This is a genomic window from Pseudomonas sp. PKS, from assembly GCF_051913525.1.
In the GTDB taxonomy this organism is placed as follows: Bacteria; Pseudomonadota; Gammaproteobacteria; order Pseudomonadales; family Pseudomonadaceae; genus Aquipseudomonas; species Aquipseudomonas guariconensis_D.
In genome coordinates this window covers 1-56083 of record NZ_JBEGDO010000003.1, presented here as the reverse complement: position 1 = coordinate 56083, position 56083 = coordinate 1, and the positions used below count along the sequence as shown (strand labels likewise).

General features: G+C 63.9%; 51 protein-coding genes and 3 pseudogenes (1 of these 54 cut by a window edge). 23 read left to right on the top strand and 31 right to left on the bottom strand.

Features of this window, described 5'->3' with window-relative positions; translation table 11 throughout:
• A protein-coding gene (locus ABOA88_RS04305) for a purine-cytosine permease family protein (protein WP_196168603.1) crosses the window boundary here: on the top strand, positions 1-1134 show its 3' portion. Its footprint begins 246 nt before the window's first position; only the last 1134 of its 1380 coding nucleotides appear in the window; its start codon lies beyond the left edge, outside the window; the stop codon is at positions 1132-1134.
• Between the two features lie 91 nt (positions 1135-1225).
• Here ABOA88_RS04305 and ABOA88_RS04300 read toward each other — a convergent pair whose 3' ends face one another.
• Positions 1226-2647 carry an MFS transporter gene (locus ABOA88_RS04300; RefSeq protein WP_367850978.1) on the bottom strand — a complete coding sequence of 474 codons (1422 nt, stop codon included), beginning with the start codon at positions 2645-2647 and terminating at the stop codon, positions 1226-1228.
• A gap of 170 nt (positions 2648-2817) precedes the next feature.
• Complete coding sequence (locus ABOA88_RS04295; RefSeq protein ID WP_196168602.1) at positions 2818-3546, bottom strand: FadR/GntR family transcriptional regulator; 729 nt, start codon at positions 3544-3546, stop codon at positions 2818-2820.
• A 343-nt stretch (positions 3547-3889) separates the two neighbouring features.
• On the opposite strand from ABOA88_RS04295, the gene lhpI reads away from it, so the two are divergent.
• The 4 genes from lhpI to ABOA88_RS04275 all read left to right on the top strand — a co-directional run bounded on the left by lhpI (position 3890) and on the right by ABOA88_RS04275 (position 8062).
• Complete coding sequence (gene lhpI, locus ABOA88_RS04290; protein ID WP_367850977.1) at positions 3890-4828, top strand: bifunctional Delta(1)-pyrroline-2-carboxylate/Delta(1)-piperideine-2-carboxylate reductase; 939 nt, start codon at positions 3890-3892, stop codon at positions 4826-4828.
• A 22-nt stretch (positions 4829-4850) separates the two neighbouring features.
• Positions 4851-5858: a trans-3-hydroxy-L-proline dehydratase gene (gene lhpH / locus ABOA88_RS04285; protein ID WP_367850976.1), complete on the top strand. Its 1008-nt coding sequence runs from the start codon at positions 4851-4853 to the stop codon at positions 5856-5858.
• Positions 5859-6028: 170 nt separating this feature from the next.
• On the top strand, positions 6029-7039 hold the full coding sequence (locus ABOA88_RS04280; protein WP_367850975.1) for an aldo/keto reductase: 1011 nt from the start codon (positions 6029-6031) through the stop codon (positions 7037-7039).
• 237 nt (positions 7040-7276) lie between these two features.
• A complete protein-coding gene (locus ABOA88_RS04275; RefSeq protein ID WP_367850974.1) occupies positions 7277-8062 on the top strand; it encodes an SDR family oxidoreductase in 786 nt (261 codons plus the stop codon).
• Between the two features lie 28 nt (positions 8063-8090).
• Here the strand turns inward: ABOA88_RS04275 and ABOA88_RS04270 are convergent, their stop codons facing one another.
• From ABOA88_RS04270 to ABOA88_RS04240, 7 genes are all read right to left on the bottom strand, one after another.
• The gene (locus tag ABOA88_RS04270; RefSeq protein ID WP_196168598.1) at positions 8091-9077 is read right to left on the bottom strand and encodes a zinc-binding dehydrogenase; all 987 of its coding nucleotides are present in this window, start codon (positions 9075-9077) and stop codon (positions 8091-8093) included.
• Positions 9078-9213: 136 nt separating this feature from the next.
• Positions 9214-9621 carry an SRPBCC family protein gene (locus ABOA88_RS04265; RefSeq protein WP_196168597.1) on the bottom strand — a complete coding sequence of 136 codons (408 nt, stop codon included), beginning with the start codon at positions 9619-9621 and terminating at the stop codon, positions 9214-9216.
• A 17-nt stretch (positions 9622-9638) separates the two neighbouring features.
• Complete coding sequence (locus ABOA88_RS04260; protein ID WP_367850973.1) at positions 9639-10436, bottom strand: SDR family NAD(P)-dependent oxidoreductase; 798 nt, start codon at positions 10434-10436, stop codon at positions 9639-9641.
• A 95-nt stretch (positions 10437-10531) separates the two neighbouring features.
• A complete protein-coding gene (locus tag ABOA88_RS04255; protein ID WP_196168595.1) occupies positions 10532-11434 on the bottom strand; it encodes a LysR family transcriptional regulator in 903 nt (300 codons plus the stop codon).
• Between the two features lie 72 nt (positions 11435-11506).
• A complete protein-coding gene (locus ABOA88_RS04250; protein ID WP_196168594.1) occupies positions 11507-12679 on the bottom strand; it encodes an MFS transporter in 1173 nt (390 codons plus the stop codon).
• Positions 12680-12806: 127 nt separating this feature from the next.
• Entirely contained in the window at positions 12807-13742 is a 936-nt protein-coding gene (locus ABOA88_RS04245; RefSeq protein WP_196168593.1) for a cyclase family protein, read from the bottom strand.
• Positions 13743-14090: 348 nt separating this feature from the next.
• On the bottom strand, positions 14091-15182 hold the full coding sequence (locus ABOA88_RS04240; RefSeq protein ID WP_196168592.1) for a helix-turn-helix transcriptional regulator: 1092 nt from the start codon (positions 15180-15182) through the stop codon (positions 14091-14093).
• A 157-nt stretch (positions 15183-15339) separates the two neighbouring features.
• On the opposite strand from ABOA88_RS04240, the gene ABOA88_RS04235 reads away from it, so the two are divergent.
• Both ABOA88_RS04235 and ABOA88_RS04230 read left to right on the top strand, forming a co-directional pair.
• Positions 15340-16068 carry a hypothetical protein gene (locus ABOA88_RS04235; RefSeq protein ID WP_367850972.1) on the top strand — a complete coding sequence of 243 codons (729 nt, stop codon included), beginning with the start codon at positions 15340-15342 and terminating at the stop codon, positions 16066-16068.
• A 637-nt stretch (positions 16069-16705) separates the two neighbouring features.
• Complete coding sequence (locus ABOA88_RS04230) at positions 16706-18064, top strand: 8-oxoguanine deaminase (protein ID WP_196168590.1); 1359 nt, start codon at positions 16706-16708, stop codon at positions 18062-18064.
• 77 nt (positions 18065-18141) lie between these two features.
• Here the strand turns inward: ABOA88_RS04230 and ABOA88_RS04225 are convergent, their stop codons facing one another.
• Together ABOA88_RS04225 and ABOA88_RS04220 are read right to left on the bottom strand one after the other, a co-directional pair.
• Positions 18142-18897, bottom strand: a complete 756-nt coding sequence (locus ABOA88_RS04225) for an SDR family NAD(P)-dependent oxidoreductase (RefSeq protein WP_367850971.1) — start codon at positions 18895-18897, stop codon at positions 18142-18144.
• Entirely contained in the window at positions 18894-19616 is a 723-nt protein-coding gene (locus tag ABOA88_RS04220) for an EthD domain-containing protein (RefSeq protein ID WP_367850970.1), read from the bottom strand. Before ABOA88_RS04220 ends, ABOA88_RS04225 begins: the two co-directional genes overlap by 4 nt.
• Positions 19617-19841: 225 nt before the next feature.
• Between ABOA88_RS04220 and ABOA88_RS04215 the strand changes: the two genes are divergently transcribed.
• Complete coding sequence (locus ABOA88_RS04215) at positions 19842-20183, top strand: tryptophan synthase subunit beta (protein ID WP_196168587.1); 342 nt, start codon at positions 19842-19844, stop codon at positions 20181-20183.
• A 28-nt stretch (positions 20184-20211) separates the two neighbouring features.
• Here ABOA88_RS04215 and lapD read toward each other — a convergent pair whose 3' ends face one another.
• From lapD to ABOA88_RS04200, 3 genes are all read right to left on the bottom strand, one after another.
• Complete coding sequence (gene lapD, locus ABOA88_RS04210; protein ID WP_367850969.1) at positions 20212-22158, bottom strand: cyclic di-GMP receptor LapD; 1947 nt, start codon at positions 22156-22158, stop codon at positions 20212-20214.
• 9 nt (positions 22159-22167) lie between these two features.
• Complete coding sequence (gene lapG / locus ABOA88_RS04205) at positions 22168-22845, bottom strand: cysteine protease LapG (RefSeq protein WP_139146797.1); 678 nt, start codon at positions 22843-22845, stop codon at positions 22168-22170.
• A gap of 145 nt (positions 22846-22990) precedes the next feature.
• A complete protein-coding gene (locus tag ABOA88_RS04200) occupies positions 22991-23161 on the bottom strand; it encodes a hypothetical protein (RefSeq protein ID WP_167358089.1) in 171 nt (56 codons plus the stop codon).
• 435 nt (positions 23162-23596) lie between these two features.
• Between ABOA88_RS04200 and ABOA88_RS04195 the strand changes: the two genes are divergently transcribed.
• A complete protein-coding gene (locus ABOA88_RS04195; protein ID WP_367850968.1) occupies positions 23597-24001 on the top strand; it encodes a tetratricopeptide repeat protein in 405 nt (134 codons plus the stop codon).
• A 14-nt stretch (positions 24002-24015) separates the two neighbouring features.
• Here the strand turns inward: ABOA88_RS04195 and ABOA88_RS04190 are convergent, their stop codons facing one another.
• Positions 24016-24462 carry a MaoC family dehydratase gene (locus ABOA88_RS04190; RefSeq protein ID WP_367850967.1) on the bottom strand — a complete coding sequence of 149 codons (447 nt, stop codon included), beginning with the start codon at positions 24460-24462 and terminating at the stop codon, positions 24016-24018.
• 273 nt (positions 24463-24735) lie between these two features.
• On the opposite strand from ABOA88_RS04190, the gene ABOA88_RS04185 reads away from it, so the two are divergent.
• The gene (locus ABOA88_RS04185; protein ID WP_196168583.1) at positions 24736-25665 is read left to right on the top strand and encodes a malate dehydrogenase; all 930 of its coding nucleotides are present in this window, start codon (positions 24736-24738) and stop codon (positions 25663-25665) included.
• A gap of 38 nt (positions 25666-25703) precedes the next feature.
• On the opposite strand, the gene ABOA88_RS04180 is transcribed toward ABOA88_RS04185, so the two are convergent.
• Both ABOA88_RS04180 and ABOA88_RS04175 read right to left on the bottom strand, forming a co-directional pair.
• Positions 25704-28253 carry an excinuclease ABC subunit A gene (locus ABOA88_RS04180; RefSeq protein ID WP_367850966.1) on the bottom strand — a complete coding sequence of 850 codons (2550 nt, stop codon included), beginning with the start codon at positions 28251-28253 and terminating at the stop codon, positions 25704-25706.
• Positions 28254-28312: 59 nt separating this feature from the next.
• A complete protein-coding gene (locus ABOA88_RS04175) occupies positions 28313-29386 on the bottom strand; it encodes a sterol desaturase family protein (protein ID WP_367850965.1) in 1074 nt (357 codons plus the stop codon).
• 295 nt (positions 29387-29681) lie between these two features.
• On the opposite strand from ABOA88_RS04175, the gene ABOA88_RS04170 reads away from it, so the two are divergent.
• On the top strand, positions 29682-29855 hold the full coding sequence (locus ABOA88_RS04170) for a DUF2986 domain-containing protein (protein WP_196168580.1): 174 nt from the start codon (positions 29682-29684) through the stop codon (positions 29853-29855).
• 16 nt (positions 29856-29871) lie between these two features.
• Here the strand turns inward: ABOA88_RS04170 and ABOA88_RS04165 are convergent.
• From ABOA88_RS04165 to ABOA88_RS04145, 5 genes and pseudogenes are all read right to left on the bottom strand, one after another.
• Positions 29872-30411, bottom strand: a pseudogene (locus tag ABOA88_RS04165) (methyl-accepting chemotaxis protein); the annotation flags it as partial.
• A 318-nt stretch (positions 30412-30729) separates the two neighbouring features.
• Positions 30730-31737: pseudogene (locus ABOA88_RS04160) on the bottom strand (PDC sensor domain-containing protein); the annotation flags it as partial.
• A gap of 392 nt (positions 31738-32129) precedes the next feature.
• Entirely contained in the window at positions 32130-33512 is a 1383-nt protein-coding gene (locus ABOA88_RS04155; protein WP_196168578.1) for an APC family permease, read from the bottom strand.
• 895 nt (positions 33513-34407) lie between these two features.
• Positions 34408-34968 carry an AAA family ATPase gene (locus tag ABOA88_RS04150; RefSeq protein ID WP_367850962.1) on the bottom strand — a complete coding sequence of 187 codons (561 nt, stop codon included), beginning with the start codon at positions 34966-34968 and terminating at the stop codon, positions 34408-34410.
• 58 nt (positions 34969-35026) lie between these two features.
• Positions 35027-35380: a hypothetical protein gene (locus ABOA88_RS04145; RefSeq protein ID WP_367850961.1), complete on the bottom strand. Its 354-nt coding sequence runs from the start codon at positions 35378-35380 to the stop codon at positions 35027-35029.
• A gap of 158 nt (positions 35381-35538) precedes the next feature.
• Between ABOA88_RS04145 and ABOA88_RS04140 the strand changes: the two genes are divergently transcribed.
• On the top strand, positions 35539-35739 hold the full coding sequence (locus ABOA88_RS04140) for a DUF1289 domain-containing protein (RefSeq protein ID WP_367850960.1): 201 nt from the start codon (positions 35539-35541) through the stop codon (positions 35737-35739).
• Between the two features lie 64 nt (positions 35740-35803).
• On the opposite strand, the gene ABOA88_RS04135 is transcribed toward ABOA88_RS04140, so the two are convergent.
• The 5 genes from ABOA88_RS04135 to ABOA88_RS04115 all read right to left on the bottom strand — a co-directional run bounded on the left by ABOA88_RS04135 (position 35804) and on the right by ABOA88_RS04115 (position 40695).
• On the bottom strand, positions 35804-37129 hold the full coding sequence (locus tag ABOA88_RS04135; protein WP_196168575.1) for an MFS transporter: 1326 nt from the start codon (positions 37127-37129) through the stop codon (positions 35804-35806).
• A gap of 156 nt (positions 37130-37285) precedes the next feature.
• On the bottom strand, positions 37286-37666 hold the full coding sequence (locus tag ABOA88_RS04130) for a RidA family protein (RefSeq protein WP_196168574.1): 381 nt from the start codon (positions 37664-37666) through the stop codon (positions 37286-37288).
• A gap of 44 nt (positions 37667-37710) precedes the next feature.
• Positions 37711-38808 carry a PLP-dependent cysteine synthase family protein gene (locus tag ABOA88_RS04125; RefSeq protein WP_367850959.1) on the bottom strand — a complete coding sequence of 366 codons (1098 nt, stop codon included), beginning with the start codon at positions 38806-38808 and terminating at the stop codon, positions 37711-37713.
• Between the two features lie 106 nt (positions 38809-38914).
• Positions 38915-40177, bottom strand: a complete 1263-nt coding sequence (locus tag ABOA88_RS04120; protein ID WP_367850958.1) for a hydantoinase/carbamoylase family amidase — start codon at positions 40175-40177, stop codon at positions 38915-38917.
• Positions 40174-40695 carry an L-2-amino-thiazoline-4-carboxylic acid hydrolase gene (locus ABOA88_RS04115; protein WP_043207015.1) on the bottom strand — a complete coding sequence of 174 codons (522 nt, stop codon included), beginning with the start codon at positions 40693-40695 and terminating at the stop codon, positions 40174-40176. The genes ABOA88_RS04120 and ABOA88_RS04115 overlap by 4 nt, the downstream gene beginning before the upstream one ends.
• A 170-nt stretch (positions 40696-40865) precedes the next feature.
• On the opposite strand from ABOA88_RS04115, the gene ABOA88_RS04110 reads away from it, so the two are divergent.
• Positions 40866-41717 (top strand): LysR family transcriptional regulator, encoded by an 852-nt coding sequence (locus ABOA88_RS04110; protein ID WP_196168571.1) that lies wholly within the window; start codon positions 40866-40868, stop codon positions 41715-41717.
• Here the strand turns inward: ABOA88_RS04110 and ABOA88_RS04105 are convergent.
• Both ABOA88_RS04105 and ABOA88_RS04100 read right to left on the bottom strand, forming a co-directional pair.
• Positions 41714-42460, bottom strand: coding sequence for a maleate cis-trans isomerase family protein (locus ABOA88_RS04105; protein WP_367850957.1), 747 nt, complete (start codon positions 42458-42460; stop codon positions 41714-41716). The genes ABOA88_RS04110 and ABOA88_RS04105 overlap by 4 nt on opposite strands.
• A 464-nt stretch (positions 42461-42924) precedes the next feature.
• A pseudogene (locus ABOA88_RS04100) lies at positions 42925-43113 on the bottom strand (hypothetical protein); the annotation flags it as partial.
• Positions 43114-43285: 172 nt separating this feature from the next.
• Here ABOA88_RS04100 and ABOA88_RS04095 point away from each other — a divergent pair.
• Positions 43286-43720: an anti-virulence regulator CigR family protein gene (locus ABOA88_RS04095; RefSeq protein ID WP_196168568.1), complete on the top strand. Its 435-nt coding sequence runs from the start codon at positions 43286-43288 to the stop codon at positions 43718-43720.
• A gap of 120 nt (positions 43721-43840) precedes the next feature.
• Here the strand turns inward: ABOA88_RS04095 and ABOA88_RS04090 are convergent, their stop codons facing one another.
• Positions 43841-44623, bottom strand: coding sequence for an AraC family transcriptional regulator (locus ABOA88_RS04090; RefSeq protein ID WP_367850955.1), 783 nt, complete (start codon positions 44621-44623; stop codon positions 43841-43843).
• A gap of 91 nt (positions 44624-44714) precedes the next feature.
• Between ABOA88_RS04090 and ABOA88_RS04085 the strand changes: the two genes are divergently transcribed.
• Positions 44715-45626: an ATP-binding protein gene (locus ABOA88_RS04085; protein ID WP_196168566.1), complete on the top strand. Its 912-nt coding sequence runs from the start codon at positions 44715-44717 to the stop codon at positions 45624-45626.
• 21 nt (positions 45627-45647) lie between these two features.
• Here the strand turns inward: ABOA88_RS04085 and ABOA88_RS04080 are convergent, their stop codons facing one another.
• Entirely contained in the window at positions 45648-46052 is a 405-nt protein-coding gene (locus tag ABOA88_RS04080; RefSeq protein ID WP_196168565.1) for a hypothetical protein, read from the bottom strand.
• A gap of 209 nt (positions 46053-46261) precedes the next feature.
• Between ABOA88_RS04080 and ABOA88_RS04075 the strand changes: the two genes are divergently transcribed.
• The 8 genes from ABOA88_RS04075 to ABOA88_RS04040 all read left to right on the top strand — a co-directional run bounded on the left by ABOA88_RS04075 (position 46262) and on the right by ABOA88_RS04040 (position 55846).
• The gene (locus ABOA88_RS04075) at positions 46262-46732 is read left to right on the top strand and encodes a hypothetical protein (RefSeq protein ID WP_367850954.1); all 471 of its coding nucleotides are present in this window, start codon (positions 46262-46264) and stop codon (positions 46730-46732) included.
• A gap of 223 nt (positions 46733-46955) precedes the next feature.
• Complete coding sequence (locus ABOA88_RS04070) at positions 46956-48716, top strand: monovalent cation:proton antiporter-2 (CPA2) family protein (RefSeq protein ID WP_367850953.1); 1761 nt, start codon at positions 46956-46958, stop codon at positions 48714-48716.
• Positions 48717-48782: 66 nt separating this feature from the next.
• Positions 48783-49880 (top strand): AI-2E family transporter, encoded by a 1098-nt coding sequence (locus tag ABOA88_RS04065; RefSeq protein WP_196168562.1) that lies wholly within the window; start codon positions 48783-48785, stop codon positions 49878-49880.
• 13 nt (positions 49881-49893) lie between these two features.
• On the top strand, positions 49894-51411 hold the full coding sequence (locus ABOA88_RS04060; protein WP_367850952.1) for an efflux transporter outer membrane subunit: 1518 nt from the start codon (positions 49894-49896) through the stop codon (positions 51409-51411).
• On the top strand, positions 51408-52508 hold the full coding sequence (locus ABOA88_RS04055; protein ID WP_367850951.1) for an HlyD family secretion protein: 1101 nt from the start codon (positions 51408-51410) through the stop codon (positions 52506-52508). The genes ABOA88_RS04060 and ABOA88_RS04055 overlap by 4 nt, the downstream gene beginning before the upstream one ends.
• Complete coding sequence (locus tag ABOA88_RS04050; protein WP_367850950.1) at positions 52498-53532, top strand: DUF2955 domain-containing protein; 1035 nt, start codon at positions 52498-52500, stop codon at positions 53530-53532. Before ABOA88_RS04055 ends, ABOA88_RS04050 begins: the two co-directional genes overlap by 11 nt.
• Positions 53533-53573: 41 nt before the next feature.
• Entirely contained in the window at positions 53574-54959 is a 1386-nt protein-coding gene (locus tag ABOA88_RS04045) for a DUF3300 domain-containing protein (RefSeq protein ID WP_367850949.1), read from the top strand.
• The gene (locus tag ABOA88_RS04040; RefSeq protein ID WP_367850948.1) at positions 54956-55846 is read left to right on the top strand and encodes a DUF2950 domain-containing protein; all 891 of its coding nucleotides are present in this window, start codon (positions 54956-54958) and stop codon (positions 55844-55846) included. The genes ABOA88_RS04045 and ABOA88_RS04040 overlap by 4 nt, the downstream gene beginning before the upstream one ends.
• The last annotated feature ends 237 nt before the right edge of the window (positions 55847-56083 follow it).

Sequence of the window (56083 nt, the reverse complement as noted above, 5' to 3'; positions counted from 1 at the left end):
ATGATCCAGAGCCGGGCACAGTTCGGTGTCTACGGTGCGGCGATTCCGTTGCTGGTGATGGTGGTGGCCGCAGTGCTGTTCCTGGCCGCCAGCGGCGTGCTGATGCGCGATGCCTTGAAAGCACTGCTACCGATCAGCGACGACCAGGCCATCGTCCTGGTCGGTGTGTTGACCTTCGTCATCGGCTTCGTCGGCTATGAGCTGATCCACCGCCTGGGCGCCTGGATGAGCTTGCTGTCCACGCTGGTGTTCGGTGGCGCCCTGGTGCTGATCTTGCTGCACCCCGGCCAGGCGTCGGCGAGTGCCTCGGCCTCTGGCGCGTTCTCGTGGACCGCCTTCAACCTGGTGGTGGCGCAGGCCGCGTCCTGGACGCTGGGGTATGGCCCCTACGTGGCTGACTACTCGCGCTATCTACCGGCCAACGTGAACACCCGCGCCACATTCTGGACAACCTATTCGGGCTGCGCGCTGGGTTCCTTCGCCATGATGGCCCTGGGCGCGTTGCTGGCCGTCGCGATTCCGGCAGCGCTTGGCCTGAACCCGGCCACCGCGATCGCCACCTTGTTCGGGCCTTGGGCGCCGGTGGCGCTGGGCGTGATAGCGCTCGGCGTCATCCAGTACAACGTGCTCTGCCTGTACAGCGCCTACATGTCGTCGGTGACGATTTTCGGCGCCTTCGGTGAGCTGCGATATGTCACCCCCACTGCCAAGGCAGTGGTGATGGCGGTGCTGACCCTCGCCGCCACGCTGATCGCCATCGCCACCCAGTACCATTTCGACACTTTCTTTGCCGACATCCTGATCGGGCAGCTCTACCTGTTGATCCCCTGGAGTGCGATCAACCTGGCCGACTACTACTGGGTGTGCCGCGGTCACTACGACGTCGCTGAGCTGTACAACGCCAAGGGCCGCTATGGACGCTTCAATCGCCGGACCCTGGTGGTGTATGCCGTCTCGATCATCGGTACCATTCCGTTCATGAAGCTGTCGTTCTACACAGGCTTCGTCGCGAGCTGGCTGGACGCGGACATCAGCTGGGTGGTGGGCCTGGTACTGGCGGGCGTGCTGTATTGCATGGTCAACAGCCCATCCTCGACCAGGCAAGCTCACCTGCAGTCTCCTGTCGCGGACTGATGCCACACGGCAAACCCTAGGGATTCAATCGCCAAGGACGGCAGGCATATTCCAGGCCATCGACGAGCCCCAGGCTCAACCCCTGCCTCGATCAGCCTTGCTGGGCAGTTGCCCGCAGCTGATCCCTGCACACGCAGTACTTCCACACGCTCGCCACACACGCCAACGCCGCAAAGGCAACGCCGGCCCACAGCGCCAGAAAAGCGCCCTGGGCGGAGTACACCTGGAAGAACCCCGCCACCAACGCCGCCCCCAATACCTGCCCGAGCATTCGCATCGTGCTCGACAGGCCGCCCGCACCGCCGCTGCGCTGCGGGGCAATCGACGAAATCATGTCGCGCATGTTCGGCGACTGGAAGAACCCGAATCCCGCACCGCACACGGCCATGCGCAAGGCGATGTCCCATGGCGCGGGCGAAGACGGCAGGGTGCAGAGCAGCACCAGGCCGATCCCCAGGATGCCCATGCCCACGGCGGTGAGGGTGCCGGTCGCGTAGCGGTCCGAGAGCCTCCCGGCGATGGGGGCCATGAGCGCGGCCATGGCAGGCCAAGGCGTGATCAGAAATCCGGTCTCGACCTGGGAGAGCCCCCACTGGTGCTGCAACATGAAGGGCAGGGCGACGAACGCCAGGCTCTGCGCCGTGAGCGACGCCGCAGCGCTGGCGGCAGATAGCGCGTAGAGCGGCTGGCGCAGCAGGTCCAGGGCAAGGATCGGCGCGGGGTGACCGGCCTGACGCTGCAACAAAAGGCACAAGCAAAGCCCGGCGAGCATCGCGCTGCCCAGCGTGACGCCCCACGGCGCGCCTTGGGCCAGGCCATTCACGGCGTACACCAACGCGGCAAGAAACAGCGAGCAGAGCCCCGCGGCCACGGCATCGAACGCCCGCGCGCTGGTAGGGGTGGGCGGCAGCGAACGCAGGCCGAGAAACACGCCGACCAAGCCCACCGGGACATTGATCAGGAACAGCCAGTGCCAGCTGGCAAGGCTCAGGATCAGTGAGGCCACGCTCGGCCCCGCGGCCAGCGACGCGCCTACAACCAGTGCATTGACCCCCATGCCACGGCCCAGCATGTGCTCGGGAAAGACGAAGCGCGTCATCGCCACCCCCACACCGAGGATCCCGGCCGCGCTCAAACCTTGTACCAGGCGACCGACCAGCAGCCACTCGAACGACGGGGCCAAGCCACACAACAGCGATGCCAGGATGAACAGCACCAGGCCCGCCATGGAGATGCGCCGGTAGCCGACGATGTCTCCCAGCGAAGCCAGTGGCAGCAGGGCGGCGATCATCGCCAGGTGATAGATGCTCACCACCCAGATCGACTGGGCATCGGTGGTGCCCAGGTCGGCGGCGATGGTCGGCAAGGCCGTGTTGGCGATCGCCGTTTCCAGGTTGGCCATGGCGATGTTGAGCATGATCGCGATGACGGCGATGAGCCTTTGAGGTTTGGGCACCCCTTCGCCGGGCGGCGACAAGGTGGTCTGCTTGAAGGCGAACACGGCGAAACTCATGGCAGGAGCTGAACGAGGGAGGCGACAGGGCGCCTGGCACATACTAGGAAATGTCACCCGGCGCTTGAAATTAAATATCGGCATCATTCGCAGTGGAATTTCGAATCCCCGGGCCTGCAACTTCGGAAGTCGTGCCCCTTCGGGCTAGCACTCGAGAGGAGTGCCGGGTGTCATTCCAGCGAGCTAATGTCTCTCTTTACCCGTTTCAAGTGACCTTCTACATAGAACGCGGCGGCCTGCTCGTCGCCGGTCACGATGGCTTCGTAAATCAGCCGATGCTCGGCGGCATACAGCTGGATGCGCTCGGCATCGTAGATCCCGTCGTCACGCAATCGATTCCAGAGGGGTTGGGCCATGGTCTGCTCGATTTCATCAGCCATTTTGGCGATCAGGGCATCGCCGGTCATCAGCGCAAGGCGGTGATGAAACTTGCGGTCGCACTCGCTCCAGAGCGCTTGCTGGTGCACATCGGTGATGTCTTTCACTTCTGCCATTTGCGCCAGATAACGTTCTGCCAGCGGATCCCGCATGGCTTTGCGCGCCGCCAGCCGAGCAATCGCAGGCTCCAGCAAGAGCCTGACTTCCAGAGCACTGATGGGGCTGTAGTCGGCTTCTGGCGCAGGCGAGGGCAGATGGGGTGGGGTGCCATCCTGAGCGAGTACATAGGTTCCCGAGCCATGCCGGGTAATGACCAAGCCTTCGTTCTGCAGGGCGCCAATAGCTTCGCGTACTGCGGGCCTGCTGACCTTGAGCCGAGTGGCCAGGTCTCGCTCGGAGGGCAGTCTGGAGCCGGCCGCATAGGTGCTGTCGGCGATGCTCTGTCTGATCTGGTCGGCGACCTGTTCATAGATCTGCTTGGGGCGGAATGCTGGCTGGGTGAGGTTTTGGTCTGTCGACATGACCACTGACCTTTGAAGAGAAAGACGTGCGGAGTATACGTCCGGTCTGGCGTTGAGGCTAACCACTTATGGGGCTTGTGCAGATAAGTGGTTTTTGTTTTTTACCTGTTCTTACATTTTTCGTCGAAAAGCCCGTTGCCAGTAGGGTGGTGTGGGCATAGGATCCAGCCGGAATTGGGCAGTTTTAAGACCGGTTGTTGCACTGCATGACGGTCTGTTCCAGCCGGATACTATCGCTGTACTCATAGTGGTAAGTTTTGTTATCCACGTGATTCCAGCTAAACCCCATGCCAACGCAGAGTCATCCTCTGCGCCCACGTCATTGCCCCAGGGAGTCAGACTCGTGCGTGATGCTTCCACCCCCCTGCAGACCATCATGGTTTGCGATCAAGCCCAAACCGCGGCATTGCTGGACTTCACCGAACTGATCGATGCCATCGCCCGAGCGGCCCGAGAGCTGGACACCGGTACGCTTCTGAGTCCAGAACGCATGGTCGTGCCGCTCGGGGAGGGCGGTGTATTGCTCAGCATGCCTGCCACCGCGCAGGACATCGCTATCCACAAGCTGGTCAATGTGTTGCCGGGCAACGCCCAGCGCAATCTGCCAACCATCAATGGTGTCGTCACGGTTTGCGATGCCGCCACCGGCAAGGTTGTCTGCCTGCTGGACGGCCCGGAAGTGACTGGGCGCCGCACTGCCGCCGTAACGATGCTGGCCATTCGTACCTTTCTTGAGCATGCGCCGCGTGACATCCTGCTGGTGGGTACTGGCGCTCAGTCGCGCTACCACGTCCAGGCCATTCATGCGCTGTATCCGGATGCGAAAATCTGGGTGCGTGGTCGCGACCTGTCGTCAGCCGTCACATTTTGTGATCGCAACCGCGAGCTTCATCGACACCTCGAAGGGGTCGGCAGCAGCGCGCCAGAGGTCGATGTTGTCATTACCGCCACTACCAGCACCGAGCCTGTCTATGACGAGCCGGGCAGGGTCGGGTGCTTGGTCGTCGGGGTGGGCGCCTTCAAGCCAGAGATGGCTGAGATCGGCAAGGTGACCCTGGACTCCAGCGCCATCTACGTCGACGAACCCGAGGGCGCCCGACACGAGGCAGGTGATCTGCTGCGTGCGGGTGCCGACGGCTCCAAGGTCACGTCGCTGGCCAGTGCACTCAAGGACGGCGTCGACAGGTCTCGGCCTGCCGTGTTCAAGAGTGTAGGGACCGCCGCCTGGGATTTGGCCGCCGCCCGCGTGGTCCTCGCTGCCCTGGCCAACAATCCTGTGTGATCGCATTCAAGGAGACGCATCCATGCAAATCACCCGCAGCATCAGCACCGTCGAAGTCCACACCGGTGGCGAGCCGTTCCGTATCGTGACGTCCGGCCTGCCGCGCATGCCGGGCAAAACCATCGTCGAGCGCCGCGCCTGGTTGCTGGAAAACGCCGATGACATCCGCCAGGCCTTGATGTTCGAGCCTCGCGGTCACGCTGACATGTACGGTGGCTACCTCACCGAGCCGGTTTCGCCCACGGCGGACTTCGGCATCATCTTTCTGCACAACGAGGGTTACAGCGACCACTGTGGTCACGGGACCATCGCACTGGCGACGGCAGCGGTCGAGCTGGGCTGGGTGGAGCGTACCGAACCGGAAACGCGTGTCGGCATCGATGCCCCCTGTGGCTTCATAGAAGCGTTCGTGAAGTGGGATGGCAAGCACGCCAACGGCGTACGCTTCATCAACGTGCCGTCGTTCATCTACAAGCGCGATGTGACCGTCACGACCCCAAGCTTCGGTGAGGTCACAGGGGACATCGCCTACGGTGGCGCCTTCTACTTCTACACCAGCGGCGCGCCGCATGGCCTGGAGATCCGCGAGTCCTCGGTGGAGACGCTCAAGCAGTTCGGCGCGCAAGTGAAGCAGGCGGCCAACGCTGCATTCGCTGTGGTGCATCCGGACATCCCGGAAATCAACCATATCTACGGCACCATCATCGATGGCGCACCGCGTTTCGCTGAGTCCACCCAGGCCAACTGCTGCATCTTCGCCGACCGCGAAGTGGACCGTTCGCCGACCGGTTCAGGCACCAGTGGCCGGGTCGCGCAGCTCTATCTGCGCGGGCTGCTGGGCAAGGACGAGGTATTGATCAACGAGTCGGTGATCGGTTCGGTATTCACCGCCAAGGTCATCAGGGAAACCACTGTGGGCGACATTCCAGCGGTGATTCCTGAAGTATCGGGCAACGCTTACATCTGTGGTTTCTGCAACTGGATCATCGATGATCGCGATCCGCAGAAGCACGGCTTCCTTGTTCGGTAATCAAAGGGGCAGAGGAGGTCGCTTTACTGGGCACCTCTTAGCCTCCACCTGGTTGATGCATTAGCGGTCTAAAGTCTGTCTAATTATGACTTGGACGGTCTTGATGGGTGAGACATAGGATGACGGCCACTGGAGTTCACAACTGACTCCCCTCATCAGGAAAAGCATCAATGAACCTCAAATCGCTTATCGCCAATCCACTGGGCTTCGGCACCGCGCCGCTGGGCAACATGTTCCGTAACGTACCGCAGGACGAGGTGCATGCCACTGTCGATGCCGCCTGGAACAACGGCGTGCGTTACTTCGATACCGCGCCGTTCTACGGCGCCGGTCTCTCCGAATCGCGTCTGGGCGATGCCTTGGCCGGTCGTCCACGTGACGAGTACGTGCTCAGCAGCAAGGTCGGCCGGATCATCCTCGATGAACTGGAAGACCCCACCAGCCGCGAGCTGGGCGAGAAGAGCGGCCTGTTCGAACACGGCAATCGCAACCGCATCGTCAACGACTACAGTGCCGATGCCACCCTGCGCTCGGTCGAAGACAGCCTGCGCCGCCTGAAGACCGACCGCCTGGACATCGTCTGGATTCACGACATCGCCCAGGACTTCTACGGTGATGAGTGGCTGGAGCGTTTCGAGACGGCCCGCAAAGGCGCCTTCCGCGTCCTCACCCGTCTGCGTGAAGAGGGCGTGATCAAGGCCTGGGGCTTGGGTGTGAATCGCGTCGAACCGATCGAGCTGACCCTCGATCTGGACGAGCCGCAACCCGATGGCTTCCTGCTCGCCGGCCGTTACTCGCTGCTCGATCATGACCGCGCTCTGCAACGTGTCATGCTGCAGGCGGTCGAGCAGGGTGTTGGCATCGTCGTCGGCGGTCCCTACAGCTCTGGCGTGACCGCCGGTGGCGAGCACTTCGAGTACCAGAAAGCCACTCCAGCGGTACTGGCCAAGCTCGAGCGTATCCGTGCAGTGGCGCGTGCCCATGGCGTCGACGTCAAGGCCGCCGCCCTGCAGTTCGCCCTGGCTCACCCGGCTGTGGTCGCGGTCATCCCCGGCTCCACCCGCGTGGCGCATGCAAACGAAGACCATGCCGCGCTGAGCGCCGTGATTCCGGCGGCGTTCTGGAACGACTTGCGTCAACAAGGCCTGATCAACGCCCTGGCACCGGTTCCGGCCGCCTGAGCATGACGGGGCAGGGCTGCGCCGCAGCCCTGCCTGCATCCGCGCCGCGCTTGGCCGATGGGGCACGCGCGGCGTTTTCATGCGTTGAGCTTGCCGCGCGTTGTAACTCGTCGTCCTCTCGGGGGCTGGCTTGGAGCGTTGTAATGCCAGGATGGCCCGTGCAGGCGCTGCTTTCATAGGGGGAAGCGTGCTTGCGCGCGTGGTAATGTCCAACGCATCAATCAACGAGGAGCCAACATGGATCTAGGTATCAAGGGCCGCTGGGCCATCGTCTGCGCCGCCAGCCAAGGGTTGGGCAAAGGCTGCGCCGAGGCCCTGGGTGGCGAGGGCGTCAACCTGGTGATCAACGCCCGCACCGCCACCACCCTGGAGCAGACGGCCGCTGAACTGCGCAGCCGCTTCCCGGGCATCGAAGTCCGCACGGTCGCTGGCGATGTGGCCGAGCCTGCGGTGCGCGAAGCCCTGCTCAGCGCTTGCCCGCAGGTCGATATCCTGGTCAACAACGCCGGTGGCCCACCACCAGGCGATTTCCGGAACTGGGATCGGGAAGACTGGCTCAAGGCCCTGGACGCCAACATGCTCACGCCCATCGAGCTGATCAAGGCCGTGGTCGATGGCATGGCCGAGCGCGGCTTTGGCCGGGTGGTGAACATCACCTCGGGCGCGGTGAAAGCGCCGATCGATATCCTGGGGCTGTCCAATGGTGCGCGCAGCGGCCTGACCGGTTTCATCGCAGGGCTCGCCCGTCAGCAGCGTCTGGCCGGGCGCAACGTGACCCTGAACAACCTGCTGCCAGGCGCCTTCGATACTGCCCGTCTGCAAAAGACGCTGCATGCGGCGAGCCAGGCCAGCGGCGACTTGCAGGCAACCACCCAGGCACGTCGCCAGGCAATACCGGCGGCGCGGTTCGGCGATGCCAAGGAGTTCGGGGCGTACTGCGCCTTCCTGTGCAGTGTCCACGGTGGCTACATCACCGGGCAGAACCTGCTGATCGACGGCGGGGCCTACCCGGGCACTTTCTGACCTTGCACGCCTGGGCGAGGCGGCTGGATCACCCCAGCCGCGTCACCCACTTGCCCGATGCATGGCCTTCCTTGAGTTGACGCAATGCACTCGGCAGCGCATCAAAGGCAAAGTCCAGGCGCTGCGGCATCACCAGCCGGCCCTCGGCGACCATTTGCAGCAAACGCTCCCCTTCGACCTTCAACGCCTGGCGATCGAGCAGTCGACCGTGGGCGTGGATGCTGTTGAGCGCGACTTCATGCAACGAGATCGCCGTGCTGAAGGCGGGTAGGGGGGCGGTTTCCTGGCGGTCCTGGATGCACACCAGATGGCCATTGTAGCCAAGCAGGTAGGCCAGGCTCGCCGCATGCGCGCCGCTGACGGTATCGAACAGTGCATGCAGCGGGCGTTCGCCCAAGGCGGCTTGCAGGTGTGTCTGCCAGTCACGGGCGCGGTAGTCGAATACACCGACCACGCCCAGTTGCTTGAGGCGGTCGTGGTGTTTCTCGCCGGCGCTGGCCCATACGCGCAGACCGCGCTGCACGGCGAGTTGAACAAGGTAGAAACCCACCGCACCACCCGCGCCCACCACCAGCACATCACGTGAGGCGCCATCGGCGACTTTGGCCAAGGCTTGCCAGGCCGTGAGGGCCGGGCAGGGGATGGCGGCTGCGGCGGCATCGTCGAGGTTGGCGGGGATGTGCATCACCAGCGTTGCGTCGAGCAGGCAGTACTGGGCAAAGCTGCCATCACGGGACAGCGACTGGTGATAGGCGACACGGGTGCCCAAGGGCAGGTCGACACCTTCGCCGACGGCGGCAACGAGGCCGGCACCGTCGACGCCGGGCACGGTGCCCTGGCGCCAATCGGCATGGCCCCATTCGCAGATCTTCCAGTCCACCGGGTTCAGGGCGATGGCACGGTTGGCCACCAGCACTTGACCGGGGCCGGGTTGGGGGAGGGGTTTGTCGATGAGCTCAAGGCCGTCCAGGCCGGCGCCCGGGGTCCAACCCCAGGCTCGATGCGTGGTGGACATGGGGAGTCCTCTTGGGGGAAGAAGGGGGAGGGTAGCGAGGTGTTGCGAGGGGAAACAGCTGTGCTGGCGCAAAGGCCTGTTGACCTGCGGTCAACAATGACGAAGGGCCGCTGCGTGGCGGCCCCTTGTGTTCATCTCAGCCCAGGGTCTTGGCCAGGGCTTGCAGGCCACCTTCGTAGATGCCGGTGAACAGTGCGATGGCTTCTTCGTCGCTCACCCCAACCGGGGTGAACTCGCCGAGCCATTCCACCAGGCTGCCCTGGCCGTCGGCCTTGACCCGCAGGGTCGACAGGTAGCCGGTTACCGGGAACGGGCTGGTGAGGATCGAGTAGCTGTAGCTGCGCTGTCGTTCATCGAAGGCCATCAGACGCTCGATGATGGTATTGCCATCCGGGTCTTTCAGCGAGCGCACGCGGCCGCCTTCGCTGGAGAGGCTTTCAGGGATGAATGGCAGCCAGTCGGGCAGGCTGTCGAAGCCGCCGATCAGGGCCCAGACGTGGTCAGGGCTGTGGTGGGTTTTCAAGGATGCGTAGGCGTTGGCCATGGATTCTCCGGTTGAATTCAGATCGCGAGGCTGTCGACCACACCGCCGTCGACCCGCAGGGCCGCGCCGGTGGTGGCGGAGGAGTAGGGGGATGCGAGGTACACCACCAGGTGAGCGACTTCGTCCACCTCGGCGGCGCGTTGAATGATCGAGCTCGGGCGAGCGGTGCGCACGAAGTTGTCTGCTTCTTCACGAATGCTGCGGCCGGACACCTTGGCTGCTTCAGCCACCAGGGCGGCAACGCCGTCGGTGAGCGTCGGGCCGGGCAATACCGCGTTGACGGTGACGCCCGTGCCGGCCAGGCGTTTGGCCAGGCCGTGGGAGACGGCGAGGTTGGCGGCCTTGGTCACGCCGTAGTTGATCATGTCGGCCGGGATGGCAATGCCGGACTCCGAGGAGATGAACAAGATCCGCCCCCAGCCTTTGTGGACCATGCCCGGTGCGTAGTGTCGAGCCAGGCGCACGCCGGACAGTACGTTGGTGTCGTAGAAGCGGTTCCACTCGCTGTCGGGGACATCGAAGAAGTCGACGTCATCGTAGATGCCCAGGTTGTTGACCAGGATGTCGGCGCTAGGGTGGGCGTCGAACAGGGCTTGGGCGCCTTCGGCGGTGCCCAGGTCGGCCACCACGCCGTGGACCTGGCCCCGGCCACCTTGGGCGTGCAGTTCAGCCAGGGCGGCGTCGACCGACTTCTGGCTACGGCCGGCGATGACCACGTCGGCATGGGCGCGGGCCAAGCCGCGGGCGATGGCCAGACCAATACCGCCGGTCGAGCCGCTGATGATGGCGGTGCGTCCGCCGAGGTCGATGTTCATGGAATGGCTCCTGTGGATGAGTGGCATCGATGGGAGCCATGCTAGTGCTGCCTGGTTAGACTGTAAAAGACGTAATTCGACTTAGTTAAGACCTATTAGGTCTCTTCTGCCAGCGCCAGCACCCGCTCCCGGAACACGCTCACGATAGGCCGCAGGTCTACGCGGTGCCAGGCTGCCCACAACTGCACGCAGGGGCTGAACCATGGCAGCTTGCGCAGCACAACGGTGGAGCCTGCGCTGGTGGACAGGCTGCTCTGGACCATCGCCAGGCCCAGCCCGGCGGACACCAGCCCGAGCACGCTCAGCGGGTCGTTGGCCTCCAGCGACAAGCGCGGGGTGAAGCCTGCGTCGGCGCAGCGGGCGATGAAATCGTCGCGTTTGTTGATCTGGTCAGGCTGGCCGCCAGTGATGATCCATTCCTGCTCATGCAGGTCGGCGGGCGTGAGTTCGGCCTTGATGGCCAAGGGGTGCTCGGCGGGAATGGCCAGCAGCAGAGGGTCGTCCAGCACGGGGTGGCCACGCAGGTCGGGGTCGGAGCTGGGCGGGGGCTCGCAGACCAGGGCGATGTCCAGGCTGCGCTGGCGCAGGCCTTCGAACTGCTCGCGCGGGGTCATGTTGTAGAGGGCGATATGGATGTTCGGGCGTTCGCTGCGGATGGCCCGCACCGCGCCGGGCAGCACGCCGGCGTGGATGGCGTGGTTGACGTAGCCGATGCACAGGCCGCCTTCCTCGCCCCGGCCCAGTCGCTTGCCCAGCGACTCCAGGCGTTCGGCGTGCTTGAGCAGGCCGCGGGCTTCGGACAGGAAGGTGCGGCCGTCGGCGGTCAGGTACAGGCGCTGATTGCGCCGCTCGAACAGGGCAAGGCCCAGGTTGTCTTCGAGCTGGGCGATCTGCCGGCTCAGGGGGGATTGTGAAATGTGTAGCTGCTCGGCTGCGCGTCCAACGTTCTCGCATTCGGCGACAGCGACGAAGTAGCGCAACTGACGTAGATCTTGCATGAGACCTCCAAGGGAACTGCCCAAAGTTTTACGCGGACAGCTCGGCCTTGGCTAGCCTTCCTGGCGGGCGCACTACACCGTCTCGCCCACGGCCCTGGCGGCGACCTTGCCGCGTCCGCCCAGCCAGACCAGCAGCAGGCCGCCTGCCGCCAGCATGCCGCCGGCGACCGGTACCGCGGCGTAGCCCAGGTCCAGGCTGATGACCGCGCCACCCAGTGCTGCACCCAGTGCGTTGCCGAGGTTGAAGGCGCCCACGTTGATCGACGAAGCCAGGCCCGGGGCCTCGCTGGCGGCGATCATCACGCGCATTTGCAGCGGCGGTACCACGGCGAAGGTGAACACGCCCCAGACCAGCAAGGCCAGCGCCGCGCCGACGTGGGTCCCCAGTACGAACGGCATCAGCACCATGATCAGCGCCAGCACACCGAGGAAGAGACGTGCCGAGCCGTCCAGAGACCAGTCGGCCAGGCGACCGCCCAGGCTGTTGCCCAGGGTGAAGCCCACACCGATCAGCACCAGGCCCAGGGTGACGAAACGGTCCGAGGCGCCGGTCAGTTCCGCCAGCACCGGGGCGACGTAGGTGTACAGGGTAAACATCGCGCCAGCACCGAGCACTGTGGTGGCCATGGCCAGCAGCACGTTCGGCCGGGCGATCACCGCGAGCTCCCGGCGTACATCGGGCACGCTGCCGCGCTCGCCCTTGGGCAGGGCCCACCACAGGGCGGTCATGGCAAGGATGCCGAGCAGCGCGGTGCCGGCGAAGGCCAGGCGCCAGCCGACCTGCTGGCCGATCCAGGTGGCGGCGGGGACGCCGCCGATGTTGGCGATGGTCAGGCCCATGAACATGGTGGCGATGGCGCTGGCCTGCTTCTCGCGCGGCACGACGCTGGCGGCCACCACCGCACCCAGGCCGAAGAAGGCGCCGTGGTTGAGGCTGGTGACCAGGCGCGAGGCGAGCAGCGTTCCGTAGCCCGGCGCCAGGGCCGACAGCAGGTTGCCCACGGTGAAAATGGCCATCAGCGCGATCAGTGCACCGCGCTTGCCAAAGCGGCTGAACAGCAAAGTCATGATCGGTGCGCCGACCATCACGCCGACGGCGTAGGCGGTCACCAGCATGCCGGCGCTGGGGATGCTGACATCGATGCCTTCGGCGATCACCGGCAGCAGGCCCATGGGGGTGAATTCGGTGGTGCCGATACCAAAGGCCCCGATGGCCAGGGCGAACAGGACGTGTCCGGGTTTCATTGCAAATGCTCCTGGGGGGGCGAAGTGTGTGAAGGTGAGGCGCAGTATGGCCATGGCCGGCAGGCCGATTAAGTCACGACTGCGCCAAGGACTTTTGATTTGAAAACAACGATCGCCTGGGCGGCGATCAGTGGATGGCCACCGGATTGACGTTGACCTGGGTCGAACCCTTGTACAGCGGCTGGCCCAACACGAAGAGGAACTCGAAGGCCTTGTCACGCACCAAGGCGCGGGTGTCGATCAACTCCAGGTTGTAGATGCCGCGTTTGGCCAGCATGAACTGGTTGACCGGGAACTCTTCGCCCGTGGGGTTGGGGTAGACCTCCGAGGCCCAAGTGTCACCGCCAAAGGCGACGATGCCCTGGTCGGCGAGCCACTGGGCTGCTGGCAGGTCGATGCCGGGCTCGGTGGCGAGGAACTGCTGGTTGTCCTTGCCGATCAGCTCCAGCCAGCCGGTGTTGAACAGCACCACATCGCCCGTGCGCAGGGTGATGTCTTGTTTCTTCAGCACGGCCTTGATGTCGTTCACGGTGAACGATGTGCCACCGGGCACGACGGCCTTGCCGTAGTAGGCGGTCATGTCCAGCACCACGCCGCGGGTCACCATGGGCGGTACTTTCTCCACACCGAGCTTGGTCACACCCTCGACGGTGACGAAGTCCGCTGCCTTGTTGCCGTTGTAGTAGACGTTGTCGATACCGATATGGCCGATGCCGTTGAGCTGGGTGCCGACCCCGGTCCAGCCGTTGACCAGTTCATCGTTGAAGCTGAACTTGTTCTTGCCCAGTGTCTGGCCGGCTTGTTCGCCGGGCTGGATGTTGTAGAGGTGGAAGCTGCGATGGCGGAAGGCGGGCAGGTCCTTGCTCACGGGCACGGCCAGGGAGTAGGTCTTGCCGGTCTTGACCAGGCCCACGGCCTGCTGGACCACCTCGGGGGTGAGCAGGTTGGCGGCGCCGATTTCATCCTGCTTGCCGTAAGGCGAATCCTGCCAGTCGGCGGCCAGGGTAGCTTGGGCGGTGGCGGCCAGGGCGGCGGCGAGCAGCAGGGGTTTGAAGTCGTTCATCCGGGTTCTCCTGAACGGGAAGTGAGTCAGGCCCGGATTCTGGGCGGGGACAAGGGCGAGAAAAAGCGGCGGGCGGGACAATGACTTTTGCGTGCGGGTCAAGGGAACGGTGGCCTAGGGGAGTACAGTACCGTCGACTCCACCGCCGAGCAGATGCACGCCAGCGTGAAGGGCGCGCAGCAGTCAGCCAGCCGCATTGGCCTGGCGCGAACACATTTCAAATAGCCCCTAATAACCGCCATATCAGCCAGATCCACGGCGATGGGGCGGGCGGGGTGACTCGCCCTGTCGGGGGATAGCTGCGAGACAGCATCCCTGGTGAAATATGGGGCGAGCCCTCAATGGCTGTCACAGTTGGGTCCGTACCAGAAGGTTGACCAGTTCTGCCTGGCGCTCGGTATTCGTCTTGCGAAACAGTGCACGCAATTGGGTACGCACCGTATTGATGGAGAGGTTGAGAACGCTCGCGCAGTGTTCAGGCGCAAGCCCCTGGCCGAGCAGCTCGGCAAGCCGTCGCTCAGCAGGGCTCAATTGAAAAATCTCCGCTAGCAGATGACTTTGCAAGGTATTGTCCAGGTAGGCGATCAGTACAAGCGGCTGTTGCATCTGATGGTTGAAGGGGGCATCGGCGCTCACCGGTACGATCAAGATCTCTTTGTCCGTGCCTGAGAGGCGCAGCCGGCTGGCGTGCCGGGCCCCGGTCTTGCCCGAAGCTTTCAGCCTGTGATGAACCAGGCGGGCGTCATCCCGGTGGGCATGCAGACGGCCACCCCGCTCATAGAGTTCGAAGGCGCTCCTGCGCATCACTCGTTCGGCAGCAGCATTGCTGTACACCACCCGCCCATCCTCATCCAGCAGCCAAAGTGGCGTCGGGTGGCGGTCGAGCAAAAGGTTGCGCTTGTTCAGTTCAAACTCAAGCGCGCTGAACTTGAAGTGAATACTCGTCGCCCGCAGCAGGTGGGGTGTTACACGGTCCAGCAGGAGGACCTGCTGCTGGGTGGGCATACGAGCATCTTTGTTGATCACCAGCGAGAGAAAGGCTTCGGCGCTCTGATGTTTATGTATTTTCATGGCCGAGACGTTTTTCATGCCATACGGCAATTTGTATTCCTGGTAATAAGGATCTCGCCGGATGTCGTCCGCCCCACGTTCCTGGAAGTCGTGGTACCACGATCCCGTCGCTCTATGTTTCATCACGAAACGTGTGGGGTCCATGTTGCAGTAATAGGTGTTGTAATCGTCAGCGGCACGGGGATCAAGTTGGTAGAAACTGGAGACCTGGCCGCCGTCATGCTTTTGATCCCAGAGCAGCAATGCCCCTTGTTGGCGCCCCGTCGCCTGCGCGAGCCTGCCGAGCAGTTTCGACCAAGCCTGCTCATCCAGGGCGGCCTCATAGCACAGGTTTACCAGTTCATCGTAGAGCTGCTCCAAACCGCGCATTCAGCCTCCGGATGCCGCTGAACAATAGGGCGTGATAGACGCAGTATGGCAGAACGCCGCTGGGCCACCCTCGGCGTGTTTCATTCATTTGAATGATGACGCTTCGACAGGGCCTGACTAACACTGATCTCGAGATCAGCCAACGCCCGAGAATAATATGAACATTGCAAAGAACGTATCCGGTGTATTGATGCTTCCACTATTGGCGAGCGTGTCGGGGTGCATGACGGGAGAAATGCTGAAGTCCTCTGGGAAACTGTATGAAGATGGGCATTATGTAACGGGTACGACAATGGGGCTGATGGCGGTGGTTGTCGGTCCGATCATTGATGTGGTGACCTTGGGGGGGACACTGAATTCGCCCGAGAAAGCGACATCCGCCTACTCCTATGCCTTGCCGGTTGCCGTCGCTGCAGCCAATAGCAGCGGTACCAGCAGTCAACCTACGACGGCCACCTATCAAACGTCGCCTGCCCCGTCTTACACCTCCCAGGCCACGGCCAATACTCAGTCACACACCTTTGAACCTTCGACGCAAAGGGGTGAGCAAGACCATGTCCAGGCGAAACAAGATCCCTTTGTCTATGCCGAGTCCGTGAATAGCTGTCTGGTCGTGGAAAAAAATCCTGCGGGTCCCACACGTCGCAGGGTTCGTAATGCCTGCACGTTCACGATCGATGTGACCTACTGTGATATCACCGATGCGGGGAATGAGTGCCAACGGCGTCTTTGGAAACGGGTGATTCTGCGTTCGGGGGCGACGGACTTTTTGTTCGCCACCAACAAGGAGATGAAGTATGTCGCTTGTAGAGAGCCTTTCTCTGCAGGCGGAACGATGCGCTATGCGTCAGGGCAGGTCAGTGGCACCTGCAGAGACGTGCGGTGAGGTGGGGGCTGTCACGATCTGGCAGCACGGAGGAGGTTTCGACAGGCTTTGGCACAGGCTGCATAGGCGTTGCTCTTTACGAAATGCAGCCCCTCGGCCTCCCATCAAACACAGCGGTGTCGCATGGTCACAGCCCATTCATGCAATGCCGATGATCGCAGCCATTCGGGGGGAGAAGTGAATTATGTATACAAGAATTAAAAGTTCTGTTTACATTGCCCGACGCCTACGACATCGGTAATCGCCGGTGCGTATTGCGACGGTCTCAAACCATGCAGCACCCACAACGGCTCGCTCCCCTCGAGCGTCACCCACGAATGTCGTTCAACGTTGACAGTGGCTTCAGCGGCCCCCTGAGCGACGCATTCGTCTTTGCTCCATTCGCCCTGCACACCCTCCAGAACATGCCCGACCCCTTGGTGGTGGCAGGGGCGGTGTCGACTTCAATGCCCCTGAACGTGCGCCGTTGCGCAGGCAGGTCGAGGCCATCCGCCCGGACCGCCGCTGGACGCGCGCGCCGGTAGCCGTCAGACAGCCGTTCTGCGCATGTCGTCCCTTGTCAGGACTTCACCGGCATTGACGCCGGGTGCCTATGAAAACCAAGTTGAATGCAACTCCAAGCGGGAGAGGAACACGTATGCCCAAGACATTGTTGGTCAAGAACGCCGAACTTCTGGTGACGATGGATGGTGAGCGCCGGGAGATCAGACGCGGTGGCCTGTACATCGAAGACAATGTGATCAAGCAGGTCGGCCCCAGCGAAACGCTGCCGCAAACTGCTGACGAGATTCTGGACATGACCGGAAAAGTGGTCATCCCAGGTTTGGTCAATACCCATCACCACATGTATCAAAGCCTCACCCGCGTGGTTCCGGCGGCGCAGGATGGCGAGCTGTTCAACTGGTTGACCAACCTGTATCCGATCTGGGCGCGGCTGACGCCTGAAATGATTTCGGTGTCGACCCAGACCGCGATGGCGGAGTTGATACTGTCTGGCTGCACCACCTCCAGCGACCACCTCTATATCTATCCCAACGGCTGCAAGCTCGACGACAGCATTCATGCCGCCAAGGAAATCGGCATGCGTTTCCATGCGGCACGCGGCAGCATGAGCGTGGGTCGCAGCCAGGGGGGCTTGCCGCCCGATTCGGTGGTGGAAAAGGAAAGCGACATCCTCAAGGAGTCCCAGCGCCTGATCGAGGACTACCATGACGCCAGCCATGGTTCGATGCTGCGTGTTGTCGTTGCGCCGTGCTCGCCGTTCTCGGTGAGCCGCGACTTGATGCGCGAGGCTGCGGTGCTTGCGCGTGAGTACGGTGTCTCGTTGCACACGCATCTGGCCGAAAACGTCAACGACATCGCCTACAGCCGTGAGAAGTTCGGCATGACCCCCGCCGAGTACGCCGAAGACCTGGGTTGGGTCGGCCACGATGTGTGGCACGCCCACTGCGTCCAGCTCGACCAGCACGGCATAGAACTGTTCGCCCGCACCGGAACGGGGGTGGCCCACTGCCCTTGTTCGAACATGCGCCTGGCTTCGGGCATCGCGCCGATCCGCAAGATGCGTGATCACGGTGTGCCGGTGGGCCTGGGTGTGGATGGTTCGGCATCCAACGATGGCGCCAGCATGATTGGCGAGGTCCGTCAGGCGCTGCTGTTGCAGCGTGTCGGTTTCGGTCCCGATGCGATGACCGCTCGCGAGGCATTGGAAATCGCCACCCTGGGCGGCGCCAAGGTGCTCAACCGTGACGACATCGGTGCCCTGGCGCCCGGGATGTCTGCCGACTTCGTCGCCTTCGACCTCGGCCATGTGGCCTACGCCGGCGCCCTGCACGATCCGCTGGCGGCGTTGGTGTTCTGCACCCCAACCCACGTCGACACCAGCGTGATCAATGGCAAGGTGGTGGTCAAAGGTGGCCGTATCACGACCGTCGATCTGCCGCGGGTACTGGAGCGTCACAACCAGTTGGCCCGTCAATTGGTCATCGGCGAATGAGGGTGATTGATCGCCTTGGCCGTTGAACTGTATGTCAAGAAAGCCCGCAGGATGCGGGCTTTTTCATGCCTCTGTACTCAGCCCCAGAACGCCTGCCCGCCATCGAGCGGCAGGGTGGCGCCGGTCAAATACCCCGCGTCGTCGCTGACCAGCCATGCCACGGTTCGGCCTATATCGTTTTCGCAATCCCCGACCCGGCGCAGCGGGATGCCCTGCAAGAAGGCCTGGGCTTCTTCCGGGTTTGCCTGCATCCAGCCCTTGAGGCCTGGGGACAAGGCGTGGGGCGCGATCACGTTGACGCGGATACCATCAGGCCCCCATTCGCACGCCGCCGCGCGGCTGAGGCAACGGATGGCTTCCTTGGCCGCCGCGTAGGCGCCGTAGCCGGAGGCGTCCCAGCGCACCGCGGCGGAGGAGGCCAGGTTGACCACCACGCCATCACCGCGCAGGTACGGGTAGCTGGCGCGCATCAGGCGCAGCGTGGCCAGGGGGCCTGAGTCCATGCCCTGCGCGAAGTCCTCGTCACTGACGTCCAGCAACCGACCCAAGGGCACGATCTGGGCGTTGTTGACCAGGATGTCGAGCCCGCCGAAGGCCTCCACCACGTGGGCCACGCAGCGCTCGATGTCCTGCTTCTGGGTGACGTCGCAGACCACCGCCAGCGCCTCGCCACCGCGCGCGCGGATCTGCGCGCAGGTCGCTTCCAAGGGGGCCAGCGTGCGTCCTGCGACGGCCACCCGCGCGCCTTCGGCGCACAACGCCAGGGCAATACCTTGGCCTACACCCTGGCCGCCGCCGGTGACCAGGGCTGTCTTGCCGGTAAGACGTTTCATGCGAGGAACTCCAGTGACAGGGGGTATTGGCTGGTGGGCAGTACGCCCAACTGGTCGAAATCGATGAAGCGCTGGCAGCTGTCCATCATCAGCGCCAGGTTGTGCTGGAACTTCGCCTCATCGCCCGGCGCATCGAAGAACGCCTGCGGATCGTCCATGGCAGCCGGTGGGAAGCATTCCTCGACGATGGCTGCCAGCGGCGTGGAGCCAGGGGTGAGCACCTGCACCACCAGGTTTTGCACGTACTGGAAGTTGTCCTGGGTATCGATGGCTATCCGTGTGTGGTGGTTTTGCCAGACCTCGAGCCAGGCCTCGTGGCTCAAGCGCGCCGGCCGTTGCAGGAAGGCCAGTTGCGAAAAGCCGTGGGTGCGCTGGCCGGGGCTGGCGGGGAATCGCGTGTTGCGGATGGGCACCGACTCGCAGACCAGGTACCCCGCAATGCGCGAACAAATCGCCTGCAAGGCCTCGTCGAATGGGCGGCGGAATTCACCGACGGCGCTGTCCAGCCAGAAGCTGAGCACGGCCTGGGGCAGGAGGGGGCCTGCCTGTGTCTGGCGCAAGCCGTTGGCGGCGCTCACGTCGGCGTCGGCCAGGTTCAGCTGCAGGTGCCGGGCGCCAAGGGTTTGCAGGCGGTCGGCGAGGGGGCCGCTCAATTGCTGTGAGAACGAATCGAACGTGTCGTGCTCGGGTTGCCAAAGCAGGTAGATGACTTTCTGCACGGAGCGCTCCTTGACACAAGGCGTGGGTGTGAGATGACCGTGGCCATGGTTGATCGGCGCCGCTGCAGAGGAATCCTCCAAACGGACTATCCCGCGATAATGAACAGGCTCGCCTTACTTGTTGCCGGGCGATCTTTGCCTATGCTGCGTAGCGAGGGTCTGTATGAAATGTATTCGCGCAGAGGCCAGACAAGGCGAAACCAACACGTCACGAGGGTCTATACCATGTATTACGTGCAACGCGATGCCGCAGGCCAACTGTTGCGGGTCGAAGCCGCTCCCTACGCCGGCTACACGGAAATACTCCCCGCCGACCATGGCGAAATCCAGGCCTGGCTCGCGGACGATGTGGTGGAAAACAGCCTTCGCCAGCTCAAGCAGAGCGACCTGGACATGATCCGTGTGCTTGAAGACCTGATCGATGTGCTGACCACCAAGGGCGTGATCAGCATCACCGACCTGCCGCCGGACGCTCAGTCCAAACTGCTCAACCGCTCCTCGGCGCGCAAGGCGCTCGGCAGCCTGAACAACCTGATCGAGGAAGACGAGGGCGGTGGCCTGATCTGACCCCGCCCGGCCCGCGGCGGCGCTAATGTCAGCGCCAGGGCGTAGGCTCGCCTACCAGCCGCCCTTGTACCCCCTGCACGCCCATTTCGCGCAGTACGTTCAATTCCCCTTCGGACTCGACCCGCTCGGCAATCAGCGGCAGGTCGATGCTGTGCGCCGCCCGTTGAATGGCCTCGATGAACAGGCGTTTATGCTGCTCCTGATCGATGTGGCGAATATGGCTACCGTCGATCTTCAGGTAGGCAAGTCCGAGGTTTTCCAGGTTGCCGATCATGCTGAAGCGTCCGCCGAAGCGCTGCAGCGCCAGGCCAACGCCCAACTCGCGCAGGCGTCGGGTCAAGTGCTCGAGCGAGGCCTGCTGGGGCAGTTGTTCTTCGCCGATTTCCAGGGTCAGCCGCGCGGCCAATGCGCGATGGTGGCCGAGTTGTTCGTAGACCTGGCGCATCGCGCCGTCATCGGCCAGGGTGGCGGCCGAGAGGTTCAGTGCCAGGGAGGCATCGTGGCCTTCGAGATGCTCGAGGACCTTCTCCAGCATCAACAGGTCCAGCCGCGGCATCCAGCCGAAACGCTCGAGCCAGGGCAGGAAGCGACCCGCCGCCAACGGCTCGCCCTGATCATCGTGCAGGCGGGAAATGACTTTGTAATGCAGGATCCGGCTCGGCACCTGACAATCGACCACCGGCTGGAAGAACAGCTCGAACAGCCCCCGGTCCAGGGCCAGGTCGAGCCGCGAGTGCCAGGCATTCTGGCTGTCGGGTGCCTGCGTCGCGGCGCTGCGTTCCAGGCACACCCAGCTCGGTGCGCCCTGGTGCTCGGCGCGCGCCAGGGCTTCATCGGCCAGCTTGAGCAGTGCGTCGGGCTCATCGCCTGGCGTATAGGGGGCAAGGCCCATGCGGGCCACCGGACTGACATCGCTGGCCTCGGTCTGGTGCAGGCTGTGCAAGGCTCGCTCCAATGCCTGGGCCAGGTGCACGGATTGCTCGAAGTCCAGGCCCGGCGCCAGTACGGCGAACTCGCCGCCACGGCTGCGCGCGATCAGGTCGCGGGTCTGGGGATGGGAGGCGCAGGCGCGGCGCAGCTGTTCGGCCACCGCCTGGATCAACTGATCGGTACGTTGCCCGCCCAGGCGCGCGTTGAGGCCGGCCAGGTCCTGGAGGCGCAGCAGCAACAGGTAGCCGGCTCGGGCGTCCTCGACGTTGCTGACCTGGTCGTTGAGCTGCATCTCGAAGTAACGCCGGTTGGCCAGGCCAGTGAGGCTGTCCTGATACGACTCGGCACGCAGCTGCTCGCTGCGCTCGGCCTGCTCGTGGAACAGCGCCTTGAGCTTCTCGACCATCTGGTTCATGGCCTGCACCACGCGGCGCAGTTCGGGCGTGCGGGGCAGATCCGGCAGGCTGAGAAACTCCCGGCGGGCGATGGCATGGGATTGGGCAACCATGTAATCGAGCGGACGCAATTGGCGGCGCAGCAGCAGGGCGCCCAACACGGCGCTCAAGGCCCCACACAGCAGCAGCCAGCCCAGGCTGCCCAGGGCGCCTTGCCAGAGCTTGGCCAGGGCGAACATCGGGTGGCTGACCACCTCGACCCGTGCCGCCTGCTGCCAACCACGGCTGACGATAGCGTCCGCGCCGGCGGCCTGCAGTCCCGCCAGGCGAATGAACCAGGCGGGCACGCCGTTGCTGTCGGGTTCGGCGTGGCGCTCCACGAGCACGGCGTTGGACGCCAGGTCGATGACCTTGATGCTGGCGTAGTACCCGCTGTCAAACAGCGAGCTCACCATCAGCTCGACCATGGCCGGGTCGTCGATGTTCGGCGTCAGCGACAGGGCCAATGCAGTGGCACCGTCCTGGGCATGAGAGCGCAGCTGGTTCACGTACTGGCTACGCGAGCTTTCCAGGCTGACCATGAAGCTGCCGGTGAAGGCAACCACCAGGAACAGGCAAATGGCGAACAGCAATTGTTTGAACAGTGACATCTGCGCTCCTTAGTAGACCGGTTCGGCCGGGAAGCCTTCGGCCTGCATCTTTTTCAGCACGTCCTGCCAGCGCGACAGCCGTTTGGTATCGCCGACTTTCTTGTTCCCCGAGGCGCCGGTCAGCCAGAGGCCTTCACCGTTGAAGGCGTAGACCGGCAACAGGTCGGTGCGCTCGCCCGCCGGCTTGATCGCGTCCATCAGGCTGTCGAGCACCAGCGGTTGGGCCTGTGGGGTCGAATAATAGGTCAGGACCATGTGCGCCCTGTTCTGGCGCAGGGCTTTGACGTAGGTGATGCGCAGCTTCTCGCTGGGTATGCCCATGCGCCGCAGGCTGAAGTACTTGGCGATAGCGTAGTCCTCGCAATCGCCTGCGCCCTTGATCAGTGACTGGATCGGGGTAGCCCAGTAATCGACGTCGCGCCACAGGTCGATGTCTTCGACGTAGCGCAACTGCTGGTTGAAGAAGAGATTGACCTGCCGCAGCCGTTCCAGCTCGCTGCCTTGTTGCTGGGTGGCGAGCAACTGCTGCCAGGCATCGATGCGCGCCTGGCCTGGGCCTAGAGGGCCATAGAGGGCCTGGGCCCGTCGGCTGATCTGCGAGAAATCCCAATCGGCGCGTAGGCTGCCCAGCAGCACAAGCGCCAGCAGGACGGCGAGGCCGAGACGCCACACGACGGTTTCGAGCATCCTGGGTTTCGCCACTGCTAAGGCCTATTGAGTACCGATCCTTGACAACCGTGGTGCTGTCGTCCGGGAAAAGCGCAGGGCAAGTCACTGCCCGGCGACAACGAGCAGTGTAGATGATCGGCGCCCAGGTATGGCCACGCGCCAGCTATGCAATGAAGTCCGATTCGGCGGGCGGCTCTGCCCGTGCATCCTGCTGAATCGTGCCATGCACGGCAATGCCACACACACCGCACAAGCCAACGCTGGCAAGCACGATGTCGCCCAGGATCATGCCGACGATCAAGAGCAGCAGGCTGGCGCGAAAGAGGGTGGTCATGACTGCCTCCATGGCAATTGACGTGGGGATGGTGCTAACCATAACGCCTTTGGATCCCAGGATGCAGCCAGGTTGTTGGCAGACGGCAGGCTTTCCATCGGAATTGGCCGATTGGTCCTGTCCGGGGGCAGGGGCCTGAGGGCCGATGTCCGATGTTGGACTGGACAATGCGCCGAAAGAAATGGTCAGCGCACTGTTGTACCTCAGCATGGCTGAGGCGAGCCTTGGGATGAGGCGAAGGCGGCGAATCGGACCGGGCAACGCGGAACTTCAAGCGGCGGGCCCGGTCGATAGCATCCCTGCCTTTCGAGCAAGGGCCCAGCCAACCTGGACGGCTGCAAACCTGCCCATCGCGTGGCAGTCCACCTGGTCTTGTCGAGTTCGTTTCCGATGCCAAGCACGCCTGTATGGTTGGCTTTATGCCTGTGTCTGACGGTGATCGTATCCCAGTGTGCCATGGCTGGCGGCCGTGCCACTCAAGCCCGTAGCAACAACGCCTCCACCGCGTTGATCGAAGCCGCCTCGCAGCAATATGCAGACGGTCATCTGGACCAGGCGGCGGCGACATTGGAGCGCGCGCTGCACATTCAGCCGAACAATCCCGCCACCTTGCATTACCTGGGTGTGTTGCGCCTGCAGCAGGGGCAATACCAGCAGGCCGAGACGCTGGCGGCCCGCTCCAACGTTCGTGTGGGCGCCAATCGTGCGCTGTACGCTCGCAATCTTCAGCTGATAACGGCGGCCCGCAACGCTCAGCGCTCAGGCGCAATGCCTGCAGCGATCAAGGACTCCGAGCGGGCCAGCGGCATGATCACCGCCGAACAACTCATCCGCTACTGACCCCGGCAGGGCGCCTAGGCCTCTCGGGTAAAGCACAGCACTTTGCTCGTCATGCGCTGCAAGGTTTCGCCCCGCTGGTTGGACGTGATGCATTCGACCACCACCATGCCGCGGTCGCGCCGGGTGCGCGAGGGGGTGATGCTCACGATCGTGCTCTGTACACGCAGCCGGTCGCCCGCTCGGGTCGGCTGTGGCCAGGAAACCTCGGCAGTGGCACCGATCACGCCGCGGGCCAGGGGCAGGCTGCTCACCAACAGCTTCATGGTCAGCGCACTGGTCTGCCAGCCGCTGGCGGCCAACCCTTCGAAGAACGTGTCCTTGGCGAGGCTTTCGTCCAGGTGAAACGGCTGCGGATCGTACTCACGGGCAAAGCGGATGATCTGTTCGGCATCCAGGCAGTGCTCGCCGCTGGTGAAGGTATCACCTACGGCCAGGTCCTCCAGATAGATCGGGTCGGTCATGTCAGGCTCCTCGCGGGGCAGAGGCCGGGAGCGGCACGCTGCGCTCGGCTCATCAAACTCGATCGTGTGGCCTTGTTCAAGTAGGCCGACGCCAGATGTAGCGGCGCCGGAAACCGCCAAGCAAAACCTTGACCTGACTCGAGCTTCACTCCCGCTATCGACCACCCCCCATGCGGCCTTGCGTCGTGAAAGCACTGCGAGGCCTTCGGCAGGGCCGATACTGCTGGTATCGGCGGCGTCTGGCTGGTGGCGCAGGCCGCGAGGAGGTGTGAGGTGAACAAATTATCCATAGTGGGTGCCGGTATGGTGGGTGAGGCGGCGGCGCAGATCATCGCCCGGGAGGAGTTCTGCCGTGAATTGACGTTGATCGATGTGCAGGGGGACATGGCGCAGGGCAAGGCACTGGATGTCTGGCAGGCAGCCGTCGAGTCCGGTTCCGATACCCGGGTCTACGGAGGGGGCGATGCCCAGTTACTGCAGGGTTCCGACCTGGTGGTGATCACCGCGGGCGTGCCGCGCAAGCCGGGCCAGTCGCGTCAGGATGTACTGAGCATCAACCTGCCGATACTCGACGGCATCATGCGGGACATCAACCGGCATGCCCCGTCGGCGATCGTACTGGTGGTGTCGAACCCGGTCGATGTGCTCACCTACCGGGCCTGGAGCCTCAGTGAGCTGGGCCGCGACAAGGTGTTCGGGCAGGCCGGGGTGCTGGATACCGCGCGGATGAAGTGCTTCATTGCCGAGCAGACAGGCTTTTCTGCCCGGGATATCGCGGCGCTGGTGCTGGGAGGGCATGGCGATAGCATGGTGCCGCTGATGCGCTACTGCACCGTCGGCTCGGTGCCGCTTTCGCACTTCTTGTCCACTGAGCAGATCGAGCGGATCGTGCAGCGCACGCGTCAGGGGGGCGGCGAGATCCTGGGCCTGAAGAAGGTGGGGAGCGCCTGCGACGCACCGGGCGTGGCAATCGCCCAGATGGTGGATGCGATTGCCAACAGGCGAAACCGCATTCTGCCGGCGGTCGCGATCCTCGAAGGCGAGTACGGGCGCAGGGACATTGCCATGGGGGTGCCTTGCGTGCTGGGAGAACAAGGGCTGACGCGGGTGATCGAACTGCCCCTGGATGCGCAGGAGCAAACGATGTTCGACCACTCTGCCGACCAGGTGGCGCGTGACATTGGCGAAATGAAAGCGATGTGAGCACGTACCCTGTAGGCGCGCGTTTGCCCGCAACGCCCTCAGGCGTGCCCGCGGGCCAACGCCTGTGCGAGATAGGGCGCGGTGCGGCTGCCCTGAGCCTGGGCAACCTCGGCGGCGGTGCCGGTCGCGACGACCCGGCCCCCGGCCTGGCCCGCCCCAGGTCCAATGTCGATCACCCAGTCGGCCTGGGCCACCATGCGCATGTCGTGCTCGATCATCACCACGCTGTTGCCAGCATCGACCAGCTGTTGCAACTGCGCCATCAGCCGGTCGGCATCGGCCACATGCAGGCCGGTGGTCGGCTCGTCGAGCACGTACAGCGTGCGGCCACGCTGGCTGCGCTGCAGCTCGGTGGCCAGCTTGATGCGCTGCGCCTCGCCGCCGGACAGCTCGGTGGCCGGCTGGCCCAGGCGCAGGTAACCCAGGCCGATCTCGCGCAGCACCTGCAGCGAGCGCGATACTGCTTGCTCGTCGGCGAAGAAGTCGCAGGCTTCTTCTACGGTCATGCGCAGCACGTCGGCGATGTTGCGGCCATTCCAGTGCACCGCGAGGGTGTCCGCGTTGTAGCGGGCGCCGTGACAGGCGGGGCAAGGGGCATAGACGCTGGGCATGAACAGCAGCTCGACGCTGACAAAGCCTTCGCCTTCGCAGGTGTCGCAACGCCCCTTGGCCACGTTGAACGAGAAACGCCCCGCGTCGTAGCGGCGCTTGCGGGCTTCGGCGGTCGCGGCGAACAGTTTGCGCACGGGGTCGAACAGCCCGGTATAGGTCGCCAGGTTGGAGCGAGGCGTGCGGCCGATCGGCTTTTGGTCCACCTGTACGACCCGTTGCACGGCCTGCACATCGCCGCCCAGGTGACCGCCGGTGCGCTCGATGATCGTCGGGCCTTCGGCGCTGGCGTCGCTGTCTTGCTCCTCAGGTTCGTGCCCCAGGTGCAGCAGCATCAGCTCGGGCAGGGCCTGGGCGATCAGGCTCGACTTGCCGGAGCCGGAGATACCGGTGACCGCCGTGAGCACACCCAGCGGCACGCGCGCGTCCACGCCGTGCAGGTTGTGGCGTCGAATGGCGTTCAGCTCCAGCCAGCCGGAGGGTGTGCGGGCGCGACTGCGGGGGGCGGGCAGTTGGTCGAACAGGTAGCGGGCGGTGTGCGACTCGGCCACCTCGCGCAGGCCCTCCGGGGCACCGCTGTAGAGCACGCGGCCGCCGCGTTCGCCGGCATCGGGACCGACATCCACCAGCCATTGGGCGCGGCGCATCAGTTCCAGGTCATGCTCGACCACGAACACTGAGTTGCCGGCGTCGCGCAGGCGGTCGAGGGCGTCGTAAAGCGCCTGGCTGTCGGAAGGGTGCAGGCCGGCCGAAGGCTCGTCGAGCACATAGACTACGCCGAACAACAGGGCGCTCAGTTGCGTGGCCAGGCGCAGTCGCTGAAGCTCGCCGGTCGACAGTGTCGGCGTGGCGCGCTCCAGGGTGAGGTAGCCAAGGCCCAGCTGTTGCAGGGTGTGCAGGCGCGCCAGCACCCCTTCGGCCAAGCGCTGCGCGGCCAGCTGTTTTTCGCTCGAGCGGGTGTCCTGGGCATCGACCTGGCCTCGGCTGACCGGTTCGAGCAAGGCCACGACCTGGTCCAGCGGCATCTGTGCGAGGGTGCCGATGTCCACCCCGCAGAACGTCACCGACAATGCCTCTGGCTTCAGGCGCTTGCCGTTACATGCTGGGCAGAGGCGACCTTCCATGAAGCGCGACACACGCTTGCGCATCAACGCGCTCTGAGTGTTGGCGAACGTGTGCAGCACATAACGCCGGGCACCGGTGAACGTGCCCATGTAGCTGGGCTCGAGCTTGCGTTTGAGGGCGGTGCGGGTTTCGGCGGGCGTGAGGCCTGCATAGACCGGCACCGTGGGCGCCTCCTCGGTGAACAGGATCCAGTCGCGGTCTTCCTGCGGCAGGTCCTTCCAAGGCCTGTCGACGTCGTAGCCCAGGGTGACCAGGATGTCGCGCAGGTTCTGCCCATGCCAGGCCGGAGGCCAGGCGGCGATGGCCCGGTCGCGGATGCTCAAGGTTGGGTCGGGGACCAGGCTCGCCTCGCTGACTTCATAGACATGCCCCAGGCCATGGCACGCCGGGCAGGCCCCTTGCGGTGTATTGGCCGAGAAGTCCTCGGCATACAGCATCGGCTGGCCGCTGGGGTAGGTGCCAGCGCGCGAGTACAGCATGCGCACCAGGCTGGACAGGTTGGTCACGCTGCCGACCGAGGAGCGGGCGTTGCTCGCGCCGCGCTGTTGTTGCAGCGCCACGGCCGGGGGCAATCCGTCGATCGCGTCGACATCCGGCACGCCCACCTGGTCGATCAGTCGCCGGGCGTAAGGCGCCACGGACTCGAAGTAGCGGCGCTGCGCTTCGGCATACAGGGTGCCGAAGGCCAGCGATGACTTGCCGGAGCCGGAAACGCCGGAAAACACCACCAGCGCATCGCGGGGTATGGCAACCTCCACGTCCTTGAGGTTGTGTTCGCGCGCGCCGCGCACCACCACATAGCCGTCTTCGGTCTCGAGGTGGGCGCGGTCGGTCGGGGAGGGGGTGCGTGTCATGGGTGGGCGGCTCGATGGCTGGCAAAAGGCTTACGGTAGCCGTTGTCGGGCCTCGGCGCCTACCCCTGGGCGTCTTGAGGGCTTTGGGTGGGGAGTATCGTGTTCATGTTCTTTCGCGTGCCCTCGTCCTTCGCCGAGGGGCGCTTCGCCAGAAGCTTGCGGGCTGTCTCTGTAAAGGGCGTGACCACCAGGCTATACACCGTCAGGTAACGCTGGTGGTCTTGTTCTCCGGTACCGAAGCGGATGTCTTCAGGCTTTGACGTGGTGACATAGAGCGTGCCGAACATCCAGTCCCAGAGGGACAGGTTGGTGCCGAAGTTCCGGTTGAAATGGCGGGGGGCGTCACTGTGATGGATCTGGTGCTGGGCCGGACTGTTCAATACATGCTCAAGCTGCGGACCGAACGACAGCCAGACATGGCTATGGCGCAGGTTGGCCGCCAGGCCATTGAAGATGAACACCAGGTAGGTCACGCCGAACAGGGTGTAGCGGCTGATCTCGCCGCCGCAGGCGTACCAGAAGCAACCGGCGTAGAGGCCGATGAATAGGCTGGTGCTCAGTTTTTCGACGATCTTCTCCACGAAATGTACCCGGCTCGCCGTCACGGGTACCAGCACGGGCGCCGAATGATGAACCTTGTGAAAAGCCCAGAGCCAGCGGGAATGAAACGCCCGATGCGCCCAGTAATGAATGAAGTCTTTGACCAGGAACACCCCCAACCCGTAGAGCAGGGAGAGCCCGAGGTTCTCACCCACGCGCGGGCGCTCGCCCCAGAGGTTGATGAAAAAGGCCAGGTAGTCGCCTGAGTGCAGGATGTAGGGATCAACCCAATTGACGATAGGCAGCACCAGCGCGACTTTGAGGACGGCTCGCACGAAGTAGTAGCGGTAATCCAGCAGCGCCGAGGGATGCAGATGTACTCGGCCAGCGCCGATGAATTGCCAGAACGAAGGGGCGTCGGTCAGGCCGTGCTGCTTTCTGAAGCGGAACAGGCCATAGGCGACGCCATAGGAGATGCAAAGGAACAGGACCCCGAATCGGCCGTTCATGTTGAATATGCCGAGAAACTGCTCGGTGACGGGCGCGATCACCCACTCGGTCAGGTGTTTAAAGGCAAGCGACAGCGCATCCACGAAACGAGAGCCTCGGCCAAAGGAATAGCATTGTAAATCAGATTGATTTACTTAAGCGTCTTTGTATGTGGAATCAACCCTGGGGGCATTGGGAAGCCGCGGAGCGATCGCGCGAGGTCGCCCTGCAAACAATACAAGCGGTCAATGAAGCGGGGGGCTTGCGGGACGTACCTCCTGGAGATCTGCCAGGCACGGGCGATCGCACGACGGCGGCCTACACATTCGATATTCAGGTTCAGTGATCGGCGCTACGCCACGGTATGATAGGCGCAACGCGACCCCGCCAGAGTGAACCATGAACCGTCAGAAAAAAATCAAGCAGTTGCTCAAGGCCCATGCCAAGAAAGCCAGCGCCAAGCTCGCGCCGCGCAGCAACAAGCCCAGGTACATCAGCAAGGCCGAGCGGGAGAAGCTGGCCGCGCAAGCGGCGAGTGAATCAAGCGCAGAGATTGAGCTAGGCGCGCACTGATCACCGCCGGCGCTTCCTATGTTCGGAACTGTGCCATCAGCCCCTGCTGGTGACTGGCCAGGTGGTTCAAGGCCTGGCTGATCCGAGCGGACTCCTCTGCCTGACCGGAGAGCGACTCGGTCACATCGCGAATCACCGCTACATTGCGGTTGACCTCTTCGGCCACCGCGCTCTGCTGCTCGGCAGCCGATGCGATCTGCAGATTCATGTCGGTGATCACGTTGACTGCTTGGCCGATACGCCGCAATGCAGTCACCGCCTGTTCCACTTGCTCCACGCTGCCCTGCGCCTGGCGATGGCTGCTGTGCATCGACCCGACCACGTCTCGGGTGCCGTGCTGCAGGCCGTCGATCACTTCACGGACTTGCTCTACCGAGTCCCGGGTCCTCTTGGCCAGGTTGCGCACCTCGTCAGCCACCACGGCGAAGCCACGCCCGGCCTCGCCGGCACGTGCCGCCTCGATGGCGGCGTTGAGCGCAAGCAGGTTGGTCTGTTCGGCGATGGCGCGAATCACGTCCAGCACCGAACCGATTTGCTCGCTGCTGCTCGCCAAGGCCTGCACCTCGCCCATGGCCGTGTCCATCTCGCGGGCCAGTTGCTCGATGGTCTGGGTCGCCCTCCCGATCACACCTAGGCCCTCGTGGGTCGCCTGGTCGGCACCACGGGCTGCATCGGCCGCCTGGGCGGCGCTGCGGGCGACCTCCTGCGCGCTGGCACTCATCTCGTTGGACGCGGCGGCCACCTGGTCCACTTCGCGATACTGATGCTGCATGCCGGTGCTGGTCTGGCGGGCGACCAAGGCGCATTGGTCTGCCGTGTTGCGGGCGTCCTGCACCGAGCGTTTCACCTCGGCAATGATCGGTTGCAGCTTGTCGAGGAAGCGGTTGAAGCCTCCCGCCAACTCGCCCAGTTCGTCCTGGCGGGTGTAGTCCAGGCGGCGGGTGAGGTCACCTTCGCCGCTGGCGATGTCCATGAGCATGCGCGACACGCCGAGAATCGGTCGTGTCACGCCCCTGGCCGTCAGCCAGATCAGCAGCAGACCGGCAATGGAGGCGGCCAGGCCGAGCAGCAAGCCACTGAGGCTGGCCACCCGATTGTGCTGATCAAGCTTGGCCTCCAGCGCTTGGGCCGGGGCTAGCAGGACCTTTTCGGGAACCTCCAGTATCACGCTCCAAGGGGCGCCCCCAGGGAGCGGCTTGAAGGGCTGCATGACCCGTAGCGTCTCATCGTGTTCAAACGTCATGACCTTGGCGGCCTGAAGGGTGGCAGTCAGCGCGTCCGCCCACGCCGGGAAGGCCGACTGCAGTGGCTTGCCAAGCAGGCTGGCGTCGCGGCTGTGTCCGGCCAGCAGCCCCGAGGCGCTCAGGATGCTGACATGGCCACTGCCGTCAAAGAGTCTGCGATTGCCAGCCAGGCTCAATTGCTGCAAGCGCTCCAGGCTGATGTCCACTCCGAGGACGCCGACCACCTTGTCGTCCCGTTGCAGCGGGAAAACGATACTGGTCATCAGTACCTGGTGGTCGCCGACGTGATCGAAGTAGGGGTCGAGCATGCACACCTGTCCGGTTTTCAGTGGGCAGGTGTACCAGGCATTGTAGGGTGTGCCATTGGACCCAGGGGTGTCCTTGGCGAGCAATGCTTCGGTCATGGATTCAGACTCGAGCCTGCCGGGTGCAGGCTGCGCCCAATACAGCGAAAATCGGCCCTTTTCATTGCTGCCGATCTGCGTCAGTCCCTCGAAACGTTCGTCCTTGCCATCCCAGGCGTTCGGCTCGAACACCACATACAGGCCGAGGATTTTGGGGTTTGATTCCAGGTTCGTGCGCACCTGGCGTGTCAATTCCTCGCGTACCTCGCGCGCATCGAGCGCGTGTTTTTCCATCTGCTCTTGCAGGAGCAGCACTTGTCGAGCGACCCCCTTGCCATACTGGTAGCTGTCCATGAAGTAGCGCTGGATACGGGTGGCCTGCAGTTCGGCCTGGGCATGCAAATGCGAGCGAGCTGCCTGCTCGAGCATCTGACTGCTGTCGTCCTTCACCAGCGCGGCACTGCGCTGGGACTGATACTCAGAGGCGCCCACCAGAAGGGTGACGATAGTAAGCAGACACAAGCCAGCCAGCAGGGTGATTTTCCACTGGATGGACAGGCGATTGAGCAGCATGAGTGCTTCCTTGGGTCTGGACCTGTGCGAAAGGCGAGACGCAGCGTGCCGGAGGCACGAGCCCTGCAAGGCAAAGGGGCATCCATAGCCCCTGTGCCTCAACGCCTGCGGAGTCAATCAGCCGCGATTTGCAGTTCCGGCAGCTTGACACGAAACGCCCGGGTGACCCCCAGCAGGCAAATGAATCCAAGCCCCATCCACCCCAGGCCAATCATGAACGACATGCTCGACAGGCTGGTCCACAGCCAGATCGTGCTCAGGAACCCCAGCCCAGGAAGCATGCCGTACAACAGGTAGTTGCGGGTGCCGCGCAGCTTCTGGCCGACCAGGTAGTGCTTGACCACCGCCAGGTTCACCGCCGAGAAGGCGAACAGTGCACCGAAGCTGATCATGTTGGCGACGGTATCAAGGGTGATGAATAGCGCAATCAGCGACAGAAGGCTCACCACCATGATGGCCGTGGCCGGCACCCGCTTCTTGGACACCAGTTGGCCAAATGCGCGCGGCAGCACGCCGTCCCGGCCCATGGCGAACAGCACCCGTGACACGCTCGCCTGGGACACCATCGCCGAGGCGAAGCAACCTGCCACGTAGGTGGCTGTGAAGGCGCTCACCAGCAGTTCACCGCCCACCCGGCGCATGACGTCCACCGACGCGGAGTCGGGGTCGTGGAAGGTGCTCCATTCCGGAAACACCATCTGTGCGCACCAGGACACCACCAGAAACAGCAGGCCACCGATCATCGTCACCGCCATGATCGCCTGGGGGATGCGACGTTGTGGGTTGGGGGTTTCCTCGGCCATGGTCGACACCGCGTCGAAGCCCAGGAACGACAGGCAAAGTACGGCCGCGCCGGTCATGATCAGCGGCACGCTGAAGCCTTCATGGTGGAAGGGCGCCAGCAGCGAAACAGGCCCGGATTGCTGGTTCAGGTGACTGATCGACAGTGCGATGAAGACAACGATGAACACCAACTGGGCAACGATCAGCACCCAGTTGACGCGGGTGATGGACTCGATGCCGATCAGGTTGAGGAAGGTCACCAAGGCGATGGAGCCGAGCGCCCAGACCCAGGCAGGGATCTCGGGGAAGTACTCGGACATGTAGATGCCGATCAACAGGTAGCTCAGCAGCGGCAGGAAGATGTAGTCAAGCAGCAAGGTCCATCCGGCCATGAAGCCGAAGTAGGTGCCGAAGGCCTTGCGGGTGTAGGTGTACACCGAGCCGGAATAGGGGTGGGCCTGGACCATGCGTCCATAGCTGTAGGCGGTGAACAGCATGGCGACGAGCGTCAGTATGTAGGCAGTGGGCAGATGCCCCTGGGTCATTTGGGTGACCAGTCCGTAGGTGGTGAACACCGCCAGCGGCACCATGTAGGCCAGACCGAACAGCACCAGGGCGGTCAAGCTCATGGACTGGCGGAAGCGACTTGAAGCGGTGCTTTGCGACGGTGAATGGTGAGAGGAGGTATCGGCCGCATTTGTTGTTATATTCATTACTGACTCCTGAAAGTTCAGAGGCAAGGCACTGGCGGTATTTGAGTCGATCGTGACTATGGGGGTACGTTTTTTCTCTTTAAAAAAACCTCGGCGCGGGCACGTGATGACCTGCGTTGAAATAACGCATTCAGCACGTCCAAGAGTCGCTACGTTGAAACTTGCAACTTCACAAGCGTTTACGGCATGAGTGGGGCGGCCTGCGGGCTCGAATGGCGCCAGGCCATAACAGCTATATAAAACCGGGTCTTCGGAACTAGAAGAACCGTAACACTGCAGGTCAATTTCTGTAGTTCATTAAGTAGGTATAACCACTTAATACTTTCAAGGCATTTATATTGCCATCGAACGGATATCGGATTTCGAATGACAACAGCGGCAATATTGCTCGATGAAATCTAAATGCCTTGATCAAGAAAGCACGACAAGACAATCCCTGTTGGCCCAACGACGATCAGGTTTTCGGCTTGGGGATTGAACGAGTCCGTTGTCAATCAGGACTCCAGCTTCAGACGGTTTTGATCCACCTCTCATGGCGTGTCACTCCACCCCTGGAGTGTCAATTCTTCATATCGTCCGTGCTTGGCTATTTTTCCATGGCTGTGCGGGGGCCACCATCACCCTTTTGTGTGAGCTGGCGCTGGGCAGATACGGTCACTGGAGATACAGATTGATCAAGGCCCAGCACCACACCGCAGCGACTATCAATTGCACGGCAAATGCGCCGAACCTGAGCCCTGCAAGCACGATCGCACTGGGATGAGTCAGGGTGGCCATGCCCTCCAAGCGCTCATGCAAGGATAATCCTTGCGTAGGTGAGCCAGGACGCTAAGTCCCAGCCTAGCCCAGTCGCATTGAAGCCTGACGCGCTTTCGCCAATCGGTTGGCAGTAGGGCTAGGGACGATCGTGTCGCGTTGGGTCCATCGCTCTCTGCAGGGTCGTGTCGTCGAGCCTTTCCAAGAAGCGGTCGATCTGCGTCTTGCCGCACAGATGCACGGTTGGAACCTGCGGCGCCACAGTCAGGCGGATGGCTTCAATCTCCGCGCGGTAGCTGCAATCGAACTGCCAGACGAATTTCAAGAACTCCAGAAACGCTTTGTCCAGGCGTTCCTTGCAGCCAACCGGCCGGTCGGCCCGGGGCCTGTCCAGCAGGCTGCGAACGATCACCCGGGCGAGGCAGGTGAGTCGCGGGGTATCAAGCCAGATGACCAGGTCGGCTTGGGGCAGGCGCAGGTCGAAGGTGCGCCGTGCATAGTTGCCTTCGCAGACCCAGGCGGGCGCGGCAACGGCATGGCGTACCCGTTCGCGAAACTGGTCGGCGTCGGGTTCTTCCCAGTTTGGCTCCCAGAACAAGGTATCCAGGTGCACGACGGAAGCGCCGAGGCGTTTGCCCAGCGCCCGGGCCAATGTCGATTTGCCGCTGCCGGCGTTACCGAGTATCACAATCCGTTGCATGGGAAGACTTCCAGTCGCCAAATGAGGGGCGGCGATTTTGCGGATTTTGTGGGTGCTGTCAAGGCGAGAAGGGCCAGGCGCCCACGGCATAACTGGTGCGCGCATCGTTCGAGGCCTCATCGTTCAAGTGGCTGATGGCCGCGCTTTTCGCCTGGGCATCCACGAGCGCGGTCTGTCGATCCGAGAGCTGCTGGTTGGCCGTGAACAGGTTCGCCACCTGTTGCTCCAAGTGATTCAGTGCATCCACAAGTACCTTCTTTTGCTCAAGCTCATCAGCCAGTTGGTGGCCGAGATCGCTCACCCGAGCGATTTGCTGCTCCTGCTCGGGCGTGACGTTCGCTGGCAAGGCAACGGTGAATCCGCTGAACACTGAAGACAGGCTGCAAAGCGCAATGCCAAAGTACTTTTCCATCAGGTATCCAGAGCCTGTCACGGTGATGGGTCATCGATTCGCAATGGGACCATGACAGGGCCAGGCGGCCCATAAGATGAGTCTTAAAAGTGCACTGGTGGGAACGCCGAATGCCGGCGTGTTTGCAGTATCATGCGCGCCCGCTTTCGGAGCAGCCCATGGCCAAAGACATCGACAACCCCTGCGTCTCGCTTTGCCAGCTCAATGGCGAGCTGTGCGTGGGCTGTGGCAGAACCCGCGAAGAGATCCGCAAATGGCGCGGCATGAAGCGGCCGGAGAAGATGGCGACGGTGCAGCGTGCGGCGACGCGGTTGAAGGCCATCGTCAAGAAGGGGGCCAAGCGCCAGGCGCGTGACTGACCGGTGAATAGGCTTGGGGCTGCTCAGAGCAGCCCCAAGGTCCATCGCCAGCGCGCTTGAGCTTTTATCGCAATGCCTTGCCTTTGGTCTCCGGCGCCCAGGCCACCGTCACCAGCAGGCCCAGCAGCGGGAAGCCTGCCATCATGATCAAGGTCGCCGAGAAGCCGAACGCCTGCAGCAACGACGGCAGCAGGTAGGTCACGCCTGCCGCCGATATCCGCGAGAAGGCCGCCGAGAAGCCGATCCCGGTCGCGCGGACATGGGTGTCGAAAATCTCAGGCGGATACACGAACTGGATGTTGTTGATCGCAGGCCCGATGAACATGTAGGTCGCGAACAAGCCTACGACGACCCAGGTCGGCGCATGGGCAAACAGGCCCAGTGCCAGGAAGATCGCCAGCACCGCGACGAAGGTCCAGATGACGAACCCGCGACGGCTCATCCAGTGCACCAGGAACACCCCAAAGATCACCCCGGCGATCTGAATGGCGTTCAGCGACAGGTCGACCCGGTGATCGCCTTGCAGCCCCAGCGTTTCCAGCACCGGCACCATGAAGGTGAAGATGGCGAAGAAGGGGCCGACCTGACAGAACCAGAACAGGCCGGAGAACAAGGTGTGTTTCCAGGTGTCGCGCTTGAACAGTTCGCCCAGCGAGGCGCCTTTGGGGCTGACATCGACATCGGGAATCGCATATTCGGCGCCGAAGTGCCGATCGACGATGGCCCGAGCCTCGGCGTCCCGTCCCTGTGCCTTGAGCCACATCGGTGTTTCCGGCAGCAGCAGGCGAAGCAGGTAGATGATGACCGCTGGAATCACGCTCGAACCCAACAGCATCCGCCAGTTATCACCGTCGTAGAAGGCGCCGATGATGAAGGCGGCGGTAAAGCCGATCTGCCAGGCGATGGTGAAGCAGCCGAGCAAGGCCCCGCGGTTCTTGCGTCGGGAAAACTCGGCCAGGACCGTGGAACCGACGGCGTACTCGACGCCGATCGCCAGCCCCAGGAGCAAGCGGATGACCACCAGTTGCCAGATGTCCTGCACGAAGAACTGGCACACCGACAGGGTAATGAACGCCGCCAGGTTCCAGGAGAACACCGGTCGACGTCCGTAACGGTCGGCGAAGTTGCCGAATACGAGCCCGCCGATGAATACACCGATCAACGCACTGCAGGCGATCAGGCCCTGGCTCATGGCGGTCAGGAGCAGTTCGTTCTTGGCCAGCGCCAGCGCAGGGCCGACGATTCCCAGGATGTAGCCATCCAGCGCAGCGCCGCCCAGACAGGCGAGCGCGGCGATGACATGGATGGGCATCAGGCGCGCCTCATCCAGCGAACGTTGACCGGACGTGCTGCTTGCTTCGCGTGGACCCGAAGCGATTGGCATACCCATAAAAGCCTCCACAATCTCTCGTTGTAATTATTGATGTGCGCAGACGGTCCCCCGCTGTGGCGGGCGCCTGCATGACGCGTGCTGGGTCTATCAGGGGGGCGGTGATGCGATACCGGGGGCCGCGAGGAGCAAAGATCTCAGGCCCCGGCAGTGGGGCTAGGGAATGGCGATCACCGCCTCGATCTCGACCTGAGCGCCTTTGGGCAGGGCCTTGACCTCATAGCAGGCGCGCGCCGGGCACGGTGCCGAGAAGAATTCGGCATAGGCCCCATTGACCAAGGCGAACGCACTCAGGTCGGTGACCAGCAGTGTCGTCTTGACCGTGTTCTTCAAGGAGGTGCCGGCCTCCTGCGCGATGGCGGCAATGTTCTCCAGGCACTGGCGCGTCTGCGCGACGACGTCATCGGAGCAGAACTCGCCGGTGGCCGGCACGATGGGCAGCTGTCCCGAAACGAACAACAAGTTGCCGATCCGGATGGCCTGGGAGTAGGGGCCGATGGCAAGCGGGGCGTGGGTGCTGGAAACCTGGGTGATCATGTCGATATCCGTTGTCGTGGGAAAGGTGCGTTGCAGTGGTGCGATCAGTCGGTGCTCAAGTGATCTGTCGCGCCGTCCAGGAAGGCTTCGATGCGCGCGTACCAGGGCGCGATGTCGAGGTTGTTGCGCGCCAGCCATTGGGCGTTGAAATAGGTGTCCGCGTAGCGATCGCCGCTGTCGCAGATCAAGGTCACCAGCGAGCCCTCTTCGCCCCGGCGTTTCATTTCGCTGGCAATGCACAGCAGCCCGAAGAAGTTCGTGCCGGTCGAGCCGCCGACGCGGCGGAACAGCCGCTCCGACAGCACATGGGCGGCAGCGATCGAAGCGGCGTCCGGCACCTTGAACATGCGGTCGATCACGCCCGGAATGAACGACGGCTCTACCCGCGGGCGACCGATGCCTTCGATCCGCGAAGGGTGTGCACAGGTCGTTGACAGATCCCCGGTCTGCCAGGCTTCGCAGAACGCGGAGTTCTCCACGTCCACGACGCACAGGCGGGTGTCGAAACCGCGATAGCGGATGTAGCGGCCGAGGGTGGCCGAGGTGCCGCCGGTGCCGGCGCTCATCACCACCCACGCTGGGCACGATTGCTCCTCGCACTCCATCTGGTTGAATATGCTTTGTGCGATGTTGTTGTTGCCGCGCCAGTCGGTCGCCCGTTCGGCGTAGGTGAACTGGTCCAGGTAGTAGCCGCCTTTTTGTGCCGCGATCTCGGCGGCCACGCGATAGACCTCGCCGGGGTGATCGACGAACTCGCAGACCCCACCGAAACGCCGGATGGCGCCGATCTTCGCTTCGCTGGTGCTTCTGGGCATCACGGCAATGAATGGCAAGCCCAGCAGGTTGGCGAAGTAGGCTTCCGACACAGCCGTGGAACCGGAGGAGGCTTCGACCAGGGTGGTGCCCTGGTTGATCCGTCCGTTGCAGATCCCATAGAGAAACAGCGAGCGGGCCAAGCGGTGCTTCAGGCTGCCGGTGGGGTGGGTACTCTCGTCCTTGAGGTAGACCGAGAGCTTGCCCAGGCCTGGGAAGGCCGGCTTGATCAGATGGGTGTCGGCCGAGCGATGACCGTCGCCCTCCAGCAACCTGACCGCGTTGCGTGACCAATCGATAGCTACGGATTGCGTGGTATCAGTGCCCATATCAATAGTTCCAAGTTACGCCGATCGTTATGAATTGCGCCCACGACCCAGCGCGGACAGCCTCGAGGGCCATCCGGGGTGCAGTCAATTGCCGTGGGACAGTGCGTCAGTTGCTGGGGGCGTCGGCCGACAGGCGTTCGTCCAGCTCCAGCACTGCATCGAGCAGTACCGTGGCGCCATTGGCGCATTGCTCGGGTGAGGAGTACTCGCGCACGTTGTGCGAGAGCCCCAGGTACGACGGAATGAAGATCATCGCGCTCGGTGCCAGGCCAGCCACGTGCGCGGCGTCGTGACCGGCGCCGGAAACCATGCGCCGTGCCGAAAAGCCCAGGGCCTCGGTGCAGGCGGCCACGACATCGACGATGTGCGCGTCGAACCTGACCGGCGGCTTGAGCCAGACCCTGTGCACCTGCGCCTCGGGGGCGATGCGCCGGACCTCGGCGGTCAGTTCGGTCTCCAGCGCCGTGAGCCCTGCATCGGTGGGGTGGCGCAGGTCCACCTCCAGCGACACCGAGCCCGGTATGACATTGCGTGAATTGGGCCCGGCACTGATGTAGCCGACCGTGCCCACACCCGGGGCATGGCGGGCTGCCACGGCCTCGACCGCCAACACAATCTTGGAGGCCGCGACCAGGGCGTCCTCGCGCATCGTCATGGGACGGCCACCGGCATGGGCTTCGACGCCGGGCACTTTGATGTCCAGCCAGCAAACCCCCTGTACCGCTTCGACGACACCGATCTCCAGGTTCTGCGCTTCCAGTACCGGCCCTTGCTCGATATGCAGTTCCAGGTAGGCGGCAAACGGCATGAAGCCAGGCTCACGGTCACCGGCATAGCCGATGGTGTCCAAGGCTTGTGCCACCGAAACACCAGACTTGTCGCAGGTCGCGGCAACGGTTTCCAGCGAGTGGGCGCCGCAATACACGCCCGAGCCCATCATGGCCGGGGCAAAGCGAGAACCCTCTTCGTTAGTCCAGACGATGACAGTGATCGGGTGGGCAGGGCGCACCCCGGCATCCTGCAATGCGCGCAGCAGCTCGACACCGGCCAGCACCCCGAGGATGCCGTCGAAGCGGCCGCCGGCAGGCTGCGTGTCCAGGTGGCTGCCCATGGCGATGGGGGCCAGGTTCGGGTCACGGCCGGGGTAGGTCGCGAAGAGGTTGCCGATCCGGTCGATGTCGATCGTGCAGCCCAGGGCACGGCACTCGGCCACGAACCAGTCCCGAACCTGACGGTCCTCCTCGCTGAGGGCCAGGCGACGCATGCCGGTTTCACCGAAGGCGCCGAATCTGGCGGTCGACATCATGTCCGCCCAGAGGCGGTCTTGCTGGATGTGCACTTTGCGCACCTTGCGGGTCGATACGCTCATTGCTGGCCGTCCTGTTTTTTCACGTAGCGGTACTTGAAGTCGCAGCAGGGCGCGCCTTCCATCAAGGTCTGGGTGCGTTCGAGTTCGATGTTCGGGTCGTAGCCTTGCGGGAACATGTAGTCGCGGTTGCAGGACAACAGATGCCCGATGTGGCCCAGGCCCATTTCCCGGTACATCTCGGCATAGCGGCAGCGGTGGACGGTGTAGTTGAAGTGCTCGTCGGTGGCCGTGTCGACGGCGATGATCAGTGCATCGTCCTGGGTCCACAGCGACTGCAGCTCCTGGAAGGTACGCAGGCTGGTGCCACCCGGGGTCTTGGCGGCGAAGGCCTGCCCGGCCTCGACGGCGGCCTTGCGGATCGCGGCATCGATGATCGATTGGGCCATGTCTTCGCCCAGGCGGGCGCAGAGTTCCTGGTAGATCGGTGCGATGACACCGGCCTCGATACGGCGTCGGGCGAGGATGCCGATCTCGCCGTCGGTGGCGGATGCCGGACGGTCACCTGGCTTGTCACTCATGCTGCTTCTCCTTTGCTGGAGTTTTTATGGGTATGTGTCGGCACTATACCCAGCAGCACTTATTGGCCGGTAACGGATTTATCTGATAGTTTGATCGCATTTCGCAATGAATTAGCGTGTTGGATTGACCCGACGCCCAACGGCCTCAGGCCTGTAGAGGAAACACTCCAATGGATACCGTCCTGCTGCGCAGTTTCTACAAAGTGGCCTCGGTGGGCAGCTTCAGTGAGGCCGCGCGTCTGCTCAATGCCAGCCAGTCCACGGTCAGCGGGCATATCGCCAAGCTCGAGGACTACCTGCAGACCCAGCTCTTCCGGCGTACAACCCGCAGTTGCCAGTTGACCACGGCCGGTGACGTGCTGCTCACCCATGTCACCACCTTGCTGCAGGTCATCGACCGGATCGAGGAGGAGTTCTGCCCCGCGCGCATGGGCGGCACGATCAAGCTGGGGCTGCCGGATGAATACCACCTGTTCTCGCGCCTGGCGCCGGTGCTGCAAGCCTTCATGGCCATGCGCCCGAAGGTGACCATCAAGGTCACTTCGGGGTTGTCCTATGAACACAGCCGGGCGCTCGCCGACGGCTTCCTCGATGCCGCGCTGATGCGCGAGCCGTTGCAGGAAGGACAGGTGGCAGATCTATGCCCCTCCCAGCTGGTGTGGATCGGCCTGCCGGGTTTTGACCTGGACCAGGCCGAGGTCCTGCCGCTGGCTCATATTTCGGGGCATTGCCTGTACTTTCGCGAGGCCTTCACGGCGCTGGACCAGGCGGGTGTGCCGTGGCGTTCGGTGTATGACTGCAACACGCTCGAAGGCATTCGCACGGCGGTGCGCAGTGGCCTGGCCATCGCCGCCATCCCCGAGGAAGACTGCCCTGATGATCTTGTGAAGCTGCATCATCCACGGTTGCCCAGGCTGCCTATCGTGCATGGGCAGTTCAAGACCGCCCACCGCGAGCCGCCTGTCATCGTGCAGCAGTTGCTCGCGACCCTGCGCGAGGCCTTGCAGGCCGATGGAAACTAGGAAAGCAGCGTGCCGAAGCCGGTCATTGAGGGCGTGCGGCCCATGCAGTGCAGCGCATGCCAGAAGGCTGCCTGGTTCGAGGTGATCACCGGCAGTCCTGTCTGCACCTCCAGCGGTGCGATCAAATCCAGCGTGGCAGCGGTGGTGCAGGAGAGGAAAATTGCATCGGCGGTGGCGATATCCAGCTCAGCGATGGCACGTCGATAATGCGCCAGCCCCGGTGTGGCGATCTGCACGTCGCTGGTCAGGCCAAAGCACAGACGATCGGAAAAACCGATACCGGCGTCGGCGAACACCCCGCTGGTGATCTCGGCGACATCCTCGGTGTAGGGCGCGATGAACGCGATCTTGCTGCATCCCAGGTATTTCAATGCTTCCACGGCGGCGGTCGCTGGATTGGTGATCGTCACGCCGGGACGCAGGGCAGCGATTTGCCTGGCGATTTTCGCAGGGCCGATGATCGCGGAGCCGGAGGTACAGGCGAAGACGATCGCATCGAGCTGTGCCTCAGGCAGCAGCAGACCTACGGCGTCCGGGATGCCGTCTTCGAGCCGTGCGAGCGTGGTGGGGGTCAGTGGCATCGATTGCGCGATCCGCGTGGTCACGATATCGACCCCGGCTGCCAGGCCCATGCGCCAGAAGTCGCGCTCGACCAGCACATCCGACGCCAGCGCGATCAAGCCCAGGCGAGGGCGGTGCTGCGTTGGCTGAGTGAAATCGATACCCGTCTGGTGATGCTTCATGACCTGATCTCCCGGCAGTAAGTGCTATTCGGCGCCCGGTCCGCATCATAGCGGAGGGGCAAACGCAGGACTGACGGTGTGTTTCGGTAGGTTCATCGCAATCTGCGATGAATGAGGGGAAAGGTGGCGCCAGGTACCTGGGCATCGGGCGATGTCCAGGTACCTCGGTGAGCCAGGCGCTCGTCGCGGAGCGAGCCTGATCAGCGATCGTTCTTGGTGGAGGAGTGGACTGCGTTGTCCAAGCCTTTGGTGTTGTGACTACCCGGCGTGGTGTCGGAAATCGCTCGGGCCTTGTCCAGACCGCGGGTTTCCTTGGAGTGTGCGACTCCGGAGGTTACCGAGCCATGCCCTTCGCTGTCATTTCTGTCCTGGCCATAGTGCTTACCGCTCACGCCGTGGTCGCGGGTCGCTTTGCCGGCATGTAGCCCACCATCGTTGGCGCCATTGCTGTTGCTGCCATGGTTGCCGCCCAGCCCGCCCTTGCCGCCGCCACCATGACCGCCTCCATGGCCACCGCCACCACCATGACCGCCGCCACCACCGCCACCACCCTTGGCATAAACCGAACCAATCGGGGAGAGGTCGGCGGGCAGTAATGCTGTAGCACCAAGCGCGAATGCGCACACTGCTGCAACTACCAGGGTTTTCTTCATGATCGAATCGCCTCCAAAGGCGGGTTTGGGATGCCGGTCTGACATCGTCCAGGCCACTGAGTTCGAGGCCTGGCGACGAAATGCAGGCACGCCGGTGCCATGTTTTCGCTGTCGGATTGTGCTGGTGGGCGCTACGCTCAGTTTCGGCATCCCATGCAAGGAGACAGCTGCAATGTCCAGACTCAACACACTGCTCGCCGCCACGCTAGGCCTCGCCTTGCTGGGCGCAGGCCCGGCGCTGGCCGATCCAGGCAAGGGCAATGGCCACGGCAAGAACATGCAGCATGGCAAACAAGGCCATCAAAACCCGGGCGGCGGCAACGACTGGCACGGTGGTCCGCAGATCGACATCGGGGGTATTCGGGTCATCCTCGATGACAACCGCGGCTACTGGAGCCCGGGAGCCGACTTGCCGCCTGGCGTGCGGAAGAATCTGGCACGAGGCAAACCGCTTCCGCCGGGCATCGCCAAGAAGCTCGATGGCCGCCTGATTGGCCGGCTGCCTCACTACGACGGCTATGAGTGGCGCCAGGCCGGCACGGACCTGCTGCTGGTCACGATCGCCACGGGCCTGATCTATGAAGTGCTGAACAACGTGCTGGATTGATCCGTCCTGTAACGTGTCGCCTGTTTCGCAGGTAGCCGGTTCTCCGAGGCTCTCAAGAACACCCCTGTACCTGTGGGAGCGGGTTTACCCGCGAATGGGCAGCAACCCAGCCCCAAAGATTCATCCGCGCGGCTGCTGGAAGGTGCGCGGGGGCAGCCCGAATTCCCTTTTGAACATCGCCGTGAACGCGCTGGGTGTGGAATAGCCGGCATCCAGCGAGACGTCGAGAATGTTGTGGCCTTGGGCAAGCCTGTCCAGCGCGATCAACAGTCGTGCCTGTTTGCGCCATGTACCGAAGCTCATGCCCACATCCTCATGGAACCAGCGCTGCACAGTCTTGATGTTCAAGCCAAGGAAACTGCCGCACTCGGCCAGCCCCCAATCCAGCGTCCTGTTCTGCACAAGGTGCTGGCACAGCGCTTGAAGGCGCTGCCCCTTGGGGCGCGGCAGGTAGATTGCCGAGACCCTGGCGAGCGCCAGTTCATCGAGCAGCAACCCGACCAGGCGGGCATGCCGGCTACCTTTGGCAATCTCCAGGTCCATGCCCGAGGTCTCGATGATCAATTCGCGCACCAGATTGGAGATGGCGTAGACCGCGCACTCGCCAGGCATACCTGGGGTGCGCTGTGGCGCGAAATAAAGCGTGCGGATACAGGTGGCACCGAGGCTGCGTGTCCAGTGGGCGACCTCGGCGGGAATCCACAATCCGTAATTGCAAGGCACCACCCAGCACCCCTGATGGGTGTTGACCATCAACGTGCCCTGGGTGGTATAGAGCAACTGCCCATGGGGGTGTCGATGGGTTTCGATGCAGGTGCCGTCCGCCAGGTCCAGGGCCAGCGTGGCCACTTCCCGGTCAGGTGGCAGGAAATGCTGGGTCGCGATTGGGGTCTTGTTGTCCATTATTCGACGATTTGTGTCCATCAGTCGTTAGACGGGAGCGCGCCAGCTTAGCATCATGGCGCCTCTCCCCTCGACCTATGTGCTATCGCTCATGAACACGCCTTTGCCCGACCCGGCCGATTTCTCCCAGCAGGTCGTTGCGCAGCTCAAGCGCATCGCCGACTCCCTGGAGCGCGCGTTCGCGCCTCCACCCGTGCCCGTCCTCGATCCCGATGCCATCGCCTACCAATGGCAGTACCGGGCCAGCCAGGGCGGCCATCGCGCCACCCTGGTACCGGTCAGGCGGCCCATGCTCATCGGCTTCGATCAACTGCAGAACGTCGACCGGCAAAAGGCGCTGATCCGCCAGAATACCCAGCAGTTTCTCGACGGCAAGCCGGCCAACAATGTGTTGCTGACCGGCTCCAGGGGCACGGGCAAGTCTTCCCTGGTCAAGGCGTGCCTCGACGAGTTCCACTCGCGTGGGCTCAAGCTGGTGGAGATCGACAAGGAAAACATCGGGGACCTGCCCGAAGTCATCGAGATCGTCAGCCACCAGCCAGGGTACTTCATCCTGTTCTGCGATGATTTGTCGTTCGAGGAAGGGGACATCGGTTACAAGCGTCTTAAGACCGCCCTGGACGGTTCGGTGGCCGAGCATTCGTCGAACGTGCTGATCTACGCCACGTCCAACCGCCGGCACCTGATTGCCGAACGCGCTTCGGACAACCTGTCCATGACCCGCGGCGAGAACGGTGCGCTGCACCCGGGGGAAGAGATAGAGGAGAAAGTGTCGCTGTCCGAGCGCTTCGGGCTGTGGATTTCGTTCTACGGCTTCTCGCCGGACGAATACCTGAACGCGGTGAACCAGTGGCTGGCGTTCTACGGTGTGCCTGCGCATGCCATCGAGCAGGCCCATGTGCATGCGGTTCGCTGGGCCACCCAACGCGGCTCGCGCTCCGGGCGCATCGCCGCGCAGTTCGCCCGGGACTACGCCGGACGCTGGAACCAGGACACGCCCTGATACCAGGGCGTGACGTAGCGCTTAACGACGGTAGTAGCGCTGATCATGCCCGTAGTAGCGCCGGTCGTGATCGTAGTAACGATGATCGTATTCGTAGCGGGCGCGATAGTGACGGCGTTCCCACTCGTGACGACGCTCGGCCTCCCGGCGGGCCTGCTCGCGGCGCCATTGGGCACGGCGCCAATCGTCCCGTCGGTCGTGCCAGCGGCCGTCTCGCCAGTAGCGGTCGTCGTGGGCAAGCATCGGGCCTTGTTGCTTGCCTGTCAGGCTGGCCAGGCTCGGCCAGGGGTTTTCGACCACCCGCGTGGCAGTGATCGGGGCGGCGGGCGCTGGGCTTGCCGCCTTCATCGGTGAAGCAGATGCCGAGCCCATCGACGCGAACGCGAACAGGCCAAGGAGCACCATTCGTGGGACGTTGATTTTCATGAGCAAAGACAACCTCTGAATGACATTGGGATCGCGGCCATGGGTCTTGAAAAGCGGTGGGCCGCGTTTATCGAGCTGTGCTCCCTCACATAGACCGATAAATAGCAAAAAGTTCTAGGCGAGGGCTCGAATGATTTTGCCCACGAACCCAGTGAACTCGCGCGGGCACTATTCTGGAACGTTGGGACTTTCTTTCGAGGAGGTGTGCCATGCGTACGTTCACCGGGTGTTGCCTGGGGTTGATGCTGCTCGCAGGGCCTGTCGGTGCCCAGAGCGTCGTGCCGCTCAATGGCCAGAGCAGCCAGCAGATGCAACAGGACATGGACTACTGCAACGGTGTAGCCAGCAACGCGGCCAGCAGCGCCGACACCTCGTCCAAGGCCCATGTCGGGGGCCGCGTGCGTGGCGCGGCCGCCGGGGCGGCGGCAGGGGCGGTGGGGGCCGAGGTCCGTGGCCGGCAGCACGAGGAGCTCTATGACCGGGCCGGTGACGATGCCAAGGCGCAATACCGACAGAACCGCGCCGGCGAAGTGGCCGCAGCGGGGGCGGCGGTCGGTGGAATGCGCCAGCGTCAGGAGCGCCGCCAGGACCGCCGCAGCCAGAACCAAGCCCAGGACTCCGCCCACGCCAGCGCCTACAGCAGCTGCCTGCAGGGGCGTGGCTACCAGGTCAGCCCTTGAGGTCGATGACGCGTCGCAGTAGGCCGTGAGGCCCTACGTTTCGACTGCTCCGAGCAAACGGCGGCGGGGGCGATGTGTGTCTGTAAACCCTGCGCGGAAAATAAAAACCAGCGACAAGCAAACTGCCATTAATCACCCATACTCAGTTCCATCATGGCCGGCGGGACTCAGGCAATCGACTTCGCGCGGGCGGTTGCCTGGCATCCGAGCAAGGGGGAGGGAAATGCCTCATGACGGCAGCCTGTTGCAGGCGACGGTAGTCTTTCTGTTGGCTGTGGTGCTTCTGGTTCCTCTGGTCCAGCGCCTGAAGCTGGGTGCGGTACCCGGTTATCTGCTCGCCGGTATCGTGATCGGCCCTTCGGTGCTGGGCCTGATCGACAATCCCCACAACGTCGCACGGCTTTCGGAGATGGGCGTGGTGATGCTGTTGTTCATCATCGGCCTTGAATTGTCGCCGCGTAAATTGTGGACGATGCGCAAGTCGCTGTTCGGCGTCGGCTCGTTGCAGGTGGGCCTCACTGCGCTGGTGCTGGGAGGGCTCGCCTTGGTGTTGTTCGACCAGTCGCCTGCCGCGGCGGTGGTGCTCGGTGTGGGCCTGGCACTGTCGTCCACCGCGTTCGGCCTTCAGGTACTGGCCGAGCGCAAGGACCTGAACAAGCCACATGGGCGCTTGGCCGTGGGCATCCTGTTGTTCCAGGACATTGCCGCCATCCCGTTGATCGCCGTGGTGCCGTTGCTTGCCGGTGGCGCGACGACCACGTCTGAGGGCACCCGCCCATTGCTGGCGGTGGCGATCGGTATCGGCATCGTGATCATCGGTGGGCGTTACCTGCTGCGACCGGCGTTTCTCTGGGTGGCCAGGTCGGGGCTGCACGAGCTTTCCACCGCCACGGCGCTGCTGGTGGTGTTGGGGACAGCCTGGGTGATGGAGCACGTGGGCGTATCCATGGCGCTGGGTGCATTTTTGGCCGGTGTGCTGATGGCTGAATCGCCGTTTCGCCACGAACTCGAATCCCAGATCGAGCCGCTCAAGGGGCTACTACTGGGGCTGTTCTTCGTCGGCGTCGGCATGACCGCCGATCTGCGATTACTGCTGGGCTTCCCCCTGCAAGTGCTGGGGCTGACCCTGTTGCTGGTGGGCATCAAGTTGCCTGTGCTGTTTGGCCTGGGACGTTGGGCCGGCGGGCTGAGCCGTGCCCAGGCGCTGTGCCTGGCGGTGGTGCTGGCGTCGGGGGGCGAGTTCGCCTTCGTGGTGTTCAAGCTGGCGCTGGATCATCAATTGCTGGCGCAACAGGTGCACGACCTGCTGGTGCTGGCCATCACCTTGTCGATGGCGGTGGTGCCGCTGGTGATGATGGCGCTGGCGCGTCAGCTGCGAGAGGAGCGGCCGGTGTTGGAGACCCCTGACACGCTGCCGGCAGTGGATGAAGCGCCGCAGGTGGTGGTGGCCGGCATGGGCCGCATGGGGCGCGCCATCGCCAGGATGCTGCACGCCGAAGGTGTACGCTTGGTGGCCCTGGATACCTCGGTCGAAGCCTTCGGACGCCAAGCCGACAAGCAGGGCCCGCCGGTGTTCTATGGCGACCCGTCGCGCTCGCAGATCCTGCGCGCGGCCAAGGTCGGCGAGGCCGAACTGGTGATCGTCGCCACCGACGATCCGCAGGTCAATCTCAAGACCGTGGACCTGCTCGCCCAGCAGTACCCGCACACCCCAGTCATCGCCTCCGTGCGCGACCATCAGGATGTCCTGCGCCTGCTCGAGCTTGGCGCGAGCCCGGTCCGCGAGACCTTCCACTCCAGCCTTGAAATGGCGCGCCGCGCATTCATCGCCCTGGGCCAGGACGAAGCCCAGGCTGCCGCCTGGGTGCGGCGCTACCAGCACCAGGAGCAGCGATGGCTGCTGGAGCTGTACCAGCGACGCGCGTCGAGTGAAGGGTTCGAGGACGACGACGGTTCTGCAGGCGACCACCGACCGCAAGTTTGACGACTTACATGGCGCCGACCGGCGCACCGATTGTTCGACCCGCCCACGGCGGCCCGGAGGTGATTCATGCAGCCGAGTTTCAAGCTGGACAGCGCCCTGTCGCGGGGATTGCTGGATGTGCTCATCAAGGCGGGGTTGGTGGCGGGCTTGGTGATTTTCGCCTTCCAGGTGTTCCAGCCATTTCTCGAACTGATGCTCTGGGCAGTGATCCTCGCGGTCACGCTGTACCCGTTGCAGCAACGGATCAAGCGTGCCAGCGGCTTGAAGGACGGTCATGCGGCGACACTGGTGGTGCTGTTGGTCCTGCTGGTGCTCCTGGTGCCGATCTACCTGGTGGTGGTGTCCCTCGGCGATTCGGTCGAAAGCCTGGTGACGCTGCTCAAGAGCGGCGCCTGGAGCGTGCCGGCGCCGCCAGAGTCGGTCGCCACCTGGCCGCTGGTGGGGCCACGGGTGTATGCCCTCTGGCTGTCGGCGTCCGAAAGCCTGAGCGGGGTGCTGAACAACCTGATGCCGTACCTCAAGGATGCCGGCCGGTTGCTGCTCGGGGCCATCGCCAGTGCTGGCGGCGCGTTCCTGCTGTTCATCGCGGCGATCATCATCTCAGGCGTGATCATGGCCTTTGGCGAGCGCGGTGAATGGGCTGCGCAACGCATTGCCATGCGGGTCTCCGGCGAAGCCCAGGGCAAGCCCATCGCCAAGCTGTGCACCGCCACCATCCGCGCGGTGGCCCAGGGCGTGATCGGCATCGCGTTCATCCAGATGCTGCTGATCGGCGTCGGCTTCGTGATCAAGGGGGTGCCAGGCGCAGGCATCCTGGCTATCGCCATCCTCATGCTGGGCATTGCCCAGGCGCCTGCGACGCTGATCACGCTGCCGGTGATCGCCTACGTCTTCAGCACCGAAGGTTTCACGGTCGGCACCATCGTGTTCGCCATCTACACCTTCGTCGCCGGCCTTGCCGACAACGTGCTCAAGCCCTTGCTGCTGGGGCGTGGCGTGGACGTGCCGATGCCGGTGGTGCTGATCGGTGCGCTGGGCGGCATGGTGGTCAAGGGCATCATTGGCCTGTTCATCGGCCCGGTGATCCTGGCTGTGACCTACAACCTGTTCTGGCAGTGGGTCGCGCAGCAAGTGCCCGAAACGCCTGTCGACAAGACGTATTGAACCAGGGCTGGCCATGGTCAAACGTGTCTTTTGCTGTGCACTGAGCCTGGCCGCCTTGGGCGGTTGCACCCAGGTCGGCCCGGACTTCAAACCCGTGCCGACGCCCTGGCTGGACACCTGGCATACCCCCTTGCTGGAGCAGGCCACCCGCTCGGCGGCTTCGCCGGACCTGCGCCAGTGGTGGGCGGTGTTCGCCGACCCGAGGCTCGATGCGCTGATCGCCGAAGCCGATGCACATAACACCGACCTGCGCGTAGCAGGCCTGCGCATCGCCGAGGCGCGCGCGCAGCTGGCCATCGCCCAGACCGGGCGCTACCCCCAGGTGCAGCAGTTGCGCGGCGAGAACCTTTACCTCAAGCAGGACCAGTCCGGTACCCCCACGGCCCGGGACTCGGTGTTCTGGCAATCCAGCCTGGGCTTCGACATCGCCTGGGAGGTGGACTTCTGGGGGCGCTTCAGCCGCGCCATCGAGTCGGCCGATGCGTTGTATTTTGCCTCCGAGGCCAACTACGCCGATGCCATGGTGCTGTTGCGGGCGCAGGTGGCCGATACCTATTTCAGCCTGCGCACCGTCGAGGCCCGCCTGGACATCGCCCATGAGAACGCCCAGCGCCAGGCGCGCAGCCTGCAGATCACCGAACGGCTGTTCCGCCATGGCGAGAACGACGAACTCGACTGGCAGCAGGCCCGCACCCAGTTTCTGGCCACCCAGGCCAGCATTCCGGAGCTCGAGAACCAGCTCAACGCCCTGCGTAACGTGCTGTGCGCACTGCTGGGCCGGCCACCTGGGCCATTGCCTGAATTGGCGAGCGGCCACGGGCAGTTGCCGCTGCCCGACCGGGCGATCCTGCAGGACGTGCCGGCGAGCCTGCTGCAGCGCCGCCCGGACATTCGCGCCGCCGAGCAGGCGGTGGCGGCGCAATCGGCACTGGTGGGCGTGGCCGAGGCCGACCTGTACCCGTCGCTGAGCCTGTTGGGCAGCATTGGCTGGACGTTCGTCTCGGCCAGCCACCTGCCCGACAGCTTCCAGCTCGCCGCCGGCCCCAGCCTGATCTGGAGCCCGTTCGACTATGGCCGGCGCAAGAACGCCGTGCGCGTGGAAGATGCGCGCCTTCAGCAGTTGATCGAGCTGTACCAGCGCGATGTGCGCGAGGCCGCCCGCGAGGCCGACGACGCGGCCAGCGGGCTGGTGCGCTCTCTGCAAAGTGCCGAGGTTCGCCAGCAGGCCTCCCAGGCCGCGCAACGCTCGTTGGACTTGGCCACGTCCCAGTACCGTGAGGGCTTTGCCGATTTCCAGCGGGTGCTCGATGCCCAGCAACTGTTGCTGCAACAGCAGGACAGCTACCTGGTGAGCCGTGGCAATGCGGTCGGCAGCCTGGTGGCCCTATACAAAGCCCTCGGTGGTGGCTGGGATCCGCACCGCGCGCCCATCGCCCCCGACACCCGCCAACACATGCAGCAACGCACCGACTGGGGGGATCTGCTCGACAATCCCGCCCCAGCGCGCAACGACACAGGTGAGCCGAAATGAGCGATGCCCCAGCCCCTTCGCCGACACCCGCCAAGCCCGACCGAGGCATGCGCTGGGTCCTGCTGCTGATCGCCGTGAGCCTGCTCTGGTATTTGCTCGCCGACCGCTTCACACCCTATACCCAGCAGGCGCGGCTGCAGGCCTATGTGGTGCCGGTCAGTGCCGAGGTGGCCGGGCAGGTGAAGCGGGTGGCGGTGGGCAACAACCAGGAAGTGCGCAAGGGCGAGGTGCTGTTCGAGCTGGACCAGGCGCAATACCGCATCGCCCTGGCGCGAGCCGAGGCCGAGCTCGATACGGTGCGCCGGCAGATCGGTGCCCATACCGCCGGCATCGACGCCGCCCAGGCCTCGCTGGCTGCCGCCCAGGCCAACGAGCGCAAGGCCCGCCAGGACGCCGAGCGCCTGGCACGCCTGTATCAGGAGGACCCTGGCACGGTGTCCGTGCGACGCCTGGAGGGCGCCCAGGCCAGCCGCGAGCAGGCCAGCAGCCAAGTGGCTGCGGCCCGCGCCGAAGTCGAGCGCGCCCGCGAGCAGCAGGGCGGACAGGAGGCGGACAACGCCCAGGTGCGCAGCGCGGTGGCCAACGTCGAAAAGGCTCGGTTGGACCTGGCACGCACCGCAGTGCGGGCCGACTCCGATGGATTGATCACCGACCTGCGCACCGATGTCGGCCATTATGTCGGCGCCGGCAGCCCGGTGATGACCTTGATCGCCATCCACGACCTGTGGATCAGCGCCGACATGACCGAGAACAACCTGGGCCACCTGCGCCCGGGCACCCCGGTGCTGGTGGTGCTCGATGCCTTGCCCGGCGAGTTGCTGCACGGACGGGTACGCAGCATCGGCTATGGCGTGAGCGTCGGCCAGAGCCCGCCGCCAGGTTCGCTGCCCCAGGTGCAGAACAGCCGCGAGTGGCTGCGTTCGGCGCAGCGTTTCCCGGTGATCGTCGAGCTGGAGCGCGATGGGCGGCTGAACGTGAGCAACCTGCGGGTCGGTGGCCAGGCCGAGATCATGGCGCTGCCAGGGGAGGGCAATCCACTTAACCTGCTGGGCCGGGTGTTCATGTGGATGATGAGCTGGTTGTCCTATGCCTATTGAACTGCGTCGCCTGCGGGCGCTGCGCCTGGCCTGGGGCACGGCACTGTGCCTGGCGGCGAGCTTCGGCTTGGACATGCCGGTGCCGATCCTGGCGCCGGTGTTCGCCGTGCTGTTGCTGGCCATGCGCAGCCAGGCACTGGGGCTGCGTGCAGCGCCGGTGCTGGCGCTGATGGTGTTGCTCAGCTGTGGCAGCGGCCTGCTGCTGATCCCGCTGCTGCGCCATGCGCCGCTGAGCGGCGTCCTGCTGGTGGGCGTTGGCTTGTTCGCAGTGTTCCGCTACGCCTTGCACGGCGGCAACGGGCTGCTGGCGAACCTGCTGGTGATCGGCTTGACCATGATCGCCGCAGCAGGGACCAGCGATTTCACCCTGGCACTGTCGGTGGTCGAGGCGCTGGCCAAGGGCATGCTGCTGGCGGTCATCGGCTGTGCGGTGGCCCATGTGCTGTTCCCCGAGCCGGCCGACGTCGCGGCTGCGCCAGTGCCGCCGCGCTTGAGCCCCGAGGAGGTGAGCTGGATCGCCCTGCGCGCGACGCTGATTGTCATGCCGGCGTTTGTGCTGGCGCTGATCGCACCGGACCGTTTCATGCCGCTGATCATGAAGGCGGTCAGCCTCGGCCAGCAGGCCGACCAGACCGATGCCCGCCAGGCCGCCCGCGAACTGATTGGCTCGACGTTGCTGGCCGGGTTGCTGGCGATTGTGCTGTGGGGTGCGCTCAGCTTGTTCGTCCACCTGTGGATGTTCTTTCTGTGGGGGCTGCTGTTTGTCCTGTGGCAGGCCCGGCGGCTGTATGCGGTGATCGGCAGCCGGCATGGACCGGCGTTCTGGGTCAGTTGCCTGACGACCATGCTGATCCTGCTCGGGCAGTCGGTGCAGGACAGCGTGGCGGGCCAGGACGTGTACCGTGCGTTCGCGGTGCGCATGGCGTTGTTCCTGGCGGTTTCGCTGTATGCCAGCGCCATGCTGGTGTGGATCGACAGCCGGCGTGCGCGACGTGGTAAATCGCAGGTGCAGCGCTACCCTTAACGCACACTCATCTCAGGCGATGGACCTTTGCGGGAGGTGCAATGCGCGTTCCAATGCTAGGCGTCATGACAATGATGTTGTGCCTGGGCGGCACGGCGAGCCTCGCGCAGACGGCGGCAACGGCGCCTGCCCCGGCTGGCGAGCCGGCGCCGAGTGCGGGCGCCGCCAAGGCGGCCGTGTTCACCCAGGAGCAACTGGACCAGATGCTCGCACCCATCGCGCTGTACCCTGATGCGCTGCTGGCGCAGGTGCTGATGGCGACCACCTACCCGGGGGAGGTCGCCGAGGCGGTGAGCTGGTCCAAGGCCAACAGCACGCTCAAGGGCGACGAGGCGGTCAAGCAGGTGGCCGGGCAGGCCTGGGACCCCAGCGTGCAGGCGCTGGTCGCCTTTTCGCAGGTGCTGGTGACGCTGGGCCAGGACCCGGTCTGGGTGCAACGCCTGGGCGATGCCTTCCTGGCCCAGCCCGACGATGTCATGAACAGCGTGCAGCGCCTGCGTCGCCAGGCTCAGGCAGCCGGCAACCTGCAGAGCAACCAGTACCAGAACGTGATCGTGCAAGCCGCGCCAGCGCCGTCCTCCGCGGGCGCTACCACCCAGAGCGAGCCGGCCGGCAACACCATCATCATCGAGCCGGCCGATCCGCAAGTGGTCTACGTGCCCAGCTACAACCCCAACACCACCTACGGCACCTGGCAGTATCCCGCCTCACCGCCGGTGTACTACCCACCGCCGCCGGCCTATTACGCGGGCTCGGCTCTGGTGGCGGGGCTAGCCTTCGGCACAGGCGTGGCGATCATCAATTCGCTGTGGGGTGATTGCGACTGGGACGATCACGACATCGATATCGACGTCGACCGCTACAACAACATCAACAACATCGATAACCGCATCAACAACAGCCAGAACAAGTGGCAGCACAACGCCGTGCACCGCGATGGCGTGCCCTATCGCGATGCCAGGAGTCGCGAGCAATACGGCCGGCAACTGGACGGCGCCCGCCAGCGCGCTGCGTATCGAGGTGACGATGCCCAGCGCACCGAGGCCCGGGAGCGTGCCCGTGCTTCGATGGACCGGCATGGCATCGAACGTCCGGCCACCACCAACCGTGAGGCCCGTGAACGGGTGCGCGAAGCCCAGGCTGGCAATCGCCTGCAAGGTGCGGCGAACGCACCCCGGGTAGCCGACCGCCGCCAAGGCGATGGCCAGCTCCGCCAGGCCGCGTACAAGCGGCCCACGGCCTCGGCCGGGCGGGCTCGCAACAATGCCTTCGATGGCGTTCGCTCGCCGTCGCGAGCCAATGTGCAGGCCAACCGTGGGCGATTGAGCCAGTCGTTCGCCCAGCGGCCCAGTTCTGCGCGGGCGGCGGGACGTCCGGTGTCAAGACCGGTCAGTGCGCCGATGCGCAGGGGAGGAGGGCGGCGATGAACCTCAAGACGCTTGTGGGACTCTGGGCCACGGGCCTTGCCTGGTCGTGCATCGCCTCGGCCCAGCAGGCCTTTCCGACGCCGGAACAAGCCGTCGATGCCTTCGTCCAGGCCCTGGGCGTGGAGCACCCCGACGAAGCGCGCCTGGCGCAGCTGCTCGGCGATGACTGGCGTACCTACATCCCCCGCGGGGGCGTGCAGCGCAGCGACGTGGATGCGTTCCTGCAGCAGTACCGCGAGCAACATCGCATCGAGGCGGACGGCGAGCGCAAGGCGATTCTGGCAGTGGGCAACGCCCCCTGGACCTTGCCGATCCCGCTGGTCAAAGGCAATGGCGGCTGGCGCTTCGATCTAAAGGCCGGCAGCGCTGAGATCCGTGCGCGGCGCATTGGCCGCAATGAGCTGGCGGCCTTGCAGTCGGTGCTGGCGTATCACGACGCGCAGATGGACTACGCCACCCAGGATCGCAACGGCAACGGTGCGCTCGAGTACGCCCAGAAAATCTTCAGCAGCCCTGGCAAGCACGACGGCCTCTACTGGGCGGACGAAGGCGACGGCCAGATCAGCCCACTGGGCCCGCTGTTCGGTCAGGATGTAGTCGGCGATGACTGGTATGGCTATCACTTTCGCATTCTCGATGGCCAGGGCCCGTCGGCACCCGGCGGCGCCTACAGCTACCTGATCGGCGACCAGATGAGTCGAGGCTTTGCGCTGATCGCCTGGCCTGCCAGGTACAACCAGACGGGGGTCATGAGCTTCATGATCAGCCACGACGGCCAGGTGTTCGACAAGGACCTGGGGCCAGACGGCGAGAAGGTCGCCAAGGCGATGAAGCGCTTCGACCCGGACGACAGCTGGCAGGTGGTGAAGGTCGACCCTGCCGAGTGAGGGCTGGCACAGGCGGCGCAGGCTGAGCCCTGGCCCGAGCTGTGCGCCGATACTTCGGCAATTGCCGAAGTCCACTTCTTGCCTTGGCTATTTTTCCGAAGCGCCGGCGCATCTACAGTCGCAGGCGAGAAGGGGCTCTGGGCGGCCTCGGGTAAACCCGCTCCCGCAGGTATCGCGGACCTGATGGGAGCAACTGTCTTGTAGTGCTTGCACCGGCCTTTTCGCGGGTAAACCCAC

Coding starts and splice junctions, on each gene's coding strand:
- ABOA88_RS04300 (WP_367850978.1), bottom strand. CDS start 2,647: ATGAGTTTCGCCGTGTTCGCCTTCAAGCAGACCACCTTGTCGCCGCCC.
- ABOA88_RS04295 (WP_196168602.1), bottom strand. CDS start 3,546: ATGTCGACAGACCAAAACCTCACCCAGCCAGCATTCCGCCCCAAGCAG.
- lhpH (WP_367850976.1), top strand. CDS start 4,851: ATGCAAATCACCCGCAGCATCAGCACCGTCGAAGTCCACACCGGTGGC.
- ABOA88_RS04280 (WP_367850975.1), top strand. CDS start 6,029: ATGAACCTCAAATCGCTTATCGCCAATCCACTGGGCTTCGGCACCGCG.
- ABOA88_RS04275 (WP_367850974.1), top strand. CDS start 7,277: ATGGATCTAGGTATCAAGGGCCGCTGGGCCATCGTCTGCGCCGCCAGC.
- ABOA88_RS04270 (WP_196168598.1), bottom strand. CDS start 9,077: ATGTCCACCACGCATCGAGCCTGGGGTTGGACCCCGGGCGCCGGCCTG.
- ABOA88_RS04265 (WP_196168597.1), bottom strand. CDS start 9,621: ATGGCCAACGCCTACGCATCCTTGAAAACCCACCACAGCCCTGACCAC.
- ABOA88_RS04260 (WP_367850973.1), bottom strand. CDS start 10,436: ATGAACATCGACCTCGGCGGACGCACCGCCATCATCAGCGGCTCGACC.
- ABOA88_RS04255 (WP_196168595.1), bottom strand. CDS start 11,434: ATGCAAGATCTACGTCAGTTGCGCTACTTCGTCGCTGTCGCCGAATGC.
- ABOA88_RS04250 (WP_196168594.1), bottom strand. CDS start 12,679: ATGAAACCCGGACACGTCCTGTTCGCCCTGGCCATCGGGGCCTTTGGT.
- ABOA88_RS04245 (WP_196168593.1), bottom strand. CDS start 13,742: ATGAACGACTTCAAACCCCTGCTGCTCGCCGCCGCCCTGGCCGCCACC.
- ABOA88_RS04240 (WP_196168592.1), bottom strand. CDS start 15,182: ATGCGCGGTTTGGAGCAGCTCTACGATGAACTGGTAAACCTGTGCTAT.
- ABOA88_RS04235 (WP_367850972.1), top strand. CDS start 15,340: ATGAACATTGCAAAGAACGTATCCGGTGTATTGATGCTTCCACTATTG.
- ABOA88_RS04230 (WP_196168590.1), top strand. CDS start 16,706: ATGCCCAAGACATTGTTGGTCAAGAACGCCGAACTTCTGGTGACGATG.
- ABOA88_RS04225 (WP_367850971.1), bottom strand. CDS start 18,897: ATGAAACGTCTTACCGGCAAGACAGCCCTGGTCACCGGCGGCGGCCAG.
- ABOA88_RS04215 (WP_196168587.1), top strand. CDS start 19,842: ATGTATTACGTGCAACGCGATGCCGCAGGCCAACTGTTGCGGGTCGAA.
- lapD (WP_367850969.1), bottom strand. CDS start 22,158: ATGTCACTGTTCAAACAATTGCTGTTCGCCATTTGCCTGTTCCTGGTG.
- lapG (WP_139146797.1), bottom strand. CDS start 22,845: ATGCTCGAAACCGTCGTGTGGCGTCTCGGCCTCGCCGTCCTGCTGGCG.
- ABOA88_RS04200 (WP_167358089.1), bottom strand. CDS start 23,161: ATGACCACCCTCTTTCGCGCCAGCCTGCTGCTCTTGATCGTCGGCATG.
- ABOA88_RS04190 (WP_367850967.1), bottom strand. CDS start 24,462: ATGACCGACCCGATCTATCTGGAGGACCTGGCCGTAGGTGATACCTTC.
- ABOA88_RS04180 (WP_367850966.1), bottom strand. CDS start 28,253: ATGACACGCACCCCCTCCCCGACCGACCGCGCCCACCTCGAGACCGAA.
- ABOA88_RS04170 (WP_196168580.1), top strand. CDS start 29,682: ATGAACCGTCAGAAAAAAATCAAGCAGTTGCTCAAGGCCCATGCCAAG.
- ABOA88_RS04155 (WP_196168578.1), bottom strand. CDS start 33,512: ATGAATATAACAACAAATGCGGCCGATACCTCCTCTCACCATTCACCG.
- ABOA88_RS04150 (WP_367850962.1), bottom strand. CDS start 34,968: ATGCAACGGATTGTGATACTCGGTAACGCCGGCAGCGGCAAATCGACA.
- ABOA88_RS04145 (WP_367850961.1), bottom strand. CDS start 35,380: ATGGAAAAGTACTTTGGCATTGCGCTTTGCAGCCTGTCTTCAGTGTTC.
- ABOA88_RS04140 (WP_367850960.1), top strand. CDS start 35,539: ATGGCCAAAGACATCGACAACCCCTGCGTCTCGCTTTGCCAGCTCAAT.
- ABOA88_RS04135 (WP_196168575.1), bottom strand. CDS start 37,129: ATGGGTATGCCAATCGCTTCGGGTCCACGCGAAGCAAGCAGCACGTCC.
- ABOA88_RS04130 (WP_196168574.1), bottom strand. CDS start 37,666: ATGATCACCCAGGTTTCCAGCACCCACGCCCCGCTTGCCATCGGCCCC.
- ABOA88_RS04125 (WP_367850959.1), bottom strand. CDS start 38,808: ATGGGCACTGATACCACGCAATCCGTAGCTATCGATTGGTCACGCAAC.
- ABOA88_RS04120 (WP_367850958.1), bottom strand. CDS start 40,177: ATGAGCGTATCGACCCGCAAGGTGCGCAAAGTGCACATCCAGCAAGAC.
- ABOA88_RS04115 (WP_043207015.1), bottom strand. CDS start 40,695: ATGAGTGACAAGCCAGGTGACCGTCCGGCATCCGCCACCGACGGCGAG.
- ABOA88_RS04110 (WP_196168571.1), top strand. CDS start 40,866: ATGGATACCGTCCTGCTGCGCAGTTTCTACAAAGTGGCCTCGGTGGGC.
- ABOA88_RS04105 (WP_367850957.1), bottom strand. CDS start 42,460: ATGAAGCATCACCAGACGGGTATCGATTTCACTCAGCCAACGCAGCAC.
- ABOA88_RS04095 (WP_196168568.1), top strand. CDS start 43,286: ATGTCCAGACTCAACACACTGCTCGCCGCCACGCTAGGCCTCGCCTTG.
- ABOA88_RS04090 (WP_367850955.1), bottom strand. CDS start 44,623: ATGGACAACAAGACCCCAATCGCGACCCAGCATTTCCTGCCACCTGAC.
- ABOA88_RS04085 (WP_196168566.1), top strand. CDS start 44,715: ATGAACACGCCTTTGCCCGACCCGGCCGATTTCTCCCAGCAGGTCGTT.
- ABOA88_RS04080 (WP_196168565.1), bottom strand. CDS start 46,052: ATGAAAATCAACGTCCCACGAATGGTGCTCCTTGGCCTGTTCGCGTTC.
- ABOA88_RS04075 (WP_367850954.1), top strand. CDS start 46,262: ATGCGTACGTTCACCGGGTGTTGCCTGGGGTTGATGCTGCTCGCAGGG.
- ABOA88_RS04070 (WP_367850953.1), top strand. CDS start 46,956: ATGCCTCATGACGGCAGCCTGTTGCAGGCGACGGTAGTCTTTCTGTTG.
- ABOA88_RS04065 (WP_196168562.1), top strand. CDS start 48,783: ATGCAGCCGAGTTTCAAGCTGGACAGCGCCCTGTCGCGGGGATTGCTG.
- ABOA88_RS04060 (WP_367850952.1), top strand. CDS start 49,894: ATGGTCAAACGTGTCTTTTGCTGTGCACTGAGCCTGGCCGCCTTGGGC.
- ABOA88_RS04055 (WP_367850951.1), top strand. CDS start 51,408: ATGAGCGATGCCCCAGCCCCTTCGCCGACACCCGCCAAGCCCGACCGA.
- ABOA88_RS04050 (WP_367850950.1), top strand. CDS start 52,498: ATGCCTATTGAACTGCGTCGCCTGCGGGCGCTGCGCCTGGCCTGGGGC.
- ABOA88_RS04045 (WP_367850949.1), top strand. CDS start 53,574: ATGCGCGTTCCAATGCTAGGCGTCATGACAATGATGTTGTGCCTGGGC.
- ABOA88_RS04040 (WP_367850948.1), top strand. CDS start 54,956: ATGAACCTCAAGACGCTTGTGGGACTCTGGGCCACGGGCCTTGCCTGG.